Origin of the sequence: uncultured Pseudoteredinibacter sp. (assembly GCF_947502065.1) — a bacterium.
Taxonomy (GTDB): Bacteria; Pseudomonadota; Gammaproteobacteria; order Pseudomonadales; family Cellvibrionaceae; genus Pseudoteredinibacter.
On sequence record NZ_CANMYE010000005.1, the window covers coordinates 1 to 57,671 of the forward strand.

General features: G+C 44.6%; 39 protein-coding genes (1 of these 39 running past the window's edge). 18 read left to right on the top strand and 21 right to left on the bottom strand.

Features of this window, described 5'->3' with window-relative positions; all coding sequences use genetic code 11:
* A partial coding sequence (locus Q1A41_RS13470) for a YDG domain-containing protein (protein WP_299979918.1) occupies positions 1–2,330 on the top strand: 2,330 nt, incomplete at its 5' end.
* A 31-nt stretch (positions 2,331–2,361) separates the two neighbouring features.
* Here the strand turns inward: Q1A41_RS13470 and Q1A41_RS13475 are convergent.
* From Q1A41_RS13475 to Q1A41_RS13495, 5 genes are read right to left on the bottom strand one after another with little or no spacing between them, the layout of a single operon-like run.
* Positions 2,362–5,370 carry an EAL domain-containing protein gene (locus Q1A41_RS13475; RefSeq protein WP_299979921.1) on the bottom strand — a complete coding sequence of 1,003 codons (3,009 nt, stop codon included), beginning with the start codon at positions 5,368–5,370 and terminating at the stop codon, positions 2,362–2,364.
* Positions 5,363–14,956: a DUF4347 domain-containing protein gene (locus Q1A41_RS13480; protein ID WP_299979924.1), complete on the bottom strand. Its 9,594-nt coding sequence runs from the start codon at positions 14,954–14,956 to the stop codon at positions 5,363–5,365. Before Q1A41_RS13480 ends, Q1A41_RS13475 begins: the two co-directional genes overlap by 8 nt.
* Positions 14,957–14,964: 8 nt before the next feature.
* Positions 14,965–16,434 carry an efflux RND transporter periplasmic adaptor subunit gene (locus tag Q1A41_RS13485; protein ID WP_299979927.1) on the bottom strand — a complete coding sequence of 490 codons (1,470 nt, stop codon included), beginning with the start codon at positions 16,432–16,434 and terminating at the stop codon, positions 14,965–14,967.
* A 28-nt stretch (positions 16,435–16,462) separates the two neighbouring features.
* Positions 16,463–18,628 carry an HlyD family efflux transporter periplasmic adaptor subunit gene (locus Q1A41_RS13490; RefSeq protein WP_299979929.1) on the bottom strand — a complete coding sequence of 722 codons (2,166 nt, stop codon included), beginning with the start codon at positions 18,626–18,628 and terminating at the stop codon, positions 16,463–16,465.
* Positions 18,629–20,413, bottom strand: coding sequence for an HlyD family efflux transporter periplasmic adaptor subunit (locus tag Q1A41_RS13495; RefSeq protein WP_299979932.1), 1,785 nt, complete (start codon positions 20,411–20,413; stop codon positions 18,629–18,631). It lies immediately after the preceding gene.
* Positions 20,414–21,005: 592 nt separating this feature from the next.
* Here Q1A41_RS13495 and Q1A41_RS13500 point away from each other — a divergent pair.
* The 9 genes from Q1A41_RS13500 (at position 21,006) to Q1A41_RS13540 (ending at position 30,462) form a co-directional block, all read left to right on the top strand.
* Positions 21,006–23,444 (top strand): TonB-dependent receptor, encoded by a 2,439-nt coding sequence (locus Q1A41_RS13500; RefSeq protein ID WP_299979935.1) that lies wholly within the window; start codon positions 21,006–21,008, stop codon positions 23,442–23,444.
* A gap of 128 nt (positions 23,445–23,572) precedes the next feature.
* The gene (locus tag Q1A41_RS13505; protein ID WP_299979938.1) at positions 23,573–24,127 is read left to right on the top strand and encodes a gluconate 2-dehydrogenase subunit 3 family protein; all 555 of its coding nucleotides are present in this window, start codon (positions 23,573–23,575) and stop codon (positions 24,125–24,127) included.
* Positions 24,128–24,131: 4 nt separating this feature from the next.
* Positions 24,132–25,712 carry a GMC family oxidoreductase gene (locus tag Q1A41_RS13510; protein WP_299979941.1) on the top strand — a complete coding sequence of 527 codons (1,581 nt, stop codon included), beginning with the start codon at positions 24,132–24,134 and terminating at the stop codon, positions 25,710–25,712.
* Between the two features lie 35 nt (positions 25,713–25,747).
* On the top strand, positions 25,748–26,224 hold the full coding sequence (locus Q1A41_RS13515) for a thioesterase family protein (RefSeq protein WP_299979944.1): 477 nt from the start codon (positions 25,748–25,750) through the stop codon (positions 26,222–26,224).
* 81 nt (positions 26,225–26,305) lie between these two features.
* Complete coding sequence (locus tag Q1A41_RS13520; RefSeq protein WP_299979947.1) at positions 26,306–27,334, top strand: glutathione S-transferase family protein; 1,029 nt, start codon at positions 26,306–26,308, stop codon at positions 27,332–27,334.
* A gap of 56 nt (positions 27,335–27,390) precedes the next feature.
* Positions 27,391–28,119 (top strand): AraC family transcriptional regulator, encoded by a 729-nt coding sequence (locus Q1A41_RS13525; RefSeq protein ID WP_299979950.1) that lies wholly within the window; start codon positions 27,391–27,393, stop codon positions 28,117–28,119.
* A 92-nt stretch (positions 28,120–28,211) separates the two neighbouring features.
* A complete protein-coding gene (locus tag Q1A41_RS13530; protein WP_299979953.1) occupies positions 28,212–29,105 on the top strand; it encodes an EamA family transporter in 894 nt (297 codons plus the stop codon).
* Positions 29,106–29,196: 91 nt separating this feature from the next.
* On the top strand, positions 29,197–29,547 hold the full coding sequence (locus Q1A41_RS13535; RefSeq protein ID WP_299979956.1) for a hypothetical protein: 351 nt from the start codon (positions 29,197–29,199) through the stop codon (positions 29,545–29,547).
* A 9-nt stretch (positions 29,548–29,556) separates the two neighbouring features.
* Entirely contained in the window at positions 29,557–30,462 is a 906-nt protein-coding gene (locus tag Q1A41_RS13540; protein WP_299979958.1) for a phytanoyl-CoA dioxygenase family protein, read from the top strand.
* Between the two features lie 19 nt (positions 30,463–30,481).
* On the opposite strand, the gene Q1A41_RS13545 is transcribed toward Q1A41_RS13540, so the two are convergent.
* From Q1A41_RS13545 to Q1A41_RS13555, 3 genes are all read right to left on the bottom strand, one after another.
* A complete protein-coding gene (locus Q1A41_RS13545) occupies positions 30,482–31,003 on the bottom strand; it encodes an AAA family ATPase (protein WP_299980690.1) in 522 nt (173 codons plus the stop codon).
* A gap of 313 nt (positions 31,004–31,316) precedes the next feature.
* The gene (locus Q1A41_RS13550; RefSeq protein ID WP_299979961.1) at positions 31,317–31,922 is read right to left on the bottom strand and encodes a pentapeptide repeat-containing protein; all 606 of its coding nucleotides are present in this window, start codon (positions 31,920–31,922) and stop codon (positions 31,317–31,319) included.
* A gap of 58 nt (positions 31,923–31,980) precedes the next feature.
* Positions 31,981–32,478 (bottom strand): ATP-binding protein, encoded by a 498-nt coding sequence (locus Q1A41_RS13555; protein WP_299979964.1) that lies wholly within the window; start codon positions 32,476–32,478, stop codon positions 31,981–31,983.
* A gap of 286 nt (positions 32,479–32,764) precedes the next feature.
* On the opposite strand from Q1A41_RS13555, the gene Q1A41_RS13560 reads away from it, so the two are divergent.
* Positions 32,765–33,106, top strand: coding sequence for a hypothetical protein (locus tag Q1A41_RS13560; protein ID WP_299979967.1), 342 nt, complete (start codon positions 32,765–32,767; stop codon positions 33,104–33,106).
* 85 nt (positions 33,107–33,191) lie between these two features.
* Here the strand turns inward: Q1A41_RS13560 and Q1A41_RS13565 are convergent, their stop codons facing one another.
* Genes Q1A41_RS13565 through Q1A41_RS13575 form a run of 3 tightly spaced genes read right to left on the bottom strand, consistent with a single transcriptional unit; the run spans position 33,192 to position 34,625 of the window.
* A complete protein-coding gene (locus Q1A41_RS13565; RefSeq protein WP_299979970.1) occupies positions 33,192–33,641 on the bottom strand; it encodes a YaiI/YqxD family protein in 450 nt (149 codons plus the stop codon).
* Between the two features lie 8 nt (positions 33,642–33,649).
* Positions 33,650–34,030, bottom strand: a complete 381-nt coding sequence (locus Q1A41_RS13570) for a VOC family protein (protein WP_299979972.1) — start codon at positions 34,028–34,030, stop codon at positions 33,650–33,652.
* Between the two features lie 34 nt (positions 34,031–34,064).
* Positions 34,065–34,625 (bottom strand): hypothetical protein, encoded by a 561-nt coding sequence (locus tag Q1A41_RS13575; protein WP_299979975.1) that lies wholly within the window; start codon positions 34,623–34,625, stop codon positions 34,065–34,067.
* Between the two features lie 153 nt (positions 34,626–34,778).
* On the opposite strand from Q1A41_RS13575, the gene Q1A41_RS13580 reads away from it, so the two are divergent.
* Positions 34,779–36,251: a M20 family peptidase gene (locus tag Q1A41_RS13580; protein WP_299979977.1), complete on the top strand. Its 1,473-nt coding sequence runs from the start codon at positions 34,779–34,781 to the stop codon at positions 36,249–36,251.
* A gap of 332 nt (positions 36,252–36,583) precedes the next feature.
* Here the strand turns inward: Q1A41_RS13580 and Q1A41_RS13585 are convergent, their stop codons facing one another.
* The 5 genes from Q1A41_RS13585 to Q1A41_RS13605 all read right to left on the bottom strand — a co-directional run bounded on the left by Q1A41_RS13585 (position 36,584) and on the right by Q1A41_RS13605 (position 44,262).
* Positions 36,584–37,189 (bottom strand): hypothetical protein, encoded by a 606-nt coding sequence (locus Q1A41_RS13585; protein ID WP_299979980.1) that lies wholly within the window; start codon positions 37,187–37,189, stop codon positions 36,584–36,586.
* Positions 37,190–37,195: 6 nt separating this feature from the next.
* Complete coding sequence (locus Q1A41_RS13590) at positions 37,196–39,121, bottom strand: PQQ-binding-like beta-propeller repeat protein (protein WP_299979983.1); 1,926 nt, start codon at positions 39,119–39,121, stop codon at positions 37,196–37,198.
* 230 nt (positions 39,122–39,351) lie between these two features.
* Positions 39,352–41,352 (bottom strand): pyrroloquinoline quinone-dependent dehydrogenase, encoded by a 2,001-nt coding sequence (locus Q1A41_RS13595; RefSeq protein ID WP_299979986.1) that lies wholly within the window; start codon positions 41,350–41,352, stop codon positions 39,352–39,354.
* Positions 41,353–41,382: 30 nt separating this feature from the next.
* Positions 41,383–42,396 carry a VOC family protein gene (locus Q1A41_RS13600; RefSeq protein WP_299979989.1) on the bottom strand — a complete coding sequence of 338 codons (1,014 nt, stop codon included), beginning with the start codon at positions 42,394–42,396 and terminating at the stop codon, positions 41,383–41,385.
* A 30-nt stretch (positions 42,397–42,426) separates the two neighbouring features.
* Positions 42,427–44,262 carry a lyase gene (locus Q1A41_RS13605; RefSeq protein ID WP_299979992.1) on the bottom strand — a complete coding sequence of 612 codons (1,836 nt, stop codon included), beginning with the start codon at positions 44,260–44,262 and terminating at the stop codon, positions 42,427–42,429.
* A gap of 143 nt (positions 44,263–44,405) precedes the next feature.
* Here Q1A41_RS13605 and Q1A41_RS13610 point away from each other — a divergent pair, with 143 nt between their 5' ends.
* Both Q1A41_RS13610 and Q1A41_RS13615 read left to right on the top strand, forming a co-directional pair.
* The gene (locus Q1A41_RS13610; RefSeq protein WP_299979994.1) at positions 44,406–45,428 is read left to right on the top strand and encodes an AraC family transcriptional regulator; all 1,023 of its coding nucleotides are present in this window, start codon (positions 44,406–44,408) and stop codon (positions 45,426–45,428) included.
* Positions 45,429–45,665: 237 nt separating this feature from the next.
* Positions 45,666–49,397, top strand: coding sequence for a cadherin domain-containing protein (locus tag Q1A41_RS13615; protein ID WP_299980035.1), 3,732 nt, complete (start codon positions 45,666–45,668; stop codon positions 49,395–49,397).
* Positions 49,398–49,517: 120 nt separating this feature from the next.
* Here Q1A41_RS13615 and Q1A41_RS13620 read toward each other — a convergent pair whose 3' ends face one another.
* Positions 49,518–50,132: a phosphoadenosine phosphosulfate reductase family protein gene (locus tag Q1A41_RS13620; protein ID WP_299980038.1), complete on the bottom strand. Its 615-nt coding sequence runs from the start codon at positions 50,130–50,132 to the stop codon at positions 49,518–49,520.
* A gap of 238 nt (positions 50,133–50,370) precedes the next feature.
* Here Q1A41_RS13620 and Q1A41_RS13625 point away from each other — a divergent pair, with 238 nt between their 5' ends.
* Positions 50,371–51,333 (top strand): FHA domain-containing protein, encoded by a 963-nt coding sequence (locus tag Q1A41_RS13625; protein WP_299980041.1) that lies wholly within the window; start codon positions 50,371–50,373, stop codon positions 51,331–51,333.
* Between the two features lie 85 nt (positions 51,334–51,418).
* A complete protein-coding gene (locus Q1A41_RS13630; protein ID WP_299980044.1) occupies positions 51,419–51,739 on the top strand; it encodes a heavy metal-binding domain-containing protein in 321 nt (106 codons plus the stop codon).
* Positions 51,740–51,929: 190 nt separating this feature from the next.
* Here Q1A41_RS13630 and Q1A41_RS13635 read toward each other — a convergent pair whose 3' ends face one another.
* The gene (locus Q1A41_RS13635) at positions 51,930–52,574 is read right to left on the bottom strand and encodes a DJ-1/PfpI family protein (protein ID WP_299980047.1); all 645 of its coding nucleotides are present in this window, start codon (positions 52,572–52,574) and stop codon (positions 51,930–51,932) included.
* A gap of 72 nt (positions 52,575–52,646) precedes the next feature.
* Between Q1A41_RS13635 and Q1A41_RS13640 the strand changes: the two genes are divergently transcribed.
* The gene (locus tag Q1A41_RS13640; protein ID WP_299980050.1) at positions 52,647–53,618 is read left to right on the top strand and encodes a helix-turn-helix domain-containing protein; all 972 of its coding nucleotides are present in this window, start codon (positions 52,647–52,649) and stop codon (positions 53,616–53,618) included.
* Between the two features lie 49 nt (positions 53,619–53,667).
* On the opposite strand, the gene Q1A41_RS13645 is transcribed toward Q1A41_RS13640, so the two are convergent.
* Positions 53,668–55,827, bottom strand: a complete 2,160-nt coding sequence (locus Q1A41_RS13645; RefSeq protein WP_299980054.1) for a TonB-dependent receptor — start codon at positions 55,825–55,827, stop codon at positions 53,668–53,670.
* Positions 55,828–56,043: 216 nt separating this feature from the next.
* On the opposite strand from Q1A41_RS13645, the gene Q1A41_RS13650 reads away from it, so the two are divergent.
* A complete protein-coding gene (locus tag Q1A41_RS13650) occupies positions 56,044–57,057 on the top strand; it encodes an AraC family transcriptional regulator (protein ID WP_299980056.1) in 1,014 nt (337 codons plus the stop codon).
* A gap of 20 nt (positions 57,058–57,077) precedes the next feature.
* Here the strand turns inward: Q1A41_RS13650 and Q1A41_RS13655 are convergent, their stop codons facing one another.
* Together Q1A41_RS13655 and Q1A41_RS13660 are read right to left on the bottom strand one after the other, a co-directional pair.
* Positions 57,078–57,383, bottom strand: coding sequence for an antibiotic biosynthesis monooxygenase (locus tag Q1A41_RS13655; RefSeq protein ID WP_299980059.1), 306 nt, complete (start codon positions 57,381–57,383; stop codon positions 57,078–57,080).
* Positions 57,384–57,388: 5 nt separating this feature from the next.
* Positions 57,389–57,671, bottom strand: partial view of an NIPSNAP family protein gene (locus tag Q1A41_RS13660; protein WP_299980061.1) — the 3' portion only. The gene runs 50 nt beyond the window's last position; 283 of the gene's 333 nt are visible here — the last part of the coding sequence; the start codon falls outside the window, past its right edge — the gene reads right to left on this strand; it ends in the stop codon at positions 57,389–57,391.

Here is a 57,671-nt window from a genome sequence, read left to right on the forward strand (position 1 = left end):
AGCAGATCACCGTGACTGGCACAGCGGCCGATAAAGTCTACGACAGCACCCGCGATGCCGACATTACCGCAAGTACTGCCGACTTTATCGCCACTGATAATATTAGCCTCACTGGCGCTAGCGGCAGCTTCTCGGATAAAAACGTCGATGACAACAAAGATGTCACCATCGGAGGTTATAGCTTAAGCGGCACCGACGCCGGCAACTATGAAATTGCCAACAGCACTGTGGTGGTTCAAGCCGATATTACTCCGTTTGAAATCACCGCCAGCAGCACCGCTGATGATAAGACCTATGACGGGAATGACAGTGCCGATGTAGACTTGGCCTTAAGTGGTGTCTTCAGTAGCGATACCGTTACCGTAAGCTCGGCCAGCGATACCTTTGATAACAAGAATGCAGGTGAAAATAAAACCGTTACTTCTTCCGGCGTGACCTTGGGTGGCACCGACAGCGGCAACTATGTCTTAGCTGAAACCACACTCACCGACACGGCGGACATCTTTAAGAAAGACGTTACCGTAACCGCTTCTGTCGAAGACAAAATCTATGACGGCACCACCGTAGCCGATTTCGACATCGACAGCAGCGGTACCATCATTAGCGGCGACGATGTCACCATCGCCGGCAGCAATGCCAACTTTAGTGATAAAAATGTCGGTGATGATAAAACGGTTACCTTTGGCGATCTCACCATCAGTGGTGGCGATAAAGATAACTACAACATCACTATTGCCAATACTGATGTGACTGCGGATATCACGGCTAAGCAGATCACCGTTACTAGTACGGCGGCCGACAAGACCTACGATGGCAACACATCGGCAAACGTTGATTTGGAACTTTCTGGAGTCATCAGTGGAGATACGGTGACCGTTAGCTCATCATCCGATAGTTTTAGTGATAAAAATGTGGGGCTCGATAAAACTGTTACCTCTACGGGTATCACCTTATCGGGTAGTGATGGCGGCAATTATGTCCTAGCTGAAACCACTATCACAGACAACGCCGATATCAATGTAAAAGATGTCAGTGTCAATGTTAGTGTGGCCGATAAAGAATATGACGGTACAACCATCGCCAGCTTTAATATTGATAGTAATGGCGAAATTATCGCTGGGGATGCTGTTAGTATCAGCAGCGGTACTGCAAATTTTGATGACAAAAATGTAGGTCAAAATAAAGCCGTAAGCTTCGGAGATCTGAACATTTCAGGGAGCGACGCTAGCAACTACAATATTACCATTGCCAATACTGATGCGAGTGCAGATATTAACGCTAAGACAATTACCGTTAACAGCACAGCAAGTGATAAAACCTATGACGGTAGCACCCAAGCTGACGTGAGCTTAGAGCTTGAAGGTATTATTGCAGGTGATACGGTGTTGGTAGGCGCCAGCGGTAGCGCATTTGACGATAAAAATGTTGGCTCTAACAAGACAGTGACCACGGAAGGCTTGGTGCTGTCAGGCTTGGATAGTGGAAACTATGTTTTAGCAAGCGATAGTAGTACGGATAACGCCGATATATTTGCAAAAGAGATTTCGGTAAGCACAACTGCAAGTGACAAAGTATACGACGGTACAACTGTTGCCACTGTAGACTTTAATCTCACAGGCTTGGAAGAAGGCGATACCGTTAGCGCGTCTTCAAGCAACAATAACTTTGACGATGCGAATGCAGCTATTGATATCAACGTTAGTAGTACTGACATTGAGCTTTCGGGCGCAGACGCCGGGAACTATGTATTAAGCAATACAGATAGCAATAGTACAGCAGATATTACGCCAGCGGACCTTACTATTCGTGCAAACGACGATAGCCAAGACTCCGGCCCAGCATACTCTGGTGGCAATGGTTTTACCGCCACTGGTTTTGTAAGTGGCGAATCGATAGCTAACTTAAACGGAGAAGCTAGTTATGGGGGTAGCTCTCAAGGCGCGGCAAGCCCAGGGAACTACAACATCAGCATTTCTGGATTCGAATCTCAGAACTACGATATCAATTTCGTCGACGGTAACTTAGAAATTACTCTTGCATCAAACAGCGGTGAGGGGGCAAACAACCCTGTTGCACCTGGTGGTGGTATTCCTCCGCAAATCTCCGCGCCCGGCGGTTTAGGTATTCCTCTTGGCCCCACAGCTTCAGGTGGTGAAGGCGATGAAAGCAGTGTAGACAGTTTACTAGAAGGGGACTTGTTGGTCTTTGGCGGCGGCAGCAAGCGCCCAGGTGATGCCTCCCAATTGGGAAGCCTCGAAGATCTATGCACCCAGGAGCCAAGAGAAGTGGAGCTCGAACAATGCCCTGATGACAATACAGCTGGCAAATAGGGTCGATCTAAAACAGAACAGCCACTCAGTGCTAAATAATGCCGCTGAGTGGCCCAACTGTTTCGCCAACATAGGGGCGAATAATATCCCCACTTTCATAATAGAGCTTACTACTGTCGTAAAGCGTTTTGTTGTTGAGCAGCTTGACTACCTGTTCAGCAGAAATTGGTTTTTCCAAGAAAAACCCTTGTGCTTTATCGCAAGCTAGGGCATGTAAGAATGCAAGTTGTTCTTCTGTCTCCACGCCTTCGGCGATCACGCATAAATCCAAGCTTTTAGCCAATGAGATCATTGATTTTACAATAGCCGCATTACATTGATCAGTATTTAACTCACTGATAAAAGACCGATCAATTTTAATCGACTCTATAGGAAAATGCTTGATATAGGCTAGCGAAGAATATTCAACACCAAAGTCATCAAGGGTTATTTGTATACCGGCATCCGAAAGAGACTCCATCAAGCAAACCGCAGCATATTTGTTGGAGATTAATACTGTTTCGGTAATCTCAAACTCAATATTGCTTTTCGGGAGTTTCACCTCATCGAGTAAGGCGATCAAGTTTTGGGCGAGCTTCTGATCGTGAAATTCACTTGCTGATAAGTTTACTGCTATCTTATCTACGCTCAGGCCCAATGATTGCCAATGATGAAAGTCTTCTGCTGCCTTTCGAATTACCCACTCGGTTATAGACCCTATTAGCCCGATCCTCTCCGATAATCCAATAAATTCAGCAGGGGAGACAATTCCTAACTCGGGGTGTTTCCACCGTATTAATGCCTCTAAACCGTAAACTTGCCCAGTATCTAAAACAACTTTAGGCTGATAGTGCAAGAAAAATTGTTCGTATTCTATCGCCTTATACAAATCCGACTCTAAGGTAAACTGACGCTTACAATTCGCATCAATTTCTTGGCAAAAAAACAAAAACCGTTGTTTTAATTTGTTTCGTTTCGCTTCTAACATGGCCTGACTGGCGAAGCGAATCAAATCTTCAGGGTTGTTTCCATCAACACCTGCAATTGAAATACCCGCGTAGCAGTCAAGAAAGACGTCATGAGAGTTAACAAGCTCTGGGCGACTAAGATCTACAAAGATTCGGTGCATGATATTGCTAATGTCGGTTTCAGCCGCCACTCCAGGAAGAAGCACAACAACATCATTGGTACTAATCTGTGAAACACTGAAATTTCCACGCTCATCATCACTAATAGCGACGGTATCAGTTTCCCTGAGCATTTTACTTATTCTGCTTAGAAGCTTATCGCTTAAGTTTTCAGCGTGACTAATTCCCATGGTTTCATATACATATTGGATTTCATCACAGTTAAAAACTACGATAGCATTCGTGTTTTCTCCACGCTTTGCGGACTTTAGAGCTTGATTGATTCTATCCAAAAACACTGTGGTTTCTACTGTTCTTCCTAAGGAGCTTCCCACAAGGGATGTCTCGACTTTTTCACCCGAATCAGTACTGGCTACTTTATATTCAAGTCTAGGCTTTGATTTAATAGCTTCTTTCTTAATAGTTGAACTGTCCGGATTTGAACTATGCTCTAACTCCTTAGACCAGCAGATGGCCCTGTTCCGGCCCGTTTGCTTAGCCTTGTAAAGTGCCATATCTGCTCGATCAATAAAATCGGCGGCATCAATTCTTTCATCGTGAACACCAGTAAGACAACAGCTGATGCCAAAGCTTGCCGTAACAGGGATATGATTATCACGTTGACTATGGTGGCTGCTTTCAATCGCTACACGTATACGCTCTGCGGTAGCTAAACCAGCTTCTTCGTTAGAACCAGGTAGAATCAAGAGAAACTCTTCACCACCGTAACGGCCAACTAGATCATTTGGCCTGCTGTGTTTTACAAGCGTATTGGCCAAAAGTTTAATAACATTATCACCTTCCAAGTGCCCATAGTTATCATTCACTCGCTTAAAGTGATCAATATCAATCATTAAACAACATATAGGTTCATGAGACTCATAGGCAGAGATCATGCTTGCATCGAGGTTCTGCATGAGAGATCGGCGATTCAGCACCCCTGTCAACGAATCCCTAGTCGCGAGATATTTGAGCTCTTTGTTCTGCCGATTAATTTCGCGCTGACTTTTATCAAGCTCTGAAATTAACCTTGTTAACTCTTGATTCGTTTTTTCTACTTTTGAAATATCATCAATAGTCACCAACGCTCCCATAAGCTCGCCATTAACCCCTAGTATGGCAGAAGCATTAGTTGAGAGTGATGTCTTTAGCCCGGATTTACCAACATAGGATAGCATTACCGAACGTACACTTTCTCCGCTGGATAAGGTCTTGAGCCAGGGCAAACCTGCTTCTTTGTTGATTTCATCAACTTCCCAAGCTAACTGCTGACTCTGTTTCGCCAACAGTTTTTCCATAGGGAGGTGCACAGTTTTACAAAAGCTTTCATTTGCAAAGACGATTTTATTATCTGTATCAACAATCATTAAACCCTCGGACAGGGTATCTAATGCAATTTTGACGCGCTCTGGAATCACACTTTCAGGGTTTATCCCCTCCATCACGCGACGCAAGAAAATGATATAAACTAAAAATCCGAATAGAACAATAAACCCAACAAACAACAAAGCCTGACCAAACCAGCCTTCTTCTGTACCCGCTCTAAATCCAATTTTTAGCTCACCCTCACCGCCCCAATTAAAGAGCGCTAAAGGTACTTTATAGGCGTCAGCATGATCTCTATTATTGTAATCACCATAAACTTCTATTTTCTCTCCAGTAGGATCTAACAATACAGCATAAGAGACATCTACCTCTTCTGCTTTGGCTATCGCTCTTGAGAGATTTGGCTCACCAGATATGAGCGATTGAGCAATTTCATGAACAGCGAGCTTTTCGAAGGATTTGCGAGCTTTGTTTATGTCAACAGAGCTTTGAGGTTTGATACCTAAGCTATCTGCAACAAAAAACAACAATAAGCTTAACAGGGCTAAACCAAAGCTAATTCTATAAATAGGCTCTTTTATTAAGCTATCTAAGCTTTTTTTAATCATTACTGCTCTCTTCTTCCTTGGGTTTCTCTGCTCGTCCCTTAGAAGCGGACTTATTTCGGCTCAAGATTGGCAATGGATCTATTTCATTCCAAAGAGGCCGGATGGATATCATGGCCGCCAGCAAAGATCCCGCTCGTGAAAGCCACCAAAGAAGTCCCAAACCTGCGCCAGCACCAAATACCTTTCCAATTGTCGCTGTGGCCGAATCTTCTTCATTATTCTCAGAGTTGTCACTATTTCTATCCCGCGCATCATCAGTAAACTGGTAAGCAGCTTTGTTATAAGCTGCTACTTCTTCTGACATCGCCTTGCTCAACGCCAACTTACTTTTCATCTTGTCATACTGTTCCTGCTGATTGTCCCTATATATATCTTCGCCCTCCAAAGAAGAGGGAGGGGCAACTACTTCGTTCAATTCATCTATATCAAAACTATTTAGAACAAGCCTGGGCTCAGGGTCCAGTTTGGTGTTTATCTGGACCTCTGGAACAATCGATTCATCTTGAAGGTTGTCATTATCAGATCTTTCAGTTTGTTCTACTCTTGGTATATTGCTGTCTTTATTCACCGGATTTTCATTTTCTGGCGTTTCATCTAAATCCGACTTAAGATCAATTACCGGAGCCAAGAAAGGCACTATGGATACTTCTGCATTAGCTAAGGAAACCCAAAAGCTATCGCCTTTGCCTGTATTTCCCATATCATTTATTTCTACAGAAATTCGCATGTTTTGTTCAAGGTTGTCTGTAGACCTGGCCTTTATAGAGGCTTGATCATCGAGGAAACGATTTATGGCTTCTAATGTTCCAGAAAGAACAATCGTCTCACTTGATTTTTCTATCAATCGTAGATCCGAAGCCATCTTTGCCTCAATCTCCCCGTTTCCTACTAGAGAGATTCTTAGCTGCAATTCTGTATCGTAGGCATCTATATCCTGGGCCGATATCTTTTCCAAACTGACATCGAACCAACTAAGGGCTTGTTCTTCGCGATTTTCAGGTAATTCACCTATGTTGCTAGGCAAATCATTAACGGCTTCAACATTGATTTGAATAGTGTAGCCTTCAGACCATTCACCAAAACTATCAGCTACGCGAAATCTAATGCTATCTAAAGCAATACCGTTTTGATCGCTAGCGGGTTGATAGCTTAAGTTTCCATTTGTAATTTCTTGTGGATCAATAGTTTGCTTATCTGATAGCTTTTCACCGTTCAGGAAGAGCTGGCCTGACATAGCTCCGGCGTCGACTTCTACGATGCTTAATGAATCATTATATTTATCGATATAGACAAATTGATCTAAAGACAGAATATAGCCTTGATCCTCATCGATTACGATTAAGCTGTTTTCACTATCTGGCGCGATATTTGACGGTTTTAAATCTAAAGTAATAAATACACTGTCGCTTTTCGCTTGACCTCCGCTAGACCCAAGATCGTTTATGGTAATTTGAAGGCTTTCATTTTCTTGGTGTTCGAAACTATTCTTGTAAATCAGGGTTTGAAGGGTCGCATTCAAATCGATGATGTTTCCCTGCAGAACAATCGCCTCTTCTGAAGAGGAAGCTTGTACTGAAGCTTGGCCTTGCGGGCTGATTTCTATACTGCCGCCACTAATCGTAATGCTAAGCTCTAAATTTGATACGCCTGCATCGCCATCGCTTAGAGCAATCTCTGTAATAAGTTGAGATTCTGTATTAATTTCTATCGTACTTGGAGCGCTGATCTGTGGTGCTTCATTGTTGGCGAGAATCACGATATCAATTGATTCATTTGTCGTATTGACCGCAGAACCAGAATTTATTTCTACAACACTTATCGTTATCTGATCTTCTAGCGTATCTACCGATATCGAAGGGCTAATATAGCTTAAGCTGCTTAGCGCCGCCTGTACTTCAGCCAAACTACCGCTTAGGCCAAGCTGATTACTATTATTTTCACCGCTAGTAATTAAAGAGGGGCTTACGTTTTTTATATAAATATTACCTTGCTGACTGCTTATTTGAATGTTGTATTCTTCACCATCAACATCAGACAAGCTCACCGCTATATCTCTATTACTGCTTTCGATAAGACTTATCGAGGTATCAGTAGTGATAATGGCTATATCATTTACAGCGGTGATATCGACAGCTACTGAGCCCAAAGCAATTTCTGTAGTGAAGCTTGGGCCTTCGGCAATGGATAAACTAATGCTATCGGCGGCTGGGCCATAGTTATTTTCAATGCTATGAATATAATTCAAGCCGCTACTATTGTTTAACCAGTTGTTGATATCTGCAAGGGCACCACTTAACTGAACTATCCCAGCATTTGTGAACACTACAGTTAAGTTTGTTGTATCACTTACGCTCAGCTCACCGTTGGACGCCTGGATAGTAAGTTGATAAGTGCTAGCGCTAGTGTCTGCATCTTGAATTTCCACTACGCTTAAATCTAAGGGGCTTCGTACATCCTCAACAACAGTGAATCGACTGGGTAAGCCTCCCACATTATTAGGGTCAGCTCCAGTCGCCACAGCATTAATCGTTACGGATACAGTCGCCGATGTTTCTTGCGCAACGCCACCACTATTACCCAGATCATTGGCGATAATGGTGAGCGTTTCTGTAACCGTAGTACTTAAGCCGCTTGGTGAATCTAAACTTAAGCTCGCCAGTGCTGTATTGATATCGATTATGCTGCCAATCAGCTCAATACCCGTTACCGTATTGCCACTACCATCTGTAAAACTCACAGGGTTTACGGCAAGCCCTGTCGTCTGCCCAAGTTGTAGTGTTCCTTGGGTAATGCCCACACTGACACTGATTTGTGCACTGCCTGCATCCACATCGCTGATGCTTATGCCACTTAAGATTATTGAATCGCCGCTGGTGACAGAAGTAGATGTTGGCGCGCTAATAATTGGGGCATCATTATCTGCGCTGATATTTACATCGATAGTTTGGCTGAGTACATTGTCAATCGTGCCACTGTTTTCTTCACTCAACTGTACAGTAATTTGGTCAGCTTGATTTCCATTCAGATTCGCTGGGCTGTTATAGTTTAAATTGTCTAAGGCCTGCTGTAATTCAGATAGGCTGCCACTCAAACGAATAAAATCACTGTTATTACTACCAGCACTGAGCAGACCTACATCTAAACCAACAATGTTTAAGTTGCCTTGCTGAACACTAAGCTCTACATGAAAGCTATCGCTATCCACATCGTTAATGGCAATGCCTGCGACCACCTGACTACTGTCTTCGGATAAATTAATTGAGCTAGGTGTACTAAGCGTCGCTAAATCATTTACAGCACTTATATCAATATCACTAGAACCCAGATCAATGCTCGTGCCAAAGCCTGGACCTTCGCTGATACTCACACTCAAACTATCAGCTGCATTACCAAAACTGTGCTCTGTATTGTGCTGATACAACAAGCCATTACTGTTTGATAACCACGCATTAAGATCGCTTAAGCTGCCACGGAGCTGCACCGTGCCAGGGCTTACAAGATTGACCGTTAAACCAGTCGCTGAGTTAACTTGGAGCTGGCCATTATTACTGCTTAGTGTTAACTGATAGTTGCTAGCACTGCCATCTGGATCCACCAACACAATCGTACTTAGATCTAACGGGCTTAAGGTATCTTCAACAACCGTCAAGACTGACGGTAGGGTGCCGCTGTTGCTTGGATCTGTCATTACCTGTGCAGCGCTAATCGTTACAGATACAGTCGCCGATGTTTCTTGCGCAACGCCACCACTATTACCCAGATCATTGGCGATAATGGTGAGCGTTTCTGTAACCGTAGTACTTAAGCCGCTTGGCGAATCTAAACTTAAGCTCGCCAGTGCTGTATTGATATCGATTATGCTGCCAATCAGCTCAATACCCGTTACCGTATTGCCACTACCATCTGTAAAACTCACAGGGTTTACGGCAAGCCCTGTCGTCTGCCCAAGTTGTAGTGTTCCTTGGGTAATGCCCACACTGACACTGATTTGTGCACTAGCTGCGTCAGCATCGCTGATACTAATACCTGCTAAAGCTATCGAATCACCGCTGGTAACAGAAACGGTTGTTGGTGCACTGATGACAGGAGCATCATTATCCGCGCTGATATTTACATCAATGGTTTGGCTAAGTACATTGTCGATGGTGCCGCCATTTTCTTCACTGAGCTGCACAGTGATCTGATCGGCTTGGTTACCATTTAAGTTTGCAGGGCCGCTGTAATTTAGATTATTGAGCGCCTGTTGCAAGTCAGATAGTTTGCCGCTTAGGCGAATAAAATCACTGCCGTTGCCACCAGCACTGAGCAGGCCTACATCTAAACCTACAATATTTAAGCTACCTTGCTGAACACTAAGCTCTATATGAAAGCTATCGCTATCCACATCATTAATAGCAATGCCCGTGACCGACTGGCTACTGTCTTCAAGTAAACTAATTGAACTCGGCGTGGTAAGCGTCGCTAAATCATTTACAGCGCTAATATTGATATCGCTAGAACCCAGATCAAAACTTGTACCAAAGCCAGGCCCTTCGCTAATACTTAAACTCAAGCTATCAACCGCGTTACCAAAACTGTGTTCTGTATTATGCTGATACAACAAGCCATTACTGTTTGATAACCAAGCATTCAAGTCACTTAAACTGCCACTTAGTTGCACCGTAACCGAGCTTACAAGGTTAACCGTTAAACCAGTCGCTGAGTTAACTTGGAGCTGGCCATTGTTAGTGCTCAGTGTTAACTGATAGTTGCTGGCACTACCATCTGGATCTACCAACACAACCGTACTTAAATCTAGCGGGCTTAAAGTATCTTCAATGGCCGTCAAAATTGACGGTAGGGTGCCGCTGTTACTTGGATCACTAGCTTGAGGAGAAACATCAATATCTAGTACATGGCTAGACTCCAAGGCTGCACCACCGCTGTTGCCGCCGTCATTAATGATTATGCTCAATGAGTCGGCGCCCGCACCCACTGGATTACTCGCCGCCGTATAAGTCAAGCTATTCAAAGCCTGGTTAATATCATCAATACTGCCGCTAAGTTCAAAACCATTGACGGTATCACCGTTAGCATTTGTAAACACTACTGATATGACCGTTAGCCCTGTTGTTTGAGTAAGGAATAAACTACCCGTCTCAACAGCGAGCCTAAGCGATACATTGGCCGAGCCCGCATCAACATCTTCTACACTGATACCATTTAATGGTTGGTTTTGGTCAGCCGTTGCAGAGATTTGAGTAGGTAAGGTGATAGAAGGAGCGTCATTCTGAGCGGCAATATTGATATCTATATCGGCTATCTGCTGTACCGCTAAATTATCCGAGCTTACTTGCTCTAGACTTATCGACAGAGTATCCGCAGCGATACCGTTGGTATTTTCAACGCCGTGCAGGTAAGTAATGGAAGTCGTATCATTTAAAAGCTGATTAAGATCAGCCAGTCTTCCAGAGACAATTACCGAATTAGATCCGCTGTTTTGAATCGTTATGGGCAGTGTGCTATTTACGTTTAGATTTCCCCCGCCAGAGGTGCTTAAAGTCAGAGTATACTGCGAAGTACTGACATCCCAATCCGGATCCGAAAATTCTAGAGAGCTCAGGTCAATAGGGCTTGATTGGTCTTCAGTTACATTTAATTCGCTGGGTATGGTACCCGTATTTGTAGCTGGATCTGGAGTCGGTATTATATTTAAAGTGGCAACTTTAGAGGCTGTCCAAGCAGGGCCACCGGTATTCCCTTGATCATTAACCGCTACTTTAATGGAGTCAACACCGTTGCCATAGAAGTCTTGATTAGGAGTATACTGCAAGCTACCAATGACGTTATTAATGGCATCCACAGAACCTACTATGGTAAGCCGATAAATTGTGCTCCCATCTTGTTGGGTAATTAGGCTACCGTTACTGTTTACGCCCATAGTTTGAGTTAAGGTCAAACTTCCATAGTGTGCTTCTATGGTGACACTCACATCAGCGCTGCCTGCATCTGAATCGGCTATTTGAATGTCTGTAATATTTAGCGTGGAATCTTCATTTAGTGTGTAGTTATCCGAAAATGAAACAGTAGGTGCATTGTTTACCGCTTGTATATTTACATCGATAGCTTGTAGAACCACCGTAATACCGGTATTGGAGACAGATAAATCTTGATCGGTAATCTGAATAGAAATTCGATCAACATTGTTACCACTTAGACTCAAGTCTGGGTGCGAATATTCAACGCTATCTGACAAAGATAAAAAAGTGTTTAAAGTATCTTTATCTGCGCTAATCATATACGCGTTTGTCGCAGAATCATGAGTTATTGACACGTTTGCAGCGTTGTTAAAATTTAACTGGCCGCCATTTGTAGGCACTAAAGCTAAAGTTAAAATCCCACCTTCTATATCATCAACACTAAAACCGCTAAAATCAATGTTACTTGTCTGACCTTCTGTGACCGAAAGGGTGTTCAAGTAGCTTCCACTGGTAGTAGGCGCATCATTCTGAGCGCTGATATCAATAACTATTTGCCCAGTAGTTGTCAGAGCTGGCCCACCATTACTACCCAAGTCATTCACACTAATAGCAATACTGTCAGCCGACGAGCCAGAGACATTGCTGGCAGGACTGTAATTGAGCGCCTGTAAACTAGAGTTTACATCGGGTAGGCTGCCCATCACGGTAATCGCTGTAGAATCATTACTTCCTGCAACTACAGTAAGGTTACTTAGATCTAGGTTTAACAAACCACCTGTTGTGGTCAGCTCTACTTCCACATTTCCGTTGCTTGCGTCATCTGTAATCGATAAACCATTTATTACATTTAGAGCACTATCTTCGTTTACTGTAATAGTTGCAGGCGCAGTTATTACAGGAGCGGTATTTTCAATTACATCTACATTAAAACTATCAACATCTGATACAGTTACACTACCTACAACAAAACTTACATTGACTTGATCGAGGCCTGCCGTATCACTGTTATAGCTTACATTTCCAGCCGTATTTAAGTAGGCATTAACATCATCAATATTGCCATTGACAATAAAACCATTTGCAAAAGTCTGAACACTTACACCTGTGCCCGCTAGGCCGCTAAACTCGCCGTTTGTTGAACTTAATACCACTCGCACAAGCTCACCGGAATAGTCAGCATCACTAACTTCTAAACCGCTAAGATCCAAAGCTAAATCTTGATTCAGTAAGGCGGTAGCATCGTTTAATGGTGTTCCTGAATTTACAGGGAGATCATCGACAGCCGTAATAGTGACAGTACTTTGCTCTACAACAGTGGCCACACCTCCGCTGCCTTGTGCACCACTATTACCATCACTAAAGGTCCAGGATAGATTAACACTTGCAGGCGGGGCATCAGAATTGTTCGCATAGGTGATTTGACTGAATATAGCATCGACATCTTGCGAGGTAGGAGTTTCGCCATTGGCGTCGGTAAAGCTAATAGTTATCCTACCCGCCGTAGAATTATCAACTGTCGCTATCGCTTGTCCATTCTTAATCAGGCTGGCTCCGGCAATGGCAAGCAGGTCTTCTGAATTTGCCCCCCCTTCGCGCTCTAGCGTTAGACTGGCCCCAGCATAATTACCTTGGCCGGAATTAAGAGCGTCCAGCTCCGCATCGACAATATCGATGCTTGCGTCTAATACGATCGGCGCTGCGCCTTCTACATAGGTCGGCTTATCATTGATGGTGCTACTCGGTGCAAAACTTTGGTCTAAAACTCCATTGGCATCCAACTTAAAAACTAACGTTCTGGATTCACCGCTTTCTGAGAAATGACCTATTACGATAATGCTGCCATCCGGCAATACTTCAACGGCCTCAGCAACAGAGTAACCACCAATAGGGGACTTATAGACACCGCCATTGGCAAAGCTTGTATCTAAGGCGCCAGATGAGGTGTATTTTACAACCGAAAAATCATTACCAATCCAACCGGCGGTTATATAACTACCATCAGGCAGAACTTTGACATCCTTTGCATAATCACTGCTGAAAAGTGTCGGCTCGTTAGCTACGCCGTTATTTCCGAATGAGCTATCAAAACTACCATCCAAATTGGCTCGAACGAGCGTCGAATTGTAATAGCCACTTAGCGTCGAGGAACCGGCAACAACTATTTTACCGTCACTCTGTTGAATAACAGAATAAAATGCATCTATGCTATTCGTTCCTAAATCATCTCTTACAATATTAAAATTGGGCCCCGCGCTGCCATCTTGTGACAGGTTAATCATTAAAAAGTCATAGCTGGTATCTATTGAGTGGCCCACTATCACCAAGCTACCATCGGCTAAACGTGTGACGGCTTTTGCCAGGTCTGTATTCCCGCTAACATCGATACTTAGCTTACCACCATTGCCAAAACTTGGGTCTAATAGACCGGTGCTATCCAGCTTAATGACACCTACATCTCTACCGGCTTCACCGACAACAATAATGCTACCATCGGGTTGAACTATGACATCTCTCGCATAGTCATCGGCGTCTGCAAAATCTACCTGTGTATAACCAGAACTACCAAAGCTACTGTCTAAGCTACCATCGTCATTCAACCGAGCGACAACAACATCATCAGTGTAGTCATTGCCAAGACTATTCAAGCCTGGCCTACTGCCGACTAATATAATTTTTCCATCTGCTTGCACAGTAACAGCAAAGCCTTGTTCGCTTGCAGAGCCCAAATCTAACCTTACAACACCATCTGTGCCAAAACTTTCGTCAGGCGTACCATCGCTATTGTAGCGAGACAATAGATAATCCCAGTTAGTATCATTGGCATACCCCATGACCAGAACTTTTCCATCTGCCTGTACTAAACCGTCGTTGATAATATCTATATTGCCGCTAGTATTAACCAGAAGCTTGCCATCAGGTACTTCAAAAGTTGGAGCGGTATTTGGTGCCAGAACAGATGCATAGACTTCAGCAAAATTTTCATCGAAAAGATTATTGTAAGCAGAATGATCCTTGCCGTATTCTAAAACCCAGTCACCACCGAGCTCCGAAAATCCTGTAGTATCCTCGCTAGCAAATACCGCTCGCCCTACAAGATCCGCCAAGCTATCAACAAAATCGTTATTTTCTGAAGCGACATCGCAGCCGTATAAATGAATTGCAGCATTCTCGGAAAGAAAGTCCTGCCAGCTTGATATTTCTTCTGACCGCGAAGATAAAAGCGCTTGATTGATGGTGTCTGAACCCAACTGAAAACTGCCAGGCTCACCATGTCCAATTAAATGAATAGCTTCAATATTGTTCATTGAAGCGATGTGCTGTCCTACAAAGCTTAAGCCCTGTACCTCTACATCGATTACTAGATATTCAAGATTTCTAGGGCTATTTTCTAATTGATCAATGATCAACTCTAAATCCGCCACATCACTGTTGATAAGTACCAACTCTTTATTATTTGATCCTTCAGCTATTAAGCCTAGCATTTCATCAGATACGAGTTGATGATGCCTATCTTCATCTGGCCCCATCACCAGATCGGCCAAGGCCGTATCAGCAGAATACAGAAGCCTCTTAGCAAGAGGCTCAATTATAGGTTTTCTATATGTGCCGGCCTTAGTAAATTTCATATTGCTGCCTATAAAGCACAAGGGCTAACAGAAACAGCTGAATTTTTCGCGATGACTGACAACCAGCTATTTTGAGTTTCACTTTTAGCTCTTGACTCCAAAAAGTTTTCTGCTTTAAACCGCTCTACAATTTCGGCCTCTACTTTACCCACCGTTAATTCTGATAATCTTGATTTGGCTGCGGATTTTTTACTATATAAACCAAACGAAATTCGTCCTGAATTATCACCCTTAGCGATCAAAAACATATCATTCAGGCCTTGAGACTTCAGCTCGCCAACATCCGCAAGACGATAGTTTCTAGCTGTACTTAAGACCATAAACTGACTTGCAACAGAGTGATCTTTGAGCTTAGCCTCAAGACCATATTCCTTTAATTCTTCACGCGTCTCGTTCAAGCTTCTCGAATTACTAAATGGGCCAAATCGATAGCAAGTCAAAGGAGGGTCGCTCTGCTTTAACCTAGAATCAGTTTTGATTAATCTTAATTCACTGGGTTCATCACTGGCTTTTTCGGATATCGAACTTGATGTCGGTCTTTCCTTGAGCTGCTTACGAGATGATTCACTAATTTCACCATCTGATACTGAGCCAGAAGAGTTTGCTAAAGTCAGATCGGGCTTCGCCAAGCTTTCACTAACTGCCGCCTCCGTATCTTTTACTGCAATATAAGTTTCTGGATCAACTGTCGAGGAAAACTTTATTCGACATCTAACTCCAGCAGGAATAGTGAGCTCATCGTTTTGCAAGCTCAGCCGCACGCTAAATGTCGAGCTAGGTGCATCTGCAACCTTATCAACCAAACTAATTTGCGCTTCATAATTCGGTTGATAAGCATCTACACTTAAACCCACAGAGGCAAGCTGACCAATTTCTAGCCGCCCCATAAGCTCAACAGGAAGAATGGCCTGCACATGCAATGGATTAAGCTGCGCAACACGTACGATTGGATTCTCGTCAACAAATTCGCCAACAGATTTATATCGCTCCATCACTACACCATCTATCGGGCTCAATATGGTTTTTCTACCAACAATCGCTTTGGCCTGATCGTACTCTAGCTGCGCCAGTTGATAGTTTTCTTTTTCTTGCTTTAATCTAAACTCTGCTATTTTTGAATCTGTTCTAATTTGATCTAAATCTTGCTCGGATATTGCTGAAGTACTTGCAAGAACACTATTACGCTGATCCGTTCGCTGGCCAAACTCCGACATCAATTGATGCAAATTCATCGAGGTTTTTGAGTTCGCCTGGAACCTCTTTAACAACATAGCTTTTTGCTCGACACTGGATTCCAACTTGGCGATAACTTGCCCTTTACTAACCGCCTGGCCTCTATCTACAGTTATCTTGTCAAGAACCCCGGGAACTGGACTCCCAATATCACTGATGAGACTGGGCTCCAACATGCAGTCATACTCTTCTTCTAATAAGTTAAATTGTGCTGCAGCTTCCAGGCACTGGATCGAAAAAACCATTGCTATTATTCTTTTGATTTTCATATTCCTATATAGATACTAATTTCTCTGAGAATGTCTGTTTGAACTTTCTCGAGAGCAATTCATATAATGATGCTTCTTCAAAGTTCAACTTTATAAAGGCGCGATCCCCAATTACACTTTGCTTTAACGATGGCAACTTTATTTCTAGGATAATGAGCTCTCTATTGCTCACATAGCTACCTTTGCTGTTATCAAATTGAGATATAATTTGCCCTCCATTTTGAAGTGATAATGCCTCATGAGGAAGATTTAGAGTTGCTTTGGGAAATACTTTTATGAGCTCGCCTTGATGCTCTTCAAATGGCCGGCTGGCCAACCTTACTGTTACAGACTTTAACTTATCTCTAATAAGCTTTAGGTAGTCTTGATTAACTGCAGCTCTTATCAGGGTTTCTTGGTCTTTTAACACATATGCAATTAGCTGACCTTTTTCAAACCAGCGCCCCTGCAAAAGGTAGTCATCCGACAACACCAGCTTTCCATCACTATGGCTTTTAACTTCTAGCTTACCCAGCAAGCTCCTTAATGCACCAAGAGCTTCCTTTTGAGCCTTAATTTCCTCAGCAAAATCAAGCCTCTGCTTTCTTTCCTTGAATGAGGCAAAATAGTTTGTTTCTAAGATTTTCAGTTTCGAGTTTTCGAGAGAAATCCTGCGCTTTAGATCCTCTGACTCTAATCGAAATAGTAGTTCTCCAGAAGAAAGCTCAGCACCATTATTTATATGAGCTGACCTTAAACGAGAATACTGAGGCGCAAGCACCTTGGAGTTGTGGTCAGCCCAGCTTACCCCCTGAATAGTTTTGCTATTTTTCAATGGGATATAGAAAATAACAATCATAGTGGCAGCTATCGCCAAACCTACCCTAAATGCCGCTATTTTTGATTTCGGTCCTTGCAAAACATCCTGAATAATAAATTCATAGAAACTGATTAACGGTTTAATCAGTTGCTGATAAACCAGAAAGCAAGATAATATTACACCAACCGCGAAAAACGTTTCGATAAGATACGATGCGATAACATATGAGAGTATAAGCCGGAAAATTATTGTACAGTGGCCAAATATTAACAGTATTTTTTTTATTTCATCGGCTTCTATTTGCGTTATAGGTTTTGCAAATATCAAATTTTTATAAAAAAATTTGCAGTATCTTCTAGATCTGTCAAAAAGATCTGGTATTTCAACCATATCTTCGAGTACAAAATAGCCATCAAATTTGAGAAGCGGGTTTGCATTGAAAAATACACTCGATGCGAAACCGACTACCGCCAAGCCAAGGCATGCATGCTGAATTATCTCATTTGAACTCAATAAATAGATGCTCAAAGCAATGCAGGAAAGCAATAACTCAGTGTAGATCCCAGCTAGGCTGATCATTATACGCTGCCACTTGCTATTCAAAGTCCAAGCTGCACTCGCATCGACATAGGGTATTGGCATAAATACCATTACTGTTAAGCCACACTCTACAGAAGGCTTGCCATAGCTTTTTAAACAAACACCGTGCGCTAGTTCGTGAATGAACTTCAAAAATATATAACTTGCTATAAGTAGAAGCGCATTATTGGCTAAGTAATTCTCCGCCTCATAAAGATCACTTTTTATGTCAACGTAGCTCCCGATCGCAAATAAACAAGTCAATACTATGAAAGCGAGACCGCTCCATAATAATGGCTTAGCTAGGAAAAACGGGAGCTTCTCTAAAAACCATTCAAACAAACTATTAGGGTTAAATAGAGGGATTTTTATAGCTAAAGGATTAAATAGATGCTCTGTATTACTACTTTTTCTTTCACGTTCTTTCTGTTGAAGAAAATCAGACGTATTGAGGTTTACTCCCGGGGCTAATATCTTGAGCTCTAGTAATCTCGATATTGTTTCAACCATATCCGATTGACTATATTTTTCATCTTGCTTGTAGTTGCTCAGATATGTGTAGATGTCTTTTACACTGCGCGATCCGTCAAATTGGCTAATGATATTGAATGTTTTTTTATTAACACGTATAGCTTGCTTGCGCGCAGTGTCTGATAGCACATACCAAGGTTCACCGCGGAACGAATGGAAACTTACGTCTACGTGTGCGTACAATTGTGGCTTATAGCCTGAAACCCGATTCCACTGCGTGTTTTGGCCAGGCAGATCTTCAAAAAACGGCGTAGTTTCCATCTACCAACCAACTCCTTGCCAAAGCCACAATCGAATACGGGTTATCGTATTTCTAGTCCAAATCCAAAGCAGAGAATGTTTTGCCGCGGAAATCTGAGCATAGCCCCTTAAGCCGGGCTTAAGGTCACTGTTTTCATCGTCCAGCTTCGCTTCTATTCTGAATACATTTTTCTGATCTCTAATTTCAGAAACAGGGTGGACGGACAGCAGGCTAAAGTTCCAAATTTTATCGGGAAAAGCAGTAAATCTAATATTACCTTTTCGCGCATCTTTTAGTTCGCCCAAGTCATATTCACTGACATACACAACAACTTTGTAGTCATCTACTGCCGCTAGCTCATATAAGACTTCTGCGGCCTTAACAGGAGCTCCGATACGCTGACTCATATCGCCCTGCAACACTATGCCATCAAAAGCCGCTCTGAGTTTTTGTTGGCTTAATTTATATTCAATTATATCGATCTCGGCCTGGGCCTTTTCCATTTGGGCTCGATACCGTGCGAGTTTTACCCTATCCCTCTCTGACAAAGCTGCTTGGTACTGGCTTTTTATTGACGCCAAGCTCGCTAGTTGCTGTTTCTTTTTTAGGTCTAGATTTAAATCATCGAGTCGTGCCAGGACGTCCCCGGCTTTAACAGTATCTCCGCTGCGATAGAATGCTTCTTTGATGTATCCATCATGGGGCGCCACGAGTAGCTGCTTTTGCCTACCCTCGACTTCCGCTTCCGCCTTGATTTCTAGAGTTCCATCAATATTTCCAGCAATTATCAGTAATACAGCTAGCACGCTACTTATTACTGCTAATCTTGCACTGGCTATTTTGGAATAGATTTTTCCAATAGGTTTTTTCTCATATTGGACTTTTAGTCGAGCCCCCAAGACTTTATTCAAGGCACTAGGCAGCAAGGAAATACTTTCAATATCTTTGGGAGAAAACGCTTCTTTTTTTTGCAGCAGCAATACCGCCATACGATTGCCATTTTCAACAAATGGAATCGAGCAGAGTGCACTTTGTGTATCTTGTCCAAATCTTTGGTGCTCACGTTTGAAGCTTGGAGCATCTTCGATAGATGGGAAACTTATTAGGGCTTGCTGAGCAAAAGATTCATCGCGAATTCTTTTAAGTTGCAGCTCTAGATCACTATTGCTCAGCACGTCTCTAGGTGGATAACTCAACGCCTTAGCGGCTTTAGTACGCCCAGTGCTAAGCAAGTACACCATCTCACAATTGTACTGCAGACCGATATGCTTGCAGAGCTCCAAAAGGCAATGCTCTAAATTATCGGAACTGAGTAGAGATTCCACCAGCATTAAATTAGAGACAGACTTATGCTGCTGAGCCTTCAAGATAGCCAGGCAGTTGCCGCCCCATTGCAATAAATGAATCATGGCTTGCCGCTGACTTGCCGGTCTATTTTCGGACAGTACCCACAGCATATATTGCTGATTTTCGACCTTAATAGGGCAGGAGATGAGATCCTGTGACACCCCGGCTATTTCACAAATATTGGCCTTATTAAACAAGCCAGGCTCCGATCCTAACTGGCTTTGTAGTTCAACAAGAGCGGGGGCAGGGGCAGGCTTGGGCCAACTAGCAACACACTCGATTATTCCACTATTTCTTTCAGGGTATTTTAGAAGGGACGCGCTAGTGCACGATGCCAACATCTGGCATTGCCAATCTAGCCAGTGCTGATCTACCTCAACATAGGCCTCAATGGTGTTTCTTAAGCTTTTAGCAACAAATCCTTTTGCCGCTTGGGTTTTAACTTCAGGGCGCGTCATGCTTTGCCTTTTATAGTGCCTCAACAACCAGCACTAAAGTGCCAGGATGTATAGGAAATGTACCGAACTTTGGGTATTTATAAAATAGTTGGCGGGGCAAATTTCGCGTTATTTTTTGCGACGGATGGATGATTTAAAGGACATTAGTTATATTGAATATTCTGTCTGTATATATAGTATGTTTTTAATTTCTTTATCTATGGTTTTGCTTATTTCTTAGGATGTTAGCCTATAAGTTACTGTCAGTTTAGACAGCTTTATTTTTAGTAAACCCACTCAATTTCCCGCTAATCTTTAGCCATTTTGAGCCCTCACTTTGTCCACATAATGGACCTCTAATCACTCGCACTTTCTTAGCTTACAAATTATCTGTTTTCACATGCTTCTTAAAAACCTATGAAAATTCATATATTTAGAGGCGAAAAAAATCCTATTTGCCAAAAATTAGTTGTTTACATATAAAACACTTATGTTTAAATTAATATTGTAACGCTTAAATTAACCTGTAATTTATATTCAATTTACTTTGAAGCCAGGCAGCGTTAATGCCAGAACATAATAAAAACCAGAGCATCCAAAATAGGACAGCACGATGACTTTCAAAAAGAACGCCCTAAGTTCCACCATCGCTTTACTCAGTACCGCCGTCATTAGTTACTCTAGCCAGGCCTCTGTTCTTGAAGAGGTAACCGTAACCGCTCAGAAACGCGAGCAAAGCCTGCAAGACGTGGGCATTGCTGTAACCGCCTTTAGTGGTGATCAAATGTCTGCTCTTGGGGTAACTCAAAGCCACGATATCGCCACATTTAGCCCAGGCGTACACATCTCCGGCAATATGGCCGGCCAAAATACCCAGTTCACCATTCGTGGTGTAACTCAAAATGACTTTAACGATATTGTTGAAGCTCCAAATGCGGTCTATCTCGATGAAGGTTACCTAGCTATCGCACAAGCTCAAACCTTCGCCGTATTTGATGTAGATCGAGTAGAAATTTTGAAAGGACCGCAGGGCACTTTGTTCGGCCGCAACGCTACCGGTGGCTTGGTGCACTACATTTCACGCAAAGCCAATATGGAAGAAGTTGAAGGTTATATTGATTTAACTTTTGGTCAATACGATACACCAGCTAACGCCAATAAGTGGACCTTAGAAGGTGCTGTTGGCGGTCCTTTGACTGAAAAGCTTGGCGCTCGCGTCGCCTTCAAAACTAATCAACAAGACGGCTACCTAAAAAACCTTTATCCACAAGGCGCTAATTCAGATTTACCTGGTGGTGGTTCTCCAGGTAACGGCGCAGGTGCCGACCTAGGGGGCGACGACACCAAAGCTGCGCGTCTTAACCTCACTTACGAAGCCAGCGACGATACCACGATAAATTTTTCAGCTAACTACGCTAGCTCAAAAAGCAGCACCGGGCCTTATCAATCTAAATCCACTATTGCGGTGCTTGATGCCAATGGCGAATTGATCAATGTAATTGATACCCCCGCTGGAGAAACCCGTTTAACTATTCAAGGCGATGGCGACGGTGGTGCCGACGTCATTGATGGTGACCAATTTATTCCTGGCGGTGCGATCGGTTTAGCTGGGCGCCCAGTGCCCGGCGGTGATTTCTTTGGTTATGTTGATCAAGATGGTGCCGATTTTACTTTCTCTGGAGACTTTGCTTTTGAAGATCAGGGCTCTACTGATACTTGGGGCTTGAACTTCAATATCGCTAAAGAAATAAACGAAAACGTCACCATGACGGCGATAACCGACTACAAAGATTATGAGAAACTATTGTTTATTGATGTCGACGCCGCGCCAATAAATCAGCTGGCTAACTATGCCGGTGTTGATGCCAGTAGTTTCTCACAAGAAATTCGCTTTAATGGTGAAAGTGAAAGCAGTCGTTGGGTTGCCGGTTTGTTCTATCTGAATATCGACAACCATTCCGACAATGGCTTGAAGGCCCCTGTAAACAGTATCGTTGACGCTTTGTTTCCGCCTGTAGATATCGGTGTGCAAGCTAATCTAGAAACCAACTCTTATAGCGTATTTGGTCAGGTAGAATACGACATCAGCGATCAGCTTATGTTGACCGCAGGTTTACGTGTGATGGAAGAAAAGAAAGATTACGATGTAGAAATCGGTGTTTATCTTTCTGAAGGCAATCATACGGTTAACCAAGGCTCACCTATTCCAAACGCCTTTGGCGCAGGTTCTCCGTTTAACCATGACTTAGAAAGCTCTGACACTTTATGGACAGGTAAAGTGCAGTTAGATTACCGCCCAACAGATGATTTATTGATTTATGCCGGTATTAATCGTGGCGTGAAAGCAGGTAGCTTTAATGCGCCCTTACTTGGCGCCTACTTAGGTTCTGGCGGCGAAGCTGCACTACCTTACGACGAAGAGATTCTAATGGCTTATGAGGCCGGCTTTAAGGCGACTCTGGGCGATGGCAATACCCGCCTAAACGGATCGGCTTATTATTATGATTACAGCGACTATCAAGCATTTTTGTTTGTCGGTGTAGGTGGTGTAGTTATCAATGCCGACGCCGTCAACAAAGGTATCGAGCTTGAGCTAATTACTAGCCCTGCAGAAGGCTGGGATATTTTATTAAGCGCTTCATACCTGGATGCCACTGTAGAGGACGTATTACTACGCTCCGGCTCGCCACTACCACCACGTGATGTTCGTCCAACTTACGCGCCGGAGGTTCAGGCTACCGCTTTAGTACGGTATGAATGGGAAGCCATGGGTGGCATGATGCATGTAGCGGCCGATGTTAGCTATTCGGACGAGTTCTATTACAACCTGCGTAATTTTGACGCCGATAAATTCGACAGTTATGTGATGACCAATGCACGTCTTGGTTGGGCAAGCGCAGATGATAAGTGGGAAGCGTCTCTTATCATGCGTAACGTCACCGACGAGCGTGCAGGGGTGCAAGGCTTCGACCTGGCAACATTGTGTGGTTGTAACGAAGTTTCATATCGCGACCCACGCTGGACTGGCGTTAATGTAAAATATCGTTTTTAATAAAGCTAAAATGGGGCTTAGCTACAAGCAAGCCCCATTACTTCAAACAATAATAACGTATAGCATTCTTACACTCACAGGCATTATCTGTTTTACAGGTTGGTCTATCTAAGATGTGAGCATGAACCATGATTAAACGCCGAAAGTTCCTCCAAGCCAGTGCATTGGTATTTGGTTTCAATGTCGCCGGCAGCCTCGTCAATTTAAGCTGTGCACAAGCTGCAGAGCTAAACATTCCCTATCAAGTTTTTAGCGAATCCGATGCACAGGATCTAGCTCGTCTAGGAGAAGGGCTGGCAACTGGCGCAGCAAAAGCTGGGGTCGCGCACTTTATCGATCAACAGTTACAAAGGGACGGACAAGCAGATTGCTTATTGATGATTCGTTACCTAGGCGTAGCGCCACCTTTTAAGAATTTTTATCAAGCGGGCCTCAAAGCTGCTCAAGAGGCTTCCCTTAAAACTTTTAGCAAACCCATCGTGCAGCTGAGTGATAGTGAAATAGAACGTTTTATTTCCCAAATGGCAAGCGATGCTCTCGAAGGCTGGCAGGGACCGCCAGCCTCTTTTTTCTATTTTGTTTTGCGCGCTGATGCGGTAGATGTTGTATATGGCACCGAGCAAGGTTTTGCAAAACTCGGCGTTCCCTATATTGCCCATATAAAACCAACAACAGCCTGGTAATACTGTGAGTACAATAATTCAAAGTGATGAAGTAGATGTTTTAGTGGTTGGCTCCGGTGCCGCAGGGAGCCTATTTGCAGCGACGGCCGCTAAAGCCGGCAAACAAGTGTTGGTTTTAGAAGCCGGCCCTGAAAAGAAATTGAGTGACTTGCAAAGCTCTCAGATTTGGGCGCGAAAGCTTAAGTGGGCCGGCAGCCCGGTTGAAGAAAGTGGCAATCATAAAATAGGACAAAATTTTAATTCCGGCTTCGGTAGCGGCGGCAGTGCCGTTCACCACTATGGTGTGTGGCCACGATTGCACGAGAACGACTTCAATACTCAAAGCCAATATGGCATTGGCTTTGATTGGCCGATCCAGTACGACCAGTTACGCCCTTTTTACGACCGTATTCAAAAACATATCGGCATTAGCGGTGATGCTAAGGCCGAGCGTTGGCGGCCAGCCGCTGATGATTATCCAATGCCCGCGCTGCCGACTTTGAATCAGGGAAACGTCATCGCCAAAGGCTTTAAAGCTAAAGGCCTGCACACCGCGCCAATACCCTACGCGGTAAATTCTGTTCCGAAAGGCAATCGCCAATCCTGTATTTTTGATGGTTGGTGTGATGCTGGCTGCCCAACTGGTGCGTTGGCTAACCCACTTGTTACCACGCTAGCTGAAGCAAAGCTGGCTGGCGCAATAGTGCTTAATAATTGCTTAGTTCGTCGAGTCTTACTCAATGAAGCGGGGGATAAAGCGACTGGCGTTGAATTTCAAAACTCCAACGGCGAGATCTTTGTCCAAAAAGCACAAGTTGTTGTGCTCGCAGCTTTTACCGTGCAGAACGCTCGTCTACTCTGGCTTTCGCAACACAGCAAACATCCCCAAGGTTTAGGCAATAATCACGATTTACTGGGCCGTTATTTAATGACCCATCCAGCACATACTATTTGGGGCGTATTTATAGAAGAAACCCAGCCCCATATGGGCTTGAGTGGCGGCCAATTAATTTGTCAAGATGGCTACGCCAACAAAAAAGCGATGCCAGAAAGCTACGGCAGTTATCAGTGGCTCATCGCCAATGCCTGTAAACCTAATGACCTACTGGGTATCGCAACTTCAAGAGCAGACTTGTTTGGTAAGAAGCTTGATCGCTTTATGCAGCAGGCGAGTAAACACTTTGGCACCATGGTGGGTATTTGTGACGATATACCATCAGCCGAGAATCGGATAACTTTGAGCAGCAATAAAGACAGCAGTGGCTTGGCGCTTGCTAAAGCTCATCACGATATCGATCCGCGTGTTGCCAAGCTTACCGAGCATATGGTGAAAGAAGGTTTAGAAATCTTTAAAGCAGCCGGCGCCAGCGAAAGCTGGACCGGACCACGAGCCGGTATGCATATTATGGGTGGTACCATTATGGGGAAAACTGCCAAAGACTCCGTATGTAATAAATATGGGCAGCTACATGATGTAGCCAATGTATTTGTGGCCGGGCCCGGTTTGTTCCCCAGTAGCGGAGCTGTGAACCCTACCTACACAGTTACAGCCTTGAGCTTAATGGGTGCAGAGCATATGCTAAACAGCTGGAGTCAACTCAGCTAAGCAATGCGCATTCAACAAGTTGTAAAGGGGGTAGGGTGAAAGAGAGTTACCGCGGCCAAGTCGAAGAGGCTTGGATAGATCTAAATCAACATATGAACATGGGCTACTATCTCGTGGTCTTCGATCTTGCCACCGAGAATTACTATCGCGATCTGAACATTGGCGGTGTCAGCGATCTAGATGATGGTCATACCATCTTTTCTATTGAGTCCCGCCTGTGTTATCGAAAAGAACTGCGTTTAGGCGAGCGCTTTATTATCGAAACCCAGCTATTAGGTTTTGATCACAATAAGGTGCACTACCTCCACAAAATGATGACCGAAGAAACTCGGGAGCTAGTGTCACTCAATGAATGTATGGTTATCAATGTCGATCAAACAAGCCGCCGTTCAACAGCCTTTACCCAAAGTAGCTTACAAGCTTTACAGGCAGAGCAAGCCCAGGATCAAGACCTGAATGTTGACCCTTGGGTAGGGCAAAGCATGCGCCAAATAGGCTGGCCGGATAAATAAACCCAATTTATCGACATAAACACCCTGGAAGCTCATGGTAATAGCTGAAACAATAGAGCTATACAATTGAAGGGGATCACCATGTCAAAGCCCATCCAACTTATTGGTAATGTTGGCTCGCCATACACCCGCAAGATGCTATCCTTATTGCGTTATCGTCGTATCGAACACGCGATTACCTGGGGCGATCCAAGTGCTGAATTAGACAAGCTTGGGATTCCAAAGCCCAAGCTCGCCTTTATGCCTACTTTTATTTTAGATAATGAAAAAGGCGAAGCAGAGGCCGTTTGTGATTCCACACCTATTCTTCGACGGCTAGAAAAACTATCTCAGAAACGCTCCGTATTACCCGACGACCCGGCACTGAACTTTATTAATTATTTGCTGGAAGACTATGCAGATGAATGGTGCACTAAATTTATGTTCCACTATCGTTGGCACTTTAGCGCGGATGCCGATAATGCCGGAACTCAGCTACCACTATCAATGGGCGTCACCTTAGCGGAAGATAGTTTGCAGCAATTCAAAGCGTTTTTTAGCGAACGCCAAATTGGGCGATTAGGATACGTTGGCTCCAATGAAATTACCGCTCCGGTAATTGATGCAAGTTTTCGTCGCTTACTGCAGCTTTTAGAGGCTCACTTTGCCCGGCTGCCGTATCTTCTTGGCGATAAACCAAGCTCAGCCGATTTTGCTTTATTCGGCCAACTCAGCCAACTTATCGGCTTCGATCCAACTCCTCGCGCCATCGCTTATGATTTATCGCCAAGAACAGTAGCTTGGGTAAGCATAATGGAAGACCAAAGCGGTTTAGAGACTGAGAAGCTTCAGTGGAGTGAGCTTGATGAGCTTCCTGAAACCTTAAAGGATATTTTAAGGGAGCTGGCAAAAACCTATGTACCCGCCTTACTGGCCAATGCTGAAGCCATTAAACATCATCATTTAGAATGGCAGACTCAAATCGATGGCAAGCCTTGGAAGCAAGCTAGCTTTCCTTATCAAAACAAGTGCCTTCATTGGATACGAGAAGAGCAGAAAAAGCTAAGTACCCAAGATCAAAAACGGCTTGCTGATTTACTTTCTGAAACTGGCTGTGACGCTTTACTGTAAATTTATCAGCAACACGAAAAGGCGCTCATAAAGTAAATAAATGATAGTATGCATTTATGATGAGTGATAACCCAAAACTTACATTAGAGCTGCGCAGTTACAATAGCGAAAGCCATAGCCACCAGCATGATTATCATCAACTGGTATTGCCAGTAGTGGGCGAGTTGGAGCTAAATGTTGGCCAACAAGAGGGCAGGGTTAGTGAGCAAAGTATAGCCCTGGTAGCAGCCGGAAAAGAGCACGGTTTTTCCGCCACAGAAAACAATACTTTTGTTGTTGCCGATGTACCATCGATACTCGCCCCTCAACTCGAAAAGCTTCCCGCCTTTATCCCTTTAGATAGCACGCTGGCGCATTATGTCAGCTTCCTGCACAGTCACTTATCGATGAATGAGCGCAGGACAAGTAGTGAACGACAAATGTTGCTTCTGCTTATTCAATTGTTTCAGGAAAGATATGGCAACAGCTTAAGACTTGATAGGCGCCTAGAGGCCGCACGGGAATACCTTGATCAGCATTATCAACAGAACCTATCCTTAAGCCAACTTGCTACCGTTGCCAATCTTAGCTCCAGGCAACTGAACGAGCTATTTTGTCGGGAGATAGGAATGACTGCGCAGCAATATCTTATCGAAAAACGCATGCAGCTTGCTTGGCAACTTTTGGAAAGCACGAATCTAAGTGTGCAACAAATTGCCGAACGAGTTGCCTATTCCAACCTTTCTAGCTTTAGCAGTCGCTTCCGAAAACACTTTGGTAAGCCCCCGAGTTATTTCCGCAAATAGAACAAACAAGTCCTCCGATTTGGCAAAGCGCATTTATCGTCCAGCCTATACCCTGCATGCTCGATTCATCTTTGATTTATTTGGTATGTATTATGAACACACAGCAAGCGGCAACTTTCATTGGCTCAATTGCCATTTTGCTATGGGGAAGCCTCGCGCTTCTAACGCAACTCGCTGGCACTCACATCCCTCCCTTTCAACTTATGGCAATGAGCTTTGCAATTGCATTTTTGTTTATGCTCGGCCGCTGGCTTTTGCAAGGGCACCTGGGCATTCACCATCTAAGAACCAATACTAAATCTTGGCTCTTAGGTGTAAGCGGCTTATTTGGATTTCATTTTTGTTATTTCCTAGCTATGGATAAATCACCGGCAGCCGAAGTCAGCTTGATTGCTTACTTATGGCCAATCTTTATCGTATTGCTGGCTTTATTGTTGCCGGGTGAACGGCTATACAAACAACAACTAGCCGGGGCAGGGCTTGCATTGCTTGGCTGTTTTTTGTTGTTAAGTGGGGATTCCAACGGCTTCGATCAGCGCCACTTACTCGGTTATTCACTGGCCTTTGCCAGCGCCATCATTTGGGCCGTCTACTCTGTAGCGGGGCGCTTGATACCAACGGTGAACAGCGAAACGATTGGCTGGTATTGTGGCGCCACCGCCGCACTAGCACTGTGCTGCCACCTATATTGGGAACAAACTCAATGGCCCCACAAACCACAGCAATGGCTAGCCCTTATAGGTCTTGGCTTAGGCCCTGTAGGAGCAGCCTTTCTTTGCTGGGACTACGGCATAAAACACGGCCAAATACAGTTGCTTGCGGTTTTATCCTATGCCGCGCCATTAATCTCTATTGTATTGCTCACTTTAGCGGGAAGCTCCGAAATGCGCTTAGAAGTAGCGCTGGCCTGCCTACTTATTGTCGCGGGATCTCTTTGCGCGTCTCGTGTTAAAACACCGACGGCAAAGAGCATCAACAAACAATAAAGCTATTGACGCAAAAGCTATTGACACATCGGCACACATGGGAAACAATGTTTCCCATAAATATAAAAGTGAATACTAGCCGGTGGATCAGATGACAGATTTTCTATTTTACTTTGCCCTTTTTATCGCCATTGTTCTTACTATTGGTGAAACCTTAATCCTTGTTAAAACCGATAAATACTGGCCATTGTCCGTGGATGACTATGCAGTATGTGGCTTATTAGCCTTCAGCGCATTTAATCTGGATAGTGGTTTTGGGCTTGCCTTGATGTTACTTGCTTGGTCATTTATGGCCGGCAACTTATACGCCATGCTGTTTACCCGTATGGACCCAAATGGCGGGACCCGCGAGCGCTTAGGCGCCTTGACGGTATTAATGGTTTGCGCACTTATCGGTGCCGGCCTGACGGCTAATGAAATAACAGTCTTGATCAGCGCTTAGGAGATAACCATGAGCACTTTAAACCCCACTCAAGTCGCACAGTACAAAGAACAGGGTTATATCTGCCCGGTGACTATTCTAAACCCAGAAGAAGCCGCCCTAAGCCGCGCCAAATTGGAAGCCATGGAAGAGCTGCAGGGCAAACCTATGGATCGCATCCAGTGTAATAAAACCTATCTGCTGTACGACTGGGCCGACGAGTTAGTACACCACCCCAAAGTACTGGATGCCGTAGAGGCCTTAATTGGCCCGGACATTCTCTGCTATATGAGTAATTTGTTTACCAAGGAAGCAGGCACCGGCAGCTATGTGTCTATGCACCAAGATGCCGCCTACTGGGGTGTCGATGCCGATGATGTGGTTACTGCCTGGATAGCATTAAGCCCCGCTACCGCTGAATCCGGTGTAATGAAGGTAGAGCCGGGTAGTCACACTAGTGAGCGCTCCCAAGTGAATACCTATGCCAAAGACAATCTACTGACCCGCGGCCAAGCCATCCCAGAGAACGAGCTGGAGCCTGAAAAGCAGGTATACATGGAGCTAGAGCCAGGACAAATGTCCTTACACCACTTTATGTTGGTACATGGCTCCGACCCAAATCAAAGCGATGATCGACGTATCGGCTTAGCCATTCGCTATGTGGCAGCCAGTGCTAAAAAGATTGGTAAGCCCGAATCGGCACTGTTAGTACGTGGGCAAAATAAGGGTAATTTCCTGCTGGAAAAGCGCACTAAAGACTTTAGCAAAGGCGCCCGCACCGTTGAGCATATTCGCGCCTTACGACGTCAGCTGCACAATATTTTTAAAGCCAGCCCAGATGCCGACTGGAAAGAGCGCCTGCGACTAGGGGTCACTAAAAATGCCGCTATCGCGTTAAGCTATTTCAAAGAGTTATCGGCCAAGGTTTCTGCCTAGGCCGCAGCCTTGCATTTGGCTAACTCACAAGAGCTTCTGGCTTAGCCGCTTGCTCGTTTTCAGTACGGATAGCCGGGCGCCCAGTCAGCTCGGTTTTCTTACCATCGAAACGCTCATAAAAAGCCCGGTGGGCGGCAAGGGAGCAAGCGTCATCCCGGTGGCCATAATCATGAATCCACTGAGTGAGCATCTCTAGATTTTTATCTTGGGATGCCTTGCTGGAGTACTTGTGGGGCTCCCAAGGGCGAGCTTGAGCATTGGCCACACAATCTTCAATAGGTAAATTTAGGAATATCAGCTCATTGGCGTCTTCTTCTAAGAGCTCCAATAAATCCGCATAACAGCCTTCAATGACCCAACCCTCATGCTGCTCTACAAATTCGGTAATTAAACCCATGGATTCATCCAAAGGCATGCGCTTGGGAGGCAACTCTGGCAACCAAGCGACAGTATCTAGATCCAGATAACCTAGCCCCTCGGAAGTGGCTAAATAATTAGACAATGTTGATTTTCCAGAACCCGAGTTTCCGGTGATGAGCACTTTTCGCAAAACAATTTCCTAAGACAAATCCAGCAAGCGGCGCGAGTATATACGAGCTTATATGACGCTTTTGTGTCGTCGAGCAAGCTTTACTCTATAAGTCGCCTAGCTCAACCAATATCGGCCTGCATTCTAATACTTCAATATAAATCAGGGCTGAATTGCGGGCCTGGATTAAGGTATAGAGCGACATTTAAGGCCTGTCAATTTGCCCAGACAAGACAGACCCCTGCCCAGCTTATTGATATGACAGCGAGGAACCCCTGAGCCACACAATCAGTACCCCCTTTCGCCGTACACAGCTTCAAGTTATCTAGTCAACCAATTCGATATCAAAATAGTCTAGTAACCGTATGGCCTCGAAGCGGCTGAACTTTGCGCCCAATGTCGTGTTCTCATTTAAGTTAATATCGTAGTTGCTTGATTCTGTCATATCGCAACTGCTTAGATTCGTGTGTTGAAACAAGCTCCCAGTAAAATCGCAATAACAAAGCTTGGCGTCCGTAAAATCACCTTCTCTAAAATCGACATTATGTAATTTGCTGTCTTCAATGATTAATCCAGGTAAAGACACTCCATAGAAAGAGCTATCGTTTAGTACTACCTGATTAAATCTAATAGGCGATTCAAACATAATCCGAGGCCAATGCACCTTACTCCAATTCACCCCTATGACTTTACATAGATCGAATGCCACATCGGAAAACTTGCAAGCATCAACCCGAATCAAGCTGAGGTTACAATTATTAAACTCACACTCTATAAAACTGGCCCTCGAAAAATCCGCTTCACTAAAATTACAGTTTTTAAATATGCAATCATCAAACTCCTTCCCCTCTAAACTGATCCCTGAGTAATCTTGATCTGAAAAGGTTTTAGATAAGAAGGTGCTTTCCTTTGAAAATTCCTCTACCGTCATTACAACTTACTCTTTAAAAAGTAGGCACAGCCCTTATTGTAGCGCTTATAGCCATACATTAACTACGCCCCTCAACCAGCAAGCTAAAACTCTCTTCAAGGGAAGGTTCTTCAAAGAAGGAGTGCATTTTCCAGAACATATCTTCTGTATCCGTTTCAACCCGCTCAGGCTGAGCTTTACGGCGAGCTGCCAACTGATCTAGACAGTGCTGATCGGAACGAGCCAGGTAGAAGAGTTGATGCGGCGCTGCGATCTCTGCAAAAATACTTCGAAACCAATTGCGTTGATTTACGGTATTTGCCGGAAAATCCAGTACAACATCGCTTCCTGTAGTCAATATAGACTGCACTAGCTCTTTCACTATAGGCTTCAGACGTGTTGAATACTCAATGTAGCTCGATAAACAGCGCACCTGAGCAGGGTATAATTTTTCCAGCCATAGATCTTCCGATATAAGCACCGCTTGGCATTGCTCTGCGATTTGTTTAGCTCGTGTAGATTTCCCTGCCGCCATCTTTCCACAGAAAAAACTCAAAGTACCTATTTGTTTAGCCATATTGCCTCCGTATATAAATCCAGGAGGCAGAAACAAAAAACCCGCCTCTTGGGCGGGTTTAAGAATTACTTACGCACTAGCCAACCCACCATTGATTGATAATGATGGTAATAATGACGGCTTGAGTGCTAAGTATTTTGTTCATAGGCGGATATTGGTTGAGTATTAAGCAATTGTCAATCAGTTTGTCAAAACTGAACTTATGACTGATAGCCCTGAGTTGTATAAGCTTTAGAATTTTTAGATAGTATTAGCTTTTTAAAGGACAGCCCCACAAGGATCGTACATGAGATTTTTCAGCTTAGCGCTTTTCTTATTTTTAACCGCTTGTGACGCACGTTACTCACTAGGTTCCAAAACAGTAAAAAAATCTAAGGCTGGTTGGAATTTCAGCGTAAGTCGAGATCAAGAAAAACTAATAATTGATATTAGAGGACCTAAAATAATAACAGAAGAAGATGCTGTCTACGCTGTTAGGAATAACGACATTTTCGATGGGATATTTGAAGATCTTTTATGCGAGAAAGAAAATCAACTCACTAAGGTGACTGAACTACCAGAAAACTCTAAATATGATTTTAGAGTGACTTGTAGCTGCCCGGACAAAGAACAGATGGGCAAACTATAAAGGTTTCAGCTGAGCTGATTTGTAAAATTGCTCAGCTAGCTGCCACTCTCGATCTTACTGCAAAACGTCACCATAGTTTCAACCCTTACTTCTTTAGTTTAGCTAAGTACTTATCCAACTGATTCGCAAATGCCTGCTTTTCTTTTGGTCCCAAAGGCGGCGGGCCACCACTTTGGATGCCGCTGGCTCGCATGGTGTCCATAAAGTCGCGCATATTTAGGCGAGCACCAATATTGGCTTTGCTGTAAGGCTCACCTCGCGGGCTTAATGCCTTAGCGCCTTTTTCAATAACTTCAGCGGCCAGTGGAATATCTGAGGTAATTACAAGATCACCTTCAACACAGCGTTGTACGATTTCATTATCGGCAACATCAAAGCCGTGAGAAACCTGAACACTGCTAAGAAACTTAGATTTAGGTACGGGAATATATTGATTGGCGATTAAGCAGCAATCAGTTTCTGAGCGATTCGCGGCTCTGAATAAAATCTCTTTAATGGCTACCGGACAAGCGTCGGCGTCTACCCATATTGTCATAGTCTTTCCTAATCTGTTGGTAATTCGCCCGATTGCTTTACTTCAAAACGATTACCCTCTGGGTCAAGATAGTAGATCCAGCGATGCCCACCATATTGACCTAATTCTGAATCGGCTTTATAGCCCATAGACTTCATACGCTCAATGGCGGTATGTATATCTTCAACTTCAAAGGCTAAAACCATTGATTGCTGTTCAGTTGTTTTACGTTGCCCGCTAGCTTTGCCACCGTCAAATATCTCAAAGCAGTCGCCATTCTCAGTCTGCATTATGGCGCAATCATCGCGGTAACTTCTCAAGGACAAGCCCAGAGCCTGCTGATAAAAATCGCTAAGTTTCTTTACATCTTCTGCAAACAAACCGACCCAAGATATCGCCAGTGATTTCATGTTTTATATCTCATTTCCTGGTTGTTCTAGTGCTCTATTTTTTCTTAACTAATAACTTAGCCTCTAAGGCTTCAAGCGCTACATGCGCCGGGCTATTACTGAGCAGCTCGCGCAGCGAAAGATAAGGGTAAGGCAGTGCCTCAGCCCACACTAAGAAGGGCTCTTTTGCTTCTTCATCTAAAACATTCATAGCATCAATGATAATTTCCAAGCGGTCAGCCAGTAGATGCGGCCCTGAGTGTGTAAAGCTCCAGTGATAGTCGCCAAAGCCAAGGCGTACTTTGCCTGTGGCTTTTTCCGTCATAACAACCAGCCAACTGCAGCTCAAGTTAAGGTCGGCTTCACGAAATGTGTCAGTGATGCAATAGGTATAGATGTTCTCATATTGCTTATTAAAATCGCTCACCAATAACTGGCTGATAGCCGCTAAGCCCCGAGTATTTGACGGAAAGCTGATATTCTCAGTCTTCACCTGCATACTCAGCGTCGCATGCTGTGCGAAGGCCTGTTTTAACAAATGGGGCTTATTGTGATCTTTGCCCTGTATATATCGGCTAATGGCCTTTTTCATAGAAGCATTCATAGAAATATTCATTGTGCTCTTAGTTCTGACAAATTTACACAGCCCTCATGCACTTCTCACTCTGTATTGAGCCCACTCTATTTGAGATACTGCCTAGCTCTCACCAATGCAGCGCCTTTGATATAGATCGGTGTAAAAGGCGATTGTAAAGCTAAGGATTAGAAAATGAAAAAACTATTGGCGCTTCTGGCGGTAATAATACTAAGCGTACTCTCCCTGACCATAGTGCGTACTTGGCTTCACCAAGCCAATTCGCAAGACCAACTTTCAGAGCAATCTGCAGCGGCCACAGCAGGATTAGACAGCACGCAGATCGATATAGAGGCCATTTCCCAGCGCCTTTCCGAAGCTATCCAGATAAAAACGATTTCTTATTCTAGAGAACATAAGCCTGGCCCCGAGTTCAACGAGTTTATCAGCTGGCTCAAACTTAACTACGCCGAGGTTTTTGCACAGCTAGAGCTAACGATCCTTAACGACTACACCCTATTACTGCGCTGGGAAGGCCAGAATACCAGCTCACCCGTGCTTTTATCAGCGCATTATGATGTGGTTCCAGTAATTCCCGGTACCGCTAAACTCTGGCAGCAGCCGCCTTTTAGTGGGCATATCGATAGTACCCACATCTGGGGGCGCGGCGCGCTGGATGATAAGAGCGCCGTAATCGCTTTATTGGAAGCGACCAGCCTGATGTTAAAACAAGGGATCTCACCCAAACGTACTGTGTACCTAGCCTTTACCCATGACGAAGAAATAGGCAGTGAAAAAGGCTCAAAAGCCATCGCTGAATATTTACAGACGAACAATATCAAACTGGCCTGGAGCCTAGACGAAGGCTCCTTCGTATTGAGCGATATGATCGATGGCATGCCAATGCCAGTGGCCAGCATTAACGTTGCCGAGAAAGGTTATTTAAATATCGAGCTTTCTGTCCAAGGGGAGGGCGGCCATAGCTCAGTACCACCAAAACAAACCGCGATTGGCGTTCTATCTCAGGCGGTAAGCCGTGTACAAAATGCTCCAATGGAGGGTGGCCTAGAAGGTGTAAGCGCCGAAATGTTTGATGTGCTATCACGCTATATGCCCTTTAGACAGCGATTCTTTTTTGCCAACCGCTGGTTATTTAATAGCGCTCTAGAAGAGCAGATGAGCCAAGTTACTTTCGCCAATGCCATGCTACGCACAACCACTGCACCGACTATGATCAGCGGCGGTGTAAAAGAAAATGTCTTGCCTATTTACACATCGGCGAACATTAATTTTCGACTGCACCCTCGCGATAGCGTAGAACAAGTCGTCAGTCACGTTGAGAAGGTCATCGATGACCCAAGGGTTACGATACAGAGCAAAGAAGCTCAGGAAGCATCACCTGTAGCCAGCACTCAGAGCGAAGGCTTTAAACTGCTTGCGAATGCCAGTAGAGAAAACTTCGGCGAGGTTATTGTTACCCCTAGCATTACGGTAGGCGGCACCGACAGCAAATATTATCAACTCGTCGCCAAAGACAGCTTTCGCTTTAATCCCATGGTCATCGGCAAAGAAGATATCAGCGGCTTCCATGGCAATAACGAGCGAATTAGCATTGAGAATATGCGATTAGCGGTGAGATTCTACGCGAGATTGATGATGAGCCTATAAAAAATAAAGAGAACACAGCCCACGCTTCAGCTTGGGCCACTCGACCTGATCAACCTTAAGAGGTAAGTGGTACCAATTAAACCGAGCAGCACGATCGTAATCGCAAGCAGAGGGCTGTCATCAATATAAAAGCTATAAGCCAAGCCTACATACACCACAAGCTGTAACAGCAAACCCGTGACACATAAATACAAAGTGCGCTTGTTAGCTTTTTCCTTCGACGTTATTTTATCCACAACCCTCTTTTCGACTCCCGCTCGCTCTAGAGTTTATGCCTTATTACTTAAAGTGTAGACGATGAAAACGTTGAAGGTATAAGGTAAAAGTCCTGATTATAATGGCGACCGAGAAGATTGGTAAAAGCCTATAGCAGCAAAACTAGCCAACAATGCGCTTAAAAGAGAGATCGGCGGAAAATAGGCCGGCCACTTTTCAGGGCTGGCCCAAGAGCTGTACATGGGCAGCAAATGCCCCAGCAATGCCAAACAAGCCAACACCTTAATCAGATTATTCAAACGCTCTGACTGTAAGCGATAAAACGCATAGCTGCCCAAAGCGCCAGCAAGCAGCATGATGTTACCTAGTAAATTGAGCTTGGCACCATCATAAAACTTCGCAAAATACGCAGGGTTTAATAAGCCTATGGACAGCAAAACATGCAAGATCAAAGCATGCCACGCCCAACGCCCCCACATGGCCGATTGTTTCGCTTCAAATTTGGAATAAAGCTCATCGCTAGAGATAGCATTTAACAAGCCGATTCTTTTTAAGCGCCAAGAACAATAAGCTGAGGCCGCCATACAGGCAGCCACAAAAAAGCTAACACTTTTATTAACAATAAAAACAGGCCATTGCTCTATTGCTACATCACCAAACACAATATAGCGCAAGGTGGCGTAGCTTAAGCATATCAAAAGAACAACAACAGGCTTCATCATCAGTGCTTATTTTTCCAGTTCAAAAGCCAACAGCACATTACCAGGTAGCTGGCCAAACATACTGTAACCGGAATTAATAAAGAGCTTATCCTTACCTAGCACCGCACCATCCACATCGATAGCACCGCCATGAGCGGCTAGACCATTAACGGTTTTAAAAGGTACAGCTGTTTTACTTTGCCAAAGGATTTCACCATCTTTCATGCGATAAGCGGAAAGCTTACCATCTAAGCCCGCAGCGAAAACCAAACCAGGAACGGCACTTGGCGCCGCTGAAAGACCGTAATACCAAGAACAGGCATAACGATCTTCTAGCTTACGCTTTTTACCGCTGCGCACCTGCTCCAAGCCAATCTTAGGTGCATACTCCATATCGAAATCACAACCGCGGCTCACGGGCTTGGCCCATTCAACCTTACCGTTATCGATATTCAAACGATACAAACCAGGTTTGGGTGTATAGCCCGGAATATCACGCTCAGGATCGGCCAATGGAACATAAACCGAATTCTTATAAACCGTCATGCCCCAGTGAATACCACCATTGGTTGTACCCATACTTAAACGATTACGCCAATATAACTTACCGGTATCAGGATTTAGTGCAAATACCTCAGAAGACTTTTGCCCAGCTAACAATACCGGACGACCATCGCTCATCTTATGAAGAATCATCGGCGCACCAAAATCAAAATCTGGCCCCATATCCTCTGGACAAGCTTCGCCACCGTTTAAACAAGCCGCATTCCAAATATCATTGGCCAAAGCTTGAAACTTCCAGCGCATCTTGCCCGTAGCCATTTCCAAAGCGACAACCGAATCACTGGTGTCCGTAGCAGGCTTAGACGTATTCTCACCGGTACCAATAAAAATCAAACCGCGCTCAGCATCGATAGTCGGCGTCGTCCACACCACCGCACCAGACGGCCCAAACATCGGCACACCACTTTTGGTTTTACCCAAAGGCTTCGCTTGCTCAGTCGCATGCCATTGCCATTGAGTTTTACCCGTATTAGCATCAAGAGCAATCACCATGCCGTGAGAACGACAGCAGGGATAACCCGGCATACCAGCAGCGGCTACTTCAAAAGAAGAGATAGGAACTATTAACTGGGAAACCTCTTCTTTTTGGCCCTTAACCTTACCTTTATAAAAAGACGGCGTACCAGTAATTAATGAGGTTGGAAACACACCTAAGTTTTCCTTCCAAACTTGACTGCCATCTTTCGCGCGCACCGCGTAAACATTGGCTAGCTCGTCAGCAAAAAACAACACACGCTCACCAGCGATTTCACCCAGCACCAAACTAGAACGCACACCTGCTGCGGTTTGCTGTTGCCACTTAATACATCCAGTTTCCGGATCTAAGGCCATCACATGGGCACTTTTACTGCCTACATAAAGCGCATCTTCGGTATATACTGGCTGATTGCGCATATCGTTAACCTTCTGAAAACCAAAGGCCCACTTTAACTTCAGCTTATGCACATTCTCCGGCGTAATCTCACTCTGGGTCTGCAAACGGTTATTAAACTCACCAAAACCCCAGTCCCCACTGATCACCTTACCATCTGCCTGTGTCACCACTGGATACTTATCGCAGCGATTAGCTTCTAACCAAGTATTATCAACCTCACCGCCACCCGATAAATATTCCGAAACCCAACTACGCTCATCCTTAGACATAGCCGCCGCCTGTGGCTGCATACGACCAATCGAAATCGTCATCATAATTTGGCTTTGACTAAGTCGCTTTAAATCTTCCACCTTCGGCGCTTTATCAACACCTATATCATGACACGCTGCGCAGTACTTCTTATACAACTGCTCGCCTTTTTGAGCATTACTTAAATCAGCAGCTAAAACACCACTACTCAGGCTCACACCTAGCGCCGCACTGATCGTATAGGCTAATCGGCTTATGATTTTCATTGTTTTTCTCTTTTTATTAACTGTTTTATTTATAATGTTAGTTAAAACTCGGGGCTTCGAAAAATTCACGTTAGTAAGGTTTGAAGTGGAGTGGTGAGTTACAAAACCCTCAAAAACAGGGACGTTTTTGGGGAGCCCCCATGGATGGGTTCACGGCGCGTTTTGTAACTCACCACCCCACTTCAAACCGATTAAAGCAAAGAATAAGTAGCTGATATTTAAACTAGAGATCAATCCGGCAATGCATACGCCAAAATATAATCACCCGTCCCACGATTAAACATCTTATGCCCACCAGCAGCCAAAACCACATACTGCTTACCATCCAACTCATAAGTCATCGGCACCGCCGTCGCATCCACCGGCAACTTCGTCGTCCACAACGTACGGCCCGTTAAACTATCGTAAGCCCGAAAACGCTTATCCATCGTCGCCGCAATAAACGTCAAACCACCAGCCGTCGTCATCGAACCACCAAGATTCGGCGTACCCCAATCAATATCAAAAGGAACAGGAAAAGGCGCCATATCATGAATCGAACCCAAAGCAGATTCCCAACGAACCTCACCCGAACCCATATCAATAGCTACCATCTTGCCCCAAGGCGGCTCCGTACAGGGCGCACCCAAAGGCGACGTCACCGTATCCGTAATGACCATATAAGGAGAACCCTTCATCGTGACCTTCATCTCACTACCATGAGCCACAATATGATCACCAGGATTATTAGCATTAATAGGGCGCAGCTCACCCTCAAAAGGCGCCGTATTTAAATTCACAAACAAAAGATTACGCTTAGGCCAAAAGCTGGCACCACCCCAGTTAGCACCACCCAAACTACCCGGCAACATCAAAGTACGCTGCAAAGACAGCGGCGTAAAAAGCCCATCACTGTGCAAAGACGCCAAACGCTTCTCACAGGCATTTTTATCGAACCACAACATACCAAAAGCATCTTTCTTGGGATCGATATTGGCATCAATAAGGGGGCGTGGCTTCAGCGGGAAAGGCTGAGTTGGCGAACTGTACTCACCTGCAATTTTCGATTGCGGAACAGGGCGCTCTTCCTGGCCAAAGACAGGCTCACCGGTTTCGCGATCAAAGGTAAACACCAATCCCTGCTTGGTCACCTGAATAACAACCGCGCGCTTTTTACCGCCCTGATTAATATCCACTAATACCGGAGCCGCAGGCGCATCGTAATCCCAAAGATCATGGTGCACCAACTGCTGATGCCAAACGACCTCACCCGTAGCGCCGCGCAATGCCACAACCGAATTGGCATAGCGATTGTCACCCGGGCGCATACCGCCGTAGAAATCCGGCGACGGGCTACTGGTAGGAATAAAAACGAGATCACGTTCATTATCGACAGAAAGCGGGGCCCAAGCGTTAGCACCACCAGCGAAGTCTTGTGGGCTTTTGCCATCGACTCGAGGCCAATCTTTCGCCATAGGGTGGTCATTGCTTTTCGGGATCGGATCAAAGCTCCAACGAAAATCACCACTCAATGCATCGAAGGCGACAACAGTACCCTGGGGCGCATGGGATTCGGCAAAATCAATAATCGCCGAACCCACAACAATATTATTTCCAACCACAACTGCCGAAGAAGAATTGTTCACATAATCTGGCTGATAGCCGGATTTTTCATTGTATAAAAGCAGCTCACCATTTTTGGCAAAGCTCTTACACAAAGAGCCTTCTTTGGCATCGATCGCTACTAACCGGCGATCATGGGTGGCAACATATAAACGCCTGCCGCAGTATTTCTCGCGCTCTTGCGTATTAGAATGCTGCCAATAGGTAACCGCTCGACAGCGCATAGGGCGCGTGCCTGCCATATTTACTTTAGGATCGAAGGACCAACGTTGCTGCCCAGTTTTCGGATCAAGCGCAATGACCCTATTGAAAGGCGTACAAAATGCCAAGTGGCCGCCCGCTTCTTTAGGCAAAAGAATTGGAGTAACTTGGGTGGAGGTGCGGCCCATATGTTCAGCCATCTTCTCGCTGTCGCCGGTTCTAAATTGCCAGGCTAGCTCCAGCTCATCCACATTACTGCTGTTGATTTGCTTCAAGCTGGAAAACGCCGAGGCGCCTTCATTTGCCCGATAGTGCAGCCACTGTTCCTCAGCCTTTTTTTCAGCTTGAGCTACTCCAGTCCAAGCAAGCAACAATGCCACATTAATTGTCGCTTTAATTGCTGCCTTAATAGTTAAACAACGATACATACAAAACTCGTTCTAGTTTTCAACAGTGCTTTATGGGATTTGCTTTACTATTTTTAGGCTGCCTAGGCCTTTAAAGGCTTTGGTAAACTCTAAAACCCAACCCAGTTGTCTTTCACTGCCCATATAACTAGCAGTGCGATTCGGGCCACCGTTATCGGATTGCATCTGAAGGACAACATTATTTGCCTGCAGGTATTCCAGCAGTTGATCATGCTCTAGCAAACGTCCCAAACTGAAATGGTGTGCGCCATCACCATAACGGCGCAAGTAATCTCTATGGGGGGTAGGTCCGGCTACTGGCTGTAGTAACTCGATTTGAAGATCAAACCACTGGCCATAGCCCACATGTACTTCGCTATAGCCGGAGCCTGCGGCGCCTAAGTACTGGCCATCAGTGGTCATTGGTGGTTTAAAGTCTACAAAGACCCAAGGGGATAAACCTAAAAGTTCTTTCCATTGCAAAGCGGTTTTTTCAGCGGACTCAATGACAATGCCAATTTGAGCAATGCTCGCAGTATTGAGCGGAGCGTCTTTTTGCAGCGCCGCTAGATCGGCAACACCCCAGTAATGCTGCTTTGTTGGCGGTGCAGCTGTAAAGCTTAGATTCACACCCAAAGTATCGTAACTATCCAACCATTGTTGTTGATAGGGCTTAGCATTGGGTATATGACTAATGTCAGACGATGCTTTCTCTAAAGCAGCAAGTTTATAGGCGGCTTTATCTTTTAGGTATTTTTCATCTACTAAGAGATGAAAAATACCTTCGCCACGCTGCTGAATGAAATCAGCAAGCTTAGTTTTGCCGTATAGGGGCTGTATTAAATCGACACTCTTGCCTTTGAACTCACCTCTAGCAAAACGAATAGCGCCGCCCTCGACATTAAGATCGATATACTGCCACTGTTTAATTCCCAGTATGGTTTGGTAGTGGGAGAGCTTTTCTGGAATATCATTAACCGCAATACCAATACCCAAAAATGGAGATTCTGCTGCCCAGATAATCTGACTGAAGCAAAAGCTAATCAACAATAAAACTTTTTTCATTATTTTTTATCCTATTTAAAGACTAGCCAATTACTTCACAGCAACTTCAGTTTTATTCGCAGCTACCCTTTTTCCATCCGTTGGCATAACACGAATCAACGTTGGCTGACCATCTTCAATCTGCCAGCTAGGGAAGTGTGAGTTGGAAGTATAAATAGATCCGTCTTCACCAACTTCAATATCACGGGTAAAACTACGCTTGCGTGGTAGCGGATAGACCAGCCACTCTTCGCTATCGATATCAAAGCTAAAAATCGTATCGGACTGATTGCCGTTTACCCATACCATTTTTCTTTCACGGTCGATGTTGAGCGAGTAAGGCAGCTCATTCACTACCGGCAAATCATACATAGTGAATTTTTTCGCCTTCGGATCGTATTTAGCTAATTGCGAATCCTGGAAGGCAACAATCCACAGATTATTATCGGCATCTACCCGTAAGCGACGCGGCCCTTTAAAAGGCGTTTGAATCATAGAAACCTCATCGGTTTCTGGGTCGATAAAGCCAATATCATCACCGTAAAGACGAGCAAACCAAATTTTTCCATCAGGTGCTACATCAATACCGTAAGGCATAGGTACACCAGTCGATTTACGATCCACTTTCGGCAATGGTCGATCTTCAACATCCATGCTCAAAATAAAGGGGATGGATTTAATAATCATCCACTCCTTAAATGAGCGTGCCGGTAAATCGTAAACTTTGAATTCTTTCTTGTTTCTATCCCAACTGGCCACTTGAGAAGAGACGGCCAAAGTGAACCAAATACGCCCCTTGCCATCAGCACGGATAGTATGCGGGTAGTAGCCATCATCCATCTTGTGGGTGGTGAATTCCTTAGTATGAGGATTAAACTCGATCAAGGCTTGCTGCATAGATGGGGTAATAAATATGTGGCCATCTTTAGGGGAAACCGCAAAAGAGTGCACTCCCATATAGTTGTACAACTTAGGGAACATAGCGCCGAAGCGGTTTCCTAGAATGCCACCAAGCTTGGCATCTTTTTCGTGGGGTACCACATACACCTTGTAGTCACCGGTCTCTGGGTTCACCTCATAAATGCGATCTTGCAGATTGTCTCCCACATAGACAAAACCATTAGGGTGCACCAAGAAATCATGCATTTGAGAGAATGCATCCCCAATGGGGTATTCAATAATCTCAACACCCGCTAGCTTATCGGACCAAGGGCGAGGCGAGGCTAGCTTGTCTGAATTAGCATTAAGCTTTTTATATTGTCGGCTTAAAACACCGGCTAAACGCTCTTTGTCTTCATCAGCCACCCTTGCGCCATATTTTTGCATGCGCTCAATAATCTCCAGCCACTGCTCGGGGCTGCGCTCGGCACGCATGAAGGACGAACCCTGCTGGTGACAGAAAGCACAATTTAACTGAAAGTGTTTCTTCAGCTCCTTGTCACCTTCAAAATCCATATTGTTAATCCAAACATTGCTAGGCTTTGATTCAGCTAGCTCTTTGGGATCAACAATCGCCTCCAAAGCGACGGTTAATTCAGAATCAGCATTTTGTTGAGTCAGCAACTGATCTTTGAAACCCGGTTTGCGTACCCGGTAGCTCACTGTGCCGACATCATCAGCCAAGCTATCGAAGAGCACCTTACCGCCGCTGTTACTGAAACGGTTATGCTCTAGGGCTATTTTGTTGGCTACACCATGGGGACTATAGCCGTTATCACTTAAATCCTGAGCTGGCTTATTTTCCAAAATACGACTAACCATAGCGGTTGCTAAAGGCTTGCCCGCTTTATCGGTAATGGTAATTTCAGGTTTTGCTATTAACTGGGTAGGCGAAAGAGCGATACCACTGATAGCTAGGGCTATAAAGGCTTTAGCTGTAAGGCGCATGCTGGGTTCCTTTCATTATTGTTATCAATAAGGCTTTTAGATAATCACTGCGACAGCAATCGACAGTTTGATAGCTTTGAATCTTAAGCAAGCTAAAGCCTTTGCGTTTGACATTTAGACACTACCACTTGACAATTAAGACCATGACAACGCAAATCATCAGCCCTCTGCAGGTTAGGGCCAGTAATCTATTTGGATTCGACCAAGCTGTACGAGGCTTAGGTGGGGACCATCGCCCATTATTCGAAGAAATAGGCTTAGATCCGACACTGCTAGAAAGACCAAACGATTTATTTGCATTTGTCGATTTTAATCGCCTGCTCAATCTAGGCGCAGAGCGCTATAACTGCCCTTATTTCGGGGTTTTATGCGCTAAAATGCACGAAAACGCACCCTTCGATACCTTTCTACAAATAATAAAACGCAGCCCAAACTTAGCCGCCGCACAGGAGCTCTCCGATCGTTATAGAGGTTTGGAGTCAGAGGTAACCACCTTTAAGTTGGTGGTAGAGGAGGGCCTAGCTATTGTACACAGGCTCTATAATGCACCATTTCAGTTCGATACTCGGCAGCACCGTTTTTTTACTCTGACCAGAGCCTTTGTATTAGGGCAGCTACTATTGAAGGATGCTTGGCGGCCGCAGTCGGTTAGTTTTTCTTTTAGCCAGCCAGGGCCGGGCCCGTTTGAAAGACTCTTTGGAACACCGGTTTACTTTAATCGAGAAGCCGATAGCTATTGTTTTCCAGAGCAGGATTTATATAAGCCGCTACAGAGCTCAGATGAAGAACTGTTGGACATTTTGCAAAATCACGCAGAGCAACTGAAGAAAACCTTCGAGCTAGGGGCAAAGCTTCAGCCTGTAGTGCGTAAACTGATACAACAAGGCTTGAGTAGTGGGAATGCCGATTTAGACCGAATTTCCCAATTACTTAAAATGCACCCCCGAGCACTTCAACGAGGCCTGTTAAAAGAAGGTATTAGCTTTAAAAACCTGGTCCTCAAAACCCGAATGGATATTGCTCAAGAACTACTACTAAATTCTGATATATCACTTACCGAAATCTCTGAGTTAATTGGTTACAGCGAGTTAAGTGCATTTTCCAGAGCCTTTAAAAAGTATAGCAATCACTCGCCTGAACAGTGGCGAGCTCTATCCACACCATAAACTAAAAACTTCTATAAAAAGCTTTCAACGACAACCGACTAATTCAATAGTGTTAGATTTAATTAATCTATCTACTTTTTATTGTCGAGTTATTTTGACACCTTGTCTTTCTATCTTAGTGACAAAGATGGTTTAAGCTGGATGTGTATTGCCTTTCCCCTACCCACATTTATTCTGTGACTCAAATCTAATTTTTAACAACCACTTGTCGGTTTATTTTTCTTCAGGGTGAAGCTAATGGCACGAGCAATAATAACAAAAGCGTACGATAACTACGGTAGCGTTAAAGGAAACATCGATCATAAAGGTCGCAGTAATGACGAAACACTAAAACTTATAGGCGAGGGTGATCCAGGCAAAACAGTACGAGTTTATGATGGAAATAAGTTTTTAGGCACTGCAAAAGTTAATAATAAAGGCGTTTGGACATTCACAACCGATGAATTAAGTCATGGTCATCATAACTTTACGGTTCGCACTGAAGAATCAAATAGCCGCATGTCATCAGCTAGCCCTAAGTTTAAAGTGCTAATTGATACTAAGATAAATGAAGTCGATAACTTCAAGATCTACGAGGATAAAAAGCTCGCCGCAGAAGTCGTTGGTGAAGGTGATATTTCTATTCGGGGAAAAAGTGAACGTTATGCAAATATAGAAGTATTTGTAGACGGCGAAAGAGTTGCCGAAGGAAAAGCCAATAAAAAAGGCAAATTCAATGTTGCGCTAGATAGTGATTTAGAAGCTGGCTCTCACGACATAACGGTTGTTGTTACCGATTTGGCAGGCAATAAATCGGAACACAGCATCGCACAAACAGTTACAGTAGCTGGCGAAGATAATATCCCCCCTCAAGTTGCCCCCACAATAGACAAGCAACTCCATCACCCTGCAGGTGAGCTTGTACTGAGCGGGACCGCCGCAATAAATGCCGGGGATACTTTAACTGTATCGGTAAATGGTCAGGACTACACTCTGGCTAATGGACTAACATTTGAAGGGGATCGCTGGTTCCTAAATCTTGGTGAAGTTGATTGGGCTGAAGGCTTTTATGATGTCAGTGCCACCATTAGCAATATAATGGGCAGCATCAGTGACAGCAGCACTGATGAATTACGCATCAGTACGGCTAACTTAGGTCAAGCCGGAGTAGACACCGACGGCGATGAAATTTCAGACGATATCGATATTGACGATGATAACGACGGCATTCTAGATATTGTCGAAGGCGCTGGAGATCGTGATGGAGATGGACTTGCCGACTATTTAGATATAGACAGCGACAATGATGGCATTGCCGATAATATCGAAGCACAATCCACCTTCTCATTTGAAGAGCCCAGCGTGTTTATGGATGCTGATGGCGATGGCTTGAATGATATCTTTGATGCAGATATAGGCAGTAAGGATGCGCTCCTCTCCGTAGGTTTAGATACTCAAAATACTGACGGTGTGGGCTTTGCTGATTACAAAGATTTTGATAGTGATAATGATGGTATTAAAGATATAGACGAATCGGGCTTAGTGTATTTTGATATCAGTCGAGACTACGCTAACCCAGCCGGCGGCATCGATCCTTTCGTTTTAGCGGATACCTTCGGCGGTGACGAAAGAGACTATCGAGAAATAGACTTAACGATAAATCGCTCCATAGGCCCAGTAAAAGATATTGATTTAGATTTTAACCAAGTAAGCGAAGACGCAGCAATAGGTGATACTGTTGGCTTAACAGCCGAGGCCATTGACCCAGACGCCGGTGATACCGTTCGCTACGAGTTGATTCAAAATCCCAATGATATGTTTGCGATCAATGAAAACACTGGGGTCGTAACTCTTGCAGGCCAACTTGATTTTGATAAACAAAACCTTTATCAAGTTTCTATTAAAGCTACATCTAGTGATGGCAGCAGCTCTTTTAACGTCTTCAATATTAATGTCCTTGAGGTTAACAACCCTATTGGCCCTGTTATCGATGTTGATGGTGCAGATAACGAAGTTAGAGAGGGCTTGGCTGCGGGCGCGGTGGTAGGGCTTACGGCCTTTGCTGAAGATCCTGATAAAGATGATACGGTTAGCTATTCGTTGTTTGACGATGCTGACGGACGCTTTGAAATTGATGCCGATTCAGGCGTTGTTCGCACAACTCGAGAGCTAGATATTAGCAACGGTTCAAGCTATGACATCGTTGTTAAAGCCGAATCAAGTGATACAACCGTAAGCAATGAAACATTTACAATTAATATCTTAGCTAACCAACCGATTGGACCTGTTAAAGACATCGACTCCGATAAAAACCAGGTAATGGAAAATGCCAGTAAAGGTTCTCGCGTTGGCCTAACTGCACAAGCAATTGATCCGGATAGTGATGATAAAGTACGTTACGAACTTGTAGATGATGCAGACGGTCGTTTTGCTATTAATAAAAAAACCGGTGTTGTCACCCTTAAAGGAAATTTAGACTACGATGTAGATACATCACACACTATTAAAGTTAGAGCAAATTCCTCTGATGGTAGTTTCTCTGAAAAGAAATTTACCATTAACGTACTTGATCATAATGAGCCCATTGGGCCGGTTATCGATAGCAATAATAGTGTAAATGAAGTATCTGAGTGTGCTAAAGAAGGGACCGAGGTAGGTATTACCGCTTTCGCGGAGGATCCAGATACTGCAGGCAAAGTTACTTATAAACTACTCGATGATGCTGACGGACGCTTTCAAATCAATAAAAACACCGGTGTGGTTACTACCACAGGCTCCGGTTTAGATTACGAGACAAATACTCACCATGATATTTTAATTCAGGCTAGCTCTCCTGATGGATCTAAATCAGAAGAGACCATGCGTATCGATGTCATAGATGAAGAGATTAGTATTCAACTCTTTGGTGTGCCGTCCAGTTACGATGCTGGCTACCCTCGGGATATCACTTTGTATGGCACAACCAACGCTGAACCTGGAACTGAAATAACCATTTTTGAAAGCAACCATATGCGTTATTCAAGCGGTGTTTCAACCAATAATACCCATGTGCACACAGCTATAGTTCAAGACGACGGTAGCTTTCGATTGGATGCTTTTAGACCTTTGGCACCATCACTTAATCCTCACCGTTTACAAAATGGTCAAATTCACTACCCCGGTTACAGTTCATCCACTAGCTATGTTGCATACCTTGGTGATGAGCCCATGCCAGGCAACACAGAGTGCCATGCTACCTCTGCATACAGCACTATGAGTGTTACCAATACCAAAGTTATTACACCTCTGGTGCTAGATCTCGATGGTGATGGCGTTGAACTGATTGCGATGAGTAACGGTGTAGATTTTGATATTAATGCTGACGGCCTAATGGATACAACAGCCTGGGCGGGTAGCGACGATGGATTATTAGTTTTCGATCGTAACAATGACGGATTAATTAATGACGGCTCCGAATTATTCGGCGAACATATGAGTTTAAGCAATGGTGACAATGCAGAACATGGCTTTGCAGCTCTTGCCGATTTAGACTCTAATGGCGACAATATTTTTGACGCTAAAGATCATGCCTTTACGCAAGTTCAAGTGTGGCAAGATAAAAATAGCGATGGTATTAGCCAAGAAGATGAGTTGCTAAGCCTAGAAGACATTGGTTTAGAATCCATCAATTTGGAAGCCCAAGAAGTCGATGAAGTTCACGATGCCGGCGTAACTGGTCTTCGTTCTAGCTGGGCCGATACTGAGGGCAATACTCATGATATTGACGATGTTTGGTTGGAAGTTGCTACCGGTATCAGTGATGAAGAAGCGCTAGCATTAGGAATTACAGACCTTTTAACTGATGCAAAAGCCGATGACATTAATTTAACAAGCAGCAAGGCAAAAAATTCCAACTCTATCGTACTAGAACAAGATGGCACTGCTGAGATGCTGGATCTCACAGCAATCAACCCTATCGAGCAGCTTGAGCAAGTTATTGGTTTTTATTGATCCAAGAGCCATGGTGTTGATGCTATAAAAGATAAACACCACCCCCACAAAAAAGCCCGCTGAATCATAGCGGGCTTTTTTGTGGCTTGCTAACAAGCTCAGGAAACAACTAGCTTAGTTTTATCGAGTATGTAAGCCACACTCTCGATTTGCTAGAGCCTTAGTTGGGTCGTAATAATTTTCTTCGTTGGGTAGATCATTTTCCTGCAGGTATTTTTCCAGCGCCTCATCGTCATAATGGAAGAACGGAGAAACCTTAATAACACCGTCGCTACTCATAGATACAATATCTAAAGTCTGACGCAAAGCGGTTTGATGTTTACGTAAATTGGTAAACCATACTTCAGGCTGATGCTCAGCCATTGCACGATTAAATGGCTCTAACTTGAACTGCTCGGTAAACTCAGCATGCTCTGGCTCATCAACCATTGGGATGCCACCCATAACTGCATCGCGACGAGCCGCACTGACTTTAGGCGTATAAACGTCCAAGTTTAAATCAAAGCGCTTGATCACTTTATCGGCGAACTGGTAAGTCGCTTTTAAGGCATAACCTGAATCAATCCAAACCACAGGTACTTTGGCATCCTGTTCGCAAACAGCATGAATGATAGAAGCCTCACCCGGGCCAAAGTTAGTAGTTAATATCGACTTTTTACCTAAGCCAAGTGCCCACTTAACAATCTCAGTAGGGCTTGCCGAAGCCAATTCTTGGTTGATCGCCTGAAGATCCATGATTCTCATACCTTAATAAAACAAGGTGGAGGATGGTAAACCAAGAAAACAAGGAAACAAAATGACCTTTAACCATAAGTTAAAGGCTTTTAGCTATATAGGGCATCAAAATGAGAAGCGCGGCACTCATATCACTAACCGTTTATATAGCGACTCTGGTAGACTCTAGCCTAATTGCCACCCAGAAGAGCTGTAGACGGGGGCAGCCTGTGTTAACTAAGATAAATGCAATAACAATATGGCTAGCCTGATCAATGTACAAAGCAAACAGCTTTGTCACTTATTACCACATCACACCTTTGGCCGCCGCGAAGATAAGGTCGATACGTTTTTAGATGCCCCACAAATTTCGAAGATTCATGCTTCGATAGAGTGGGACGGCAGCCAATGGCTGTTAAAAGACATCAGCCGCAATGGCGTATGGATTGATGGTAAAAAGATTGAAAGCCAGCAAAACTACCCGATCCAAGCAGGGCAGCTAATTCAGTTTGTAAGCAAAGAGCTGCGTTTCTTAGTCGAAGACACATCAGCACCTGATAGCTTTATCGTGCCTCAACATAGCCAAGAGGGCGCTATACCCCTACGCGAGCTGATGCTGCTGCCTAATGATGAGCACCCCGAGCTGGCACTGCACCTGTCACCCGATAATCATCAATGGCTATTGGAAACCCTTGATGAAAGCTCACAGGTAAAAGAGCTAAAACATGGCGATGAAATCAGCCTAGGTGATTTACGCTGGACTTTGCACCTCACCGATAAATCCAATTCGCCTACCGTTGTGATCGATGCCGATTGGTCTGTGGACAACTTTCTGTTCCGCTTCAATACCACCCAAGATGAAGAGAACACCAGCCTTGCACTGAGCAATGGCGGTAACCAGTGTGACCTCGGTGAACGCAGTCATCATTATGTTCTTCTTCATCTAGCCCGCTGCCGAGCCCTCGACGAAGCCAAAGGCCTCAATGATTACGACCAGGGCTGGATTGATAACGATCTTTTATGCCGCGAAATGGGTATGGATTTAGCCCATATCAATATTCAGCTCTATCGCCTTCGCAAGCAGCTCAGCGATACCATGCCAGACCTTATCGGCATCAATAAGCTGGTTGAACGCAAGCGCGGCAAGCTGCGCTTTGGCAAAGCTCCCTTCCAAATCTTCAAAAGCGGCGAATTACTAACCGAATTAAAACGAGCCGGTTAGTCGAAGAGTAAACTTATGTGATCTTGACTCTAAATGCTTCGATTCGCCGTCTAAAATGGGGAATCAAACATTTAAGGAGTCGACCATGTTAAAGACCACTACCACCAATATTGAAGGCCGTAACATCGATACTTATCTAGATATCGTAGTAGGCGAGGCCATCTTGGGTGCCAATATTTTCAAAGATATTTTTGGCATGGTGCGCGATGTAGTAGGTGGCCGATCTAATGCCTATGAACAGGAAATGGGTAAAGCACGCGATATCGCCTTTCAAGAAATGGAATCCAAAGCTCGTGCCCTTGGCGCCGATGCCATTGTAGGTGTGGATATCGACTATGAAGTGGTTGGCCAAGGTGGCAGCATGATGATGGTAAGCGTCAGCGGCACCGCCGTTCGCCTAAAATAACCCCCCTCCGACACAGGGGTCAGATCCCTTGGGATCTGACCCCACCCCTCACTCACCGTCCTAGACTAAGCCGCTGTGTCATACTCAAATAGCAATTTAACACCGCATCCACGATTTCCGGGCGGGCTTGCTCTGGCACAGGGGTCAGATCCCTTGGGATCTGACCCCATCTCTCACTCACCGCCCTAGACTAAGCCGTTTGCGTCATACTCAAATAGCGATTTAACACCGCATCCACGATTTCCGGGCGGGCTTGTTCTGGTGTGCCAGAGTTAAAAGGCGCTTGCGGGTTGTATTCCAAAGCCAGCTGCACCGCTTCGGCAACATCTCGGCCAGCGATGGTATCCAGCATAGCCAAACCAAAATCAATGCCGGCGGTAACACCGCCACCACTGGCAACCCCATCATCAATTACATAGCGCTCTTTAATAACCTCTACCCCCATAGTGGCAAGCGCATCGAGGGCTGCCCAGTGAGTTGTCGCTCGCTTACCAGCAAGTAGGCCCGCGGCTGCCAGCACTAAGGAGCCTGTGCAAACACTGCAAACCCAGCTCGCTTTTTGAGCTTTTTGCTGTAAAAACTTGAGTACCACTTGGTTCTCCATCAGCTCTAATGTCGGCAAGCCGCCGCCGGGTACAAAGACAATATCGGGCTCGGCAAAGCAGTCTTCAAAACTATGGCTGGGCATAATGCCCGCTACTGTATCGGTAGAAACCACTTCCTTATGCTGCCACACCACCTGAATATTCGCGTTAGGCCATTGCGACCACACTTGCAATGGCCCTAAAAAATCCAGTGGTGTCATTCCTGGGTATATCAACATCAGTATCTTCATGCTGCCTTCCTTTACGTTCTTGATTTAAAGGACACCATAGCAATATGAAGAGCTGGCCGTTATGATAAAGAGATGTCAAATTCTGCCAAAACAATCTATATAGCCTGTTACCCTGGTTTTCAGCTACTTGATGTCGCCGGCCCTGCTGATGTATTTGCCCAAGCCAATGAAGAGCTTGGCTATCAGGCCTATGAGATTCGATATATTGCCGAGCAAAGCAGGCTAAGTAGCTCCTCCGGTCTAGCAATTCATTGTGAACCCCTATCAGCTTGCCAAGCGCCCATCGATTATTTGCTGATTCCGGGGGCCAACGCCCAGCCACTTCTCGCCGCGAGCGAAAACTCTAATTTCATGAGCTGGATCAGCGTAAACGCAGCAAAAGCAACACGACTATGCTCGGTATGCAGCGGTAGTCTTTTATTAGCCAAGGCAGGCTTGCTGGAAGGAAAACGGATTACCAGCCATTGGGCAGCGTTGTCTCACTTACAAAAACTTTGCCCTGATAGCACCGTGTTGGAGAACAGCCTTTATGTGAACGATGGTCATTTATGGACATCGGCGGGGGTTTTGGCTGGCGTCGACATGAGCCTCGCATTGCTCACCCAAGATCACGACCGATCTTTGGCTTTAAAGGTGGCCAAAAATTTATTGGCCTTTATGTTTCGAGAAGGGCATCAACCACAGCTTTCCATGCCGATTAGCCTGCAAGAAAAAGCCGCCAAAGGCAGCCTGCTGAATCTCATAAAATGGCTACAGGAAAATTTAGCCTCAAGCATCAGCGTAGAGCAAATGGCGGATTTTATGGCCACCTCTGTTCGCAGCCTGCACCGCCTTTGTCAACAAAGCTTCCAACTATCTCCAGCACGTTTATTTAATGAACTTCGCTTAGAACAAGCCAAGTCATTATTGGCCGACAAAGCCATCCCCATTAAACAAATTGCCAGCGAGTGTGGCTTTGCCGATAGCTCGGCACTCTCAAAAGCGTTTAGCCAACGACATAAAATTTCGCCTTCGCAATATCGTCATCAGCTCTATAAACCCTGATCAAAAAGCACATGCTCAAAGCTTCACTTTAAACATGTGCTGTAAGGATTTATAGATTAGACCAAGACACCGTTAAACCATAAGTTCTTGGTAAACCAGGAAGAGGGAAGGCACCGAATGGAGCGATTTGATAATTGTGGATGTAGTATTCTTCATCCAAGGCATTATTTACCCAAGCCGCAACTTCCCATTGCTCATCTTCACTCATATACGCAAGGCGCATGTTGGTTAGCTCATAGCTCGGTATCGCAGAGTATTCGAAGTTCTCGATATCTTGATAGGCTTTATCTTTCGAAATGTATTCAATACGGCCATTAATAGCGCCGCCTATGGAAAGATCTTTTTCGTATACTGCGGCTAAGCTGAAGGCATTCTTTGGTGCGTTGCGAAGATTATTGCCTTCATGCTGCGCAAGGTTGCCATCTAACTCTTTATACTCAGTATCTAAGTAGGCATAAGTCGCTGAAAGCTGTAAGTTATCCGTAGCAGCTAAAGTTAATTCTAGCTCTAAACCACGAGATTCCGCTTCACCAGCATTCTTGGTAACCAGTGGCGGTACGGAACAGCCACCGCAGTCGAAAGTTTGTAGAACTTGTAGGTTTTCATAATCAACATTGAACAAAGCAGCGTTCAAACGCACTCTGTCATCCAGTAGCATCGACTTCAAACCAATCTCTAGGTTTAATGCTTCCTCTTCATCGAAAGGTGTTTTAGCGGCAATCTCGGTTGCCACTACGCCATCAAAGCCGCCACTTTTAAAACCGGTGGCCGCACTAAAATACAGCATGCTGCTATCATTTAGGTGATAGTTAACAATAAGCTTAGGTGTAACTGCCGACCAGGTTTCTGTTTCGGCAACATTATAAGGCTCGCTAACATAAGCTGTACCTGGGGTGCCGATATTACTGAAGTCTTTTTCCTCACGGGTATAACGAAGACCTAGGGTTAAATATAAATCTTCCGTTATGCTGTAGGTGCCTTGGGTGAAAAGCGCCACACTTGAGGTTTCATTTCTTTGATCCGCCGAAGCGGTAACTAACGCAGCCGCAGGCAGTACTGTACTAAAGAATTCGCCACCTTCTAGGCGATGGGTTTTTTCATTGTTTAGATAAACACCTGCCTGCCATTTTAAGTTATCGCTATCACCGGCAATGCGTAACTCTTGGCTGAGCATTTCGGTGTTTTCATCCATAAAGTTATTCAGCGTTAAATAAGCAAAGGTTTGCGGGCCAACACCCAGTAGGTAGTTATCAAAACCAGCATTACCTTCACGATAAGCCGTGATAGACGTTAAGGTGCCGATTTCTAGATCCCAATCTACTTTCAAGGAAATACCCTTGGTATCGGAATCTTGAAACCCTGGGTCTTCCAAATGGTTTTGGTGGAAACCTACTTCGGGCATGGCGGCTAAGGTTTGGCCGATTAAGCCGTATTCACGTGATGGTCTGGTGCCCACACCGGTTCTTTTATCGGTCGCATAATCCAATGTCAGCATCGCTTCAAAATTGGATTCCGGTGCATAATGAAGCTGGGCTCTTACGCTATCGCTGTTAACGTCCATCGTCTTTACGCTAGGATCAACAACACTTTCCATGTATGGATCGCGATCTTTTTTGCTGAAAGTTACTTTTGCGCTAAGGTCATCGCTTAAAGGGCCGCTGATAAGCCCGCGATAGCTGCGTTGGGATAAATTGCCTACGCCTAACTCAAGATTAACGGTAAACTCGTCCGCTGGTTTTTTAGAGCTTAAGTTAATTGCACCACCGATAGCATTTTTGCCCCACAGTGTTCCCTGTGGGCCACGCAATACTTCAATGCTCGCCAAATCAAATATTTCTGTTGCGGCGCCAGCGCTACGGTTGATGTAAACACCATCTAGAAAAACCGCTACGGAAGATTCACCGTTGGCTGCGCCATCACCGTTACTACCAATGCCTCGAATAAACAGCTGCGGCTGGCTCGCAGTAAAGTTACCCATGCTAAAGCCAGGCGTACGAAGGGAGATGCCCTTCATATCATCGATACCAGTTTGCTTAATAAACTCTTCCGATAAAGCCGTAACCGCCACAGGCACATCTTGCAGATCTTGGCTGCGCTTTTGTGCAGTAACGATGACTTCTTCTAGGGCTTGGGCTTGTACATACGTTGTGTTGGCTAAGGCTATTGCTGCGCTAAGGCATAGGCAGCTTGATACAGTGATGGCTTTCATTCGCGGTGCTCCACTTTATTTCTATTGTTTTAGTGGGTGGCCATTATCCAGCCAATTGACTTACGCGCTTGCGAATTTACGACAAAAAACACCACTGGCCCTAGCATGTTGTAAGGCGGTCTTTATACTAGGCAATATGGGCAGGACTACTAACTGCGTCAGTGAAAGCTGACTTAAACCGCTTAGGTAGTGAATTAAGAACATGAAAAAAAGACAATGAATAAGCACTGGACGGTACAAGTCAGTTATTTCAAAACGCTGTTAAATACGGCTAATAAACTAGGGCTTGATAGCGAAGCTCTGGTTGCCCAGTGTGGTTTGAAGGAACAAGACATAGCCGATGCCGATAAACATGTGCCACTCAGTGCTTTACTCTCCTTATTTCAGCAAATTGATCAGCAAGCGAACAACCCTAATATTGGTTTAACTTTTGGCATGAGCACCAGCCCAAGCTCATTTGGTTTACTTGGAGTATTAGTCGGTTGCTGTGAAAGTTTTGCCCAAGCCTTCGAGACGATGATTCCAATTCGCAGAGTGCTGATGCATACCGGCACTTCTAAGGTTCAATATCACGAAGATACCACCAGCTTTGAATGGCAGCCGCTTTCGCCTGAGCTAATGCAAGATCGCTACCTTGCCGATGCTATTTTATCTGGCTGGGTGAATCTGGGGCGCAAAAGCTACCAGGATAATTTTACCCCCATCAAAGCGCAGCTCCATTACCCAGAGCCTGACAATTTAGAGGCTCTACATAAAGTTTTTGGTGAGAACATCGTTTTTAATCAGCCTAAGATAAAGCTGACCTTCCGTAACGAAGACGCCCTACACACCGATAAACCAAGCAACCCCCGTTTAGTTGATCAAATATCCCAACTGGCCGAAAGCCGCCTGCGTTACAAAAAAGATTCCATGTGGAATAGCCTGCAGGTTCGTCGCTTTATCATTCAAGAGCTACCTAATGGCAACGCCAATATAAAATCAGTGGCAAAGCTGATGCATATGAATGAACGCACATTGCAACGCCACCTACAGGCGGAAGGCAGTAGCTTTCAAAAGCTGCTTAATGAAGTAAGACTGGATATTTCCCAGAAGCTACTTAAGAATCAGGAATTCCCAATAACCAATATCGCCTTATTATTGGGCTATCGGGAAAACAGTGGCTTTACCAACGCTTTTCGCAAATGGACCGATATTTCTCCTAGCGAATATCGCAGTAGACAGCTAGCTTAAAGTTCTAGAACGAGAGGAGCCTAGCTCTGCGAGTCATATTCCCTGAGCACCGTCGCTACTCTAATTCTATAGTAATCAAATAGCTCTTCTTTTCCTTTTTTCTGAGCGGACTGATGCTTAAGATTAGCCTTCCACTCTTTAATGGCTGATTCATTCTCCCAGTAAGATAATGAAAGATATTTCTCTGGTTCAACCAAGCTTTGGAAGCGCTCTACAGAGATAAATCCTTCTATTCTCTCCAATGACTTCTTTAATACTTCTGCCAGATCAAGATAGCTGGCCATAGCACCCGCTTTTGGTTTAACTTCAAATAGTACGGCGATCATAAGGCCTAGACCTTTTTCTGAAGTTGATAGGTGGAGGGAATTACCTTTAGAAAGCTTCGCTTTTCACTAAATATGAACTTCTCTTTACTGGCAAAATCAAAATTACTTTTACCTGTTTCAGATTCCTTCAGTACAGATCTATATCGCTCATAGTCCGCAAGGGAATCGAAAGATATCAAACCATAAGCAATATTATTTGTCCCTTCATGAGGGGCAAAATAACCGACTAACTCGCCTCCGCATTGTGGAATAATCTCTGCCCAATTATTGGCGTAATCTTCAAAAAGT

Bases quoted from the DNA above. Each gene is read 5' to 3' on its own strand.
- Q1A41_RS13535 (WP_299979956.1), top strand. From the start codon at position 29,197: ATGACAGATTTTCTATTTTACTTTGCCCTTTTTATCGCCATTGTTCTT.
- Q1A41_RS13475 (WP_299979921.1), bottom strand. From the start codon at position 5,370: ATGATTAAAAAAAGCTTAGATAGCTTAATAAAAGAGCCTATTTATAGA.
- Q1A41_RS13555 (WP_299979964.1), bottom strand. From the start codon at position 32,478: ATGGCTAAACAAATAGGTACTTTGAGTTTTTTCTGTGGAAAGATGGCG.
- Q1A41_RS13600 (WP_299979989.1), bottom strand. From the start codon at position 42,396: ATGAAAAAAGTTTTATTGTTGATTAGCTTTTGCTTCAGTCAGATTATC.
- Q1A41_RS13590 (WP_299979983.1), bottom strand. From the start codon at position 39,121: ATGAAAATCATAAGCCGATTAGCCTATACGATCAGTGCGGCGCTAGGT.
- Q1A41_RS13595 (WP_299979986.1), bottom strand. From the start codon at position 41,352: ATGTATCGTTGTTTAACTATTAAGGCAGCAATTAAAGCGACAATTAAT.
- Q1A41_RS13560 (WP_299979967.1), top strand. From the start codon at position 32,765: ATGAGATTTTTCAGCTTAGCGCTTTTCTTATTTTTAACCGCTTGTGAC.
- Q1A41_RS13605 (WP_299979992.1), bottom strand. From the start codon at position 44,262: ATGCGCCTTACAGCTAAAGCCTTTATAGCCCTAGCTATCAGTGGTATC.
- Q1A41_RS13540 (WP_299979958.1), top strand. From the start codon at position 29,557: ATGAGCACTTTAAACCCCACTCAAGTCGCACAGTACAAAGAACAGGGT.
- Q1A41_RS13565 (WP_299979970.1), bottom strand. From the start codon at position 33,641: ATGACAATATGGGTAGACGCCGACGCTTGTCCGGTAGCCATTAAAGAG.
- Q1A41_RS13505 (WP_299979938.1), top strand. From the start codon at position 23,573: ATGATTAAACGCCGAAAGTTCCTCCAAGCCAGTGCATTGGTATTTGGT.
- Q1A41_RS13645 (WP_299980054.1), bottom strand. From the start codon at position 55,827: ATGAAAGCCATCACTGTATCAAGCTGCCTATGCCTTAGCGCAGCAATA.
- Q1A41_RS13610 (WP_299979994.1), top strand. From the start codon at position 44,406: ATGACAACGCAAATCATCAGCCCTCTGCAGGTTAGGGCCAGTAATCTA.
- Q1A41_RS13480 (WP_299979924.1), bottom strand. From the start codon at position 14,956: ATGAAATTTACTAAGGCCGGCACATATAGAAAACCTATAATTGAGCCT.
- Q1A41_RS13635 (WP_299980047.1), bottom strand. From the start codon at position 52,574: ATGAAGATACTGATGTTGATATACCCAGGAATGACACCACTGGATTTT.
- Q1A41_RS13520 (WP_299979947.1), top strand. From the start codon at position 26,306: ATGTCAAAGCCCATCCAACTTATTGGTAATGTTGGCTCGCCATACACC.
- Q1A41_RS13525 (WP_299979950.1), top strand. From the start codon at position 27,391: ATGATGAGTGATAACCCAAAACTTACATTAGAGCTGCGCAGTTACAAT.
- Q1A41_RS13530 (WP_299979953.1), top strand. From the start codon at position 28,212: ATGAACACACAGCAAGCGGCAACTTTCATTGGCTCAATTGCCATTTTG.
- Q1A41_RS13495 (WP_299979932.1), bottom strand. From the start codon at position 20,413: ATGACGCGCCCTGAAGTTAAAACCCAAGCGGCAAAAGGATTTGTTGCT.
- Q1A41_RS13650 (WP_299980056.1), top strand. From the start codon at position 56,044: ATGAATAAGCACTGGACGGTACAAGTCAGTTATTTCAAAACGCTGTTA.
- Q1A41_RS13625 (WP_299980041.1), top strand. From the start codon at position 50,371: ATGGCTAGCCTGATCAATGTACAAAGCAAACAGCTTTGTCACTTATTA.
- Q1A41_RS13615 (WP_299980035.1), top strand. From the start codon at position 45,666: ATGGCACGAGCAATAATAACAAAAGCGTACGATAACTACGGTAGCGTT.
- Q1A41_RS13500 (WP_299979935.1), top strand. From the start codon at position 21,006: ATGACTTTCAAAAAGAACGCCCTAAGTTCCACCATCGCTTTACTCAGT.
- Q1A41_RS13640 (WP_299980050.1), top strand. From the start codon at position 52,647: ATGTCAAATTCTGCCAAAACAATCTATATAGCCTGTTACCCTGGTTTT.
- Q1A41_RS13485 (WP_299979927.1), bottom strand. From the start codon at position 16,434: ATGGTTTTTTCGATCCAGTGCCTGGAAGCTGCAGCACAATTTAACTTA.
- Q1A41_RS13580 (WP_299979977.1), top strand. From the start codon at position 34,779: ATGAAAAAACTATTGGCGCTTCTGGCGGTAATAATACTAAGCGTACTC.
- Q1A41_RS13630 (WP_299980044.1), top strand. From the start codon at position 51,419: ATGTTAAAGACCACTACCACCAATATTGAAGGCCGTAACATCGATACT.
- Q1A41_RS13585 (WP_299979980.1), bottom strand. From the start codon at position 37,189: ATGATGAAGCCTGTTGTTGTTCTTTTGATATGCTTAAGCTACGCCACC.
- Q1A41_RS13490 (WP_299979929.1), bottom strand. From the start codon at position 18,628: ATGGAAACTACGCCGTTTTTTGAAGATCTGCCTGGCCAAAACACGCAG.
- Q1A41_RS13570 (WP_299979972.1), bottom strand. From the start codon at position 34,030: ATGAAATCACTGGCGATATCTTGGGTCGGTTTGTTTGCAGAAGATGTA.
- Q1A41_RS13655 (WP_299980059.1), bottom strand. From the start codon at position 57,383: ATGATCGCCGTACTATTTGAAGTTAAACCAAAAGCGGGTGCTATGGCC.
- Q1A41_RS13620 (WP_299980038.1), bottom strand. From the start codon at position 50,132: ATGGATCTTCAGGCGATCAACCAAGAATTGGCTTCGGCAAGCCCTACT.
- Q1A41_RS13575 (WP_299979975.1), bottom strand. From the start codon at position 34,625: ATGAATATTTCTATGAATGCTTCTATGAAAAAGGCCATTAGCCGATAT.
- Q1A41_RS13550 (WP_299979961.1), bottom strand. From the start codon at position 31,922: ATGACGGTAGAGGAATTTTCAAAGGAAAGCACCTTCTTATCTAAAACC.